Annotated in this window: 54 protein-coding genes (2 of these 54 cut by a window edge); 27 read left to right on the forward strand and 27 right to left on the reverse strand. The window is 71.2% G+C overall.

Annotated features, from left to right (window positions below):
* On the forward strand, positions 1-1,735 hold the 3' portion of the coding sequence (locus OG584_RS11875) for an NHLP bacteriocin export ABC transporter permease/ATPase subunit (protein ID WP_405777758.1). Its footprint begins 1,127 nt before the window's first position; 1,735 of the gene's 2,862 nt are visible here — the last part of the coding sequence; its start codon lies beyond the left edge, outside the window; its stop codon occupies positions 1,733-1,735.
* A gap of 13 nt (positions 1,736-1,748) precedes the next feature.
* Positions 1,749-2,027 carry a hypothetical protein gene (locus OG584_RS11880; protein ID WP_405777760.1) on the forward strand — a complete coding sequence of 93 codons (279 nt, stop codon included), beginning with the start codon at positions 1,749-1,751 and terminating at the stop codon, positions 2,025-2,027.
* A 119-nt stretch (positions 2,028-2,146) separates the two neighbouring features.
* Here the strand turns inward: OG584_RS11880 and OG584_RS11885 are convergent, their stop codons facing one another.
* The 4 genes from OG584_RS11885 to OG584_RS11900 all read right to left on the reverse strand — a co-directional run bounded on the left by OG584_RS11885 (position 2,147) and on the right by OG584_RS11900 (position 6,019).
* Positions 2,147-3,616 (reverse strand): gluconate:H+ symporter, encoded by a 1,470-nt coding sequence (locus tag OG584_RS11885; protein WP_328319341.1) that lies wholly within the window; start codon positions 3,614-3,616, stop codon positions 2,147-2,149.
* A gap of 137 nt (positions 3,617-3,753) precedes the next feature.
* Positions 3,754-4,164 (reverse strand): RidA family protein, encoded by a 411-nt coding sequence (locus tag OG584_RS11890; RefSeq protein WP_266853723.1) that lies wholly within the window; start codon positions 4,162-4,164, stop codon positions 3,754-3,756.
* Positions 4,161-4,955, reverse strand: coding sequence for an IclR family transcriptional regulator (locus OG584_RS11895; RefSeq protein WP_405777762.1), 795 nt, complete (start codon positions 4,953-4,955; stop codon positions 4,161-4,163). Before OG584_RS11895 ends, OG584_RS11890 begins: the two co-directional genes overlap by 4 nt.
* Positions 4,952-6,019 carry a sugar kinase gene (locus OG584_RS11900; protein ID WP_405777764.1) on the reverse strand — a complete coding sequence of 356 codons (1,068 nt, stop codon included), beginning with the start codon at positions 6,017-6,019 and terminating at the stop codon, positions 4,952-4,954. Before OG584_RS11900 ends, OG584_RS11895 begins: the two co-directional genes overlap by 4 nt.
* Positions 6,020-6,153: 134 nt before the next feature.
* Here OG584_RS11900 and OG584_RS11905 point away from each other — a divergent pair, with 134 nt between their 5' ends.
* The 5 genes from OG584_RS11905 (at position 6,154) to OG584_RS11925 (ending at position 11,257) form a co-directional block, all read left to right on the forward strand.
* The gene (locus tag OG584_RS11905) at positions 6,154-7,449 is read left to right on the forward strand and encodes an amino acid deaminase (RefSeq protein ID WP_405777766.1); all 1,296 of its coding nucleotides are present in this window, start codon (positions 6,154-6,156) and stop codon (positions 7,447-7,449) included.
* 95 nt (positions 7,450-7,544) lie between these two features.
* Positions 7,545-9,149, forward strand: coding sequence for an amidohydrolase family protein (locus OG584_RS11910; protein ID WP_405777768.1), 1,605 nt, complete (start codon positions 7,545-7,547; stop codon positions 9,147-9,149).
* Positions 9,150-9,258: 109 nt separating this feature from the next.
* Positions 9,259-10,470 carry a pyridoxal phosphate-dependent aminotransferase gene (locus tag OG584_RS11915; protein ID WP_405777770.1) on the forward strand — a complete coding sequence of 404 codons (1,212 nt, stop codon included), beginning with the start codon at positions 9,259-9,261 and terminating at the stop codon, positions 10,468-10,470.
* Positions 10,471-10,565: 95 nt separating this feature from the next.
* Entirely contained in the window at positions 10,566-10,952 is a 387-nt protein-coding gene (locus OG584_RS11920) for a hypothetical protein (RefSeq protein ID WP_405777772.1), read from the forward strand.
* A 107-nt stretch (positions 10,953-11,059) separates the two neighbouring features.
* A complete protein-coding gene (locus OG584_RS11925; RefSeq protein ID WP_405777774.1) occupies positions 11,060-11,257 on the forward strand; it encodes a hypothetical protein in 198 nt (65 codons plus the stop codon).
* Positions 11,258-11,405: 148 nt separating this feature from the next.
* Here OG584_RS11925 and OG584_RS11930 read toward each other — a convergent pair whose 3' ends face one another.
* Entirely contained in the window at positions 11,406-13,238 is a 1,833-nt protein-coding gene (locus OG584_RS11930) for a phosphoenolpyruvate carboxykinase (GTP) (protein WP_405777776.1), read from the reverse strand.
* Between the two features lie 234 nt (positions 13,239-13,472).
* Between OG584_RS11930 and OG584_RS11935 the strand changes: the two genes are divergently transcribed.
* Positions 13,473-14,141: a hemolysin III family protein gene (locus tag OG584_RS11935; RefSeq protein WP_405777778.1), complete on the forward strand. Its 669-nt coding sequence runs from the start codon at positions 13,473-13,475 to the stop codon at positions 14,139-14,141.
* 69 nt (positions 14,142-14,210) lie between these two features.
* Here the strand turns inward: OG584_RS11935 and OG584_RS11940 are convergent, their stop codons facing one another.
* Positions 14,211-16,232, reverse strand: a complete 2,022-nt coding sequence (locus OG584_RS11940; RefSeq protein WP_405777780.1) for a thioredoxin domain-containing protein — start codon at positions 16,230-16,232, stop codon at positions 14,211-14,213.
* A 218-nt stretch (positions 16,233-16,450) separates the two neighbouring features.
* Here OG584_RS11940 and OG584_RS11945 point away from each other — a divergent pair, with 218 nt between their 5' ends.
* Positions 16,451-17,017 (forward strand): Uma2 family endonuclease, encoded by a 567-nt coding sequence (locus OG584_RS11945; protein WP_405777782.1) that lies wholly within the window; start codon positions 16,451-16,453, stop codon positions 17,015-17,017.
* 229 nt (positions 17,018-17,246) lie between these two features.
* Positions 17,247-20,456 (forward strand): tetratricopeptide repeat protein, encoded by a 3,210-nt coding sequence (locus OG584_RS11950; protein ID WP_405777784.1) that lies wholly within the window; start codon positions 17,247-17,249, stop codon positions 20,454-20,456.
* A gap of 98 nt (positions 20,457-20,554) precedes the next feature.
* Here OG584_RS11950 and OG584_RS11955 read toward each other — a convergent pair whose 3' ends face one another.
* Together OG584_RS11955 and mca are read right to left on the reverse strand one after the other, a co-directional pair.
* Positions 20,555-20,785, reverse strand: coding sequence for a hypothetical protein (locus OG584_RS11955; RefSeq protein WP_405777786.1), 231 nt, complete (start codon positions 20,783-20,785; stop codon positions 20,555-20,557).
* 2 nt (positions 20,786-20,787) lie between these two features.
* On the reverse strand, positions 20,788-21,669 hold the full coding sequence (mca, locus tag OG584_RS11960; RefSeq protein WP_405777788.1) for a mycothiol conjugate amidase Mca: 882 nt from the start codon (positions 21,667-21,669) through the stop codon (positions 20,788-20,790).
* A 97-nt stretch (positions 21,670-21,766) separates the two neighbouring features.
* Here mca and OG584_RS11965 point away from each other — a divergent pair, with 97 nt between their 5' ends.
* Both OG584_RS11965 and greA read left to right on the forward strand, forming a co-directional pair.
* Positions 21,767-22,171, forward strand: a complete 405-nt coding sequence (locus OG584_RS11965) for a DUF4307 domain-containing protein (RefSeq protein ID WP_405777790.1) — start codon at positions 21,767-21,769, stop codon at positions 22,169-22,171.
* Between the two features lie 178 nt (positions 22,172-22,349).
* The gene (greA, locus tag OG584_RS11970; RefSeq protein WP_405777792.1) at positions 22,350-22,847 is read left to right on the forward strand and encodes a transcription elongation factor GreA; all 498 of its coding nucleotides are present in this window, start codon (positions 22,350-22,352) and stop codon (positions 22,845-22,847) included.
* Between the two features lie 228 nt (positions 22,848-23,075).
* Here the strand turns inward: greA and OG584_RS11975 are convergent, their stop codons facing one another.
* From OG584_RS11975 to ilvA, 3 genes are all read right to left on the reverse strand, one after another.
* Positions 23,076-23,930: an ABC transporter permease gene (locus OG584_RS11975; protein WP_405777794.1), complete on the reverse strand. Its 855-nt coding sequence runs from the start codon at positions 23,928-23,930 to the stop codon at positions 23,076-23,078.
* Positions 23,927-24,991: an ATP-binding cassette domain-containing protein gene (locus OG584_RS11980; RefSeq protein WP_405777796.1), complete on the reverse strand. Its 1,065-nt coding sequence runs from the start codon at positions 24,989-24,991 to the stop codon at positions 23,927-23,929. Before OG584_RS11980 ends, OG584_RS11975 begins: the two co-directional genes overlap by 4 nt.
* A 224-nt stretch (positions 24,992-25,215) precedes the next feature.
* Positions 25,216-26,445 (reverse strand): threonine ammonia-lyase, encoded by a 1,230-nt coding sequence (gene ilvA / locus OG584_RS11985; protein WP_405777798.1) that lies wholly within the window; start codon positions 26,443-26,445, stop codon positions 25,216-25,218.
* A 169-nt stretch (positions 26,446-26,614) separates the two neighbouring features.
* On the opposite strand from ilvA, the gene OG584_RS11990 reads away from it, so the two are divergent.
* Genes OG584_RS11990 through OG584_RS12000 form a run of 3 tightly spaced genes read left to right on the forward strand, consistent with a single transcriptional unit; the run spans position 26,615 to position 27,939 of the window.
* The gene (locus tag OG584_RS11990) at positions 26,615-27,118 is read left to right on the forward strand and encodes a MarR family winged helix-turn-helix transcriptional regulator (protein ID WP_405777800.1); all 504 of its coding nucleotides are present in this window, start codon (positions 26,615-26,617) and stop codon (positions 27,116-27,118) included.
* Positions 27,119-27,160: 42 nt separating this feature from the next.
* The gene (locus tag OG584_RS11995; RefSeq protein ID WP_405777802.1) at positions 27,161-27,691 is read left to right on the forward strand and encodes a sigma factor-like helix-turn-helix DNA-binding protein; all 531 of its coding nucleotides are present in this window, start codon (positions 27,161-27,163) and stop codon (positions 27,689-27,691) included.
* The gene (locus OG584_RS12000; RefSeq protein WP_405777804.1) at positions 27,688-27,939 is read left to right on the forward strand and encodes a hypothetical protein; all 252 of its coding nucleotides are present in this window, start codon (positions 27,688-27,690) and stop codon (positions 27,937-27,939) included. Before OG584_RS11995 ends, OG584_RS12000 begins: the two co-directional genes overlap by 4 nt.
* Positions 27,940-28,021: 82 nt before the next feature.
* Here the strand turns inward: OG584_RS12000 and OG584_RS12005 are convergent, their stop codons facing one another.
* On the reverse strand, positions 28,022-29,179 hold the full coding sequence (locus OG584_RS12005; RefSeq protein WP_405777806.1) for a cystathionine gamma-synthase: 1,158 nt from the start codon (positions 29,177-29,179) through the stop codon (positions 28,022-28,024).
* A gap of 51 nt (positions 29,180-29,230) precedes the next feature.
* Between OG584_RS12005 and OG584_RS12010 the strand changes: the two genes are divergently transcribed.
* From OG584_RS12010 to msrA, 3 genes are all read left to right on the forward strand, one after another.
* The gene (locus OG584_RS12010) at positions 29,231-30,337 is read left to right on the forward strand and encodes a hypothetical protein (protein ID WP_405777808.1); all 1,107 of its coding nucleotides are present in this window, start codon (positions 29,231-29,233) and stop codon (positions 30,335-30,337) included.
* 81 nt (positions 30,338-30,418) lie between these two features.
* Positions 30,419-30,541 carry a hypothetical protein gene (locus OG584_RS12015; RefSeq protein WP_405777810.1) on the forward strand — a complete coding sequence of 41 codons (123 nt, stop codon included), beginning with the start codon at positions 30,419-30,421 and terminating at the stop codon, positions 30,539-30,541.
* Positions 30,542-30,596: 55 nt separating this feature from the next.
* Positions 30,597-31,268 (forward strand): peptide-methionine (S)-S-oxide reductase MsrA, encoded by a 672-nt coding sequence (gene msrA / locus OG584_RS12020; RefSeq protein WP_405777812.1) that lies wholly within the window; start codon positions 30,597-30,599, stop codon positions 31,266-31,268.
* Positions 31,269-31,333: 65 nt separating this feature from the next.
* Here the strand turns inward: msrA and dnaN are convergent, their stop codons facing one another.
* The gene (dnaN, locus tag OG584_RS12025) at positions 31,334-32,512 is read right to left on the reverse strand and encodes a DNA polymerase III subunit beta (protein ID WP_405777814.1); all 1,179 of its coding nucleotides are present in this window, start codon (positions 32,510-32,512) and stop codon (positions 31,334-31,336) included.
* Positions 32,513-32,795: 283 nt separating this feature from the next.
* On the opposite strand from dnaN, the gene OG584_RS12030 reads away from it, so the two are divergent.
* Positions 32,796-34,028 carry an Ig-like domain-containing protein gene (locus OG584_RS12030; protein WP_405777816.1) on the forward strand — a complete coding sequence of 411 codons (1,233 nt, stop codon included), beginning with the start codon at positions 32,796-32,798 and terminating at the stop codon, positions 34,026-34,028.
* A 144-nt stretch (positions 34,029-34,172) separates the two neighbouring features.
* Positions 34,173-35,675 carry a hypothetical protein gene (locus OG584_RS12035; protein WP_405784012.1) on the forward strand — a complete coding sequence of 501 codons (1,503 nt, stop codon included), beginning with the start codon at positions 34,173-34,175 and terminating at the stop codon, positions 35,673-35,675.
* A gap of 69 nt (positions 35,676-35,744) precedes the next feature.
* On the opposite strand, the gene OG584_RS12040 is transcribed toward OG584_RS12035, so the two are convergent.
* Positions 35,745-36,101, reverse strand: a complete 357-nt coding sequence (locus OG584_RS12040; protein WP_405777818.1) for a DUF1330 domain-containing protein — start codon at positions 36,099-36,101, stop codon at positions 35,745-35,747.
* A gap of 162 nt (positions 36,102-36,263) precedes the next feature.
* On the reverse strand, positions 36,264-37,310 hold the full coding sequence (locus OG584_RS12045; RefSeq protein WP_405777820.1) for an NAD(P)-dependent alcohol dehydrogenase: 1,047 nt from the start codon (positions 37,308-37,310) through the stop codon (positions 36,264-36,266).
* 158 nt (positions 37,311-37,468) lie between these two features.
* On the opposite strand from OG584_RS12045, the gene OG584_RS12050 reads away from it, so the two are divergent.
* Entirely contained in the window at positions 37,469-38,329 is an 861-nt protein-coding gene (locus tag OG584_RS12050) for a helix-turn-helix domain-containing protein (RefSeq protein ID WP_405777822.1), read from the forward strand.
* 145 nt (positions 38,330-38,474) lie between these two features.
* Here OG584_RS12050 and OG584_RS12055 read toward each other — a convergent pair whose 3' ends face one another.
* From OG584_RS12055 to OG584_RS12065, 3 genes are all read right to left on the reverse strand, one after another.
* Complete coding sequence (locus OG584_RS12055; RefSeq protein ID WP_405777824.1) at positions 38,475-39,035, reverse strand: DinB family protein; 561 nt, start codon at positions 39,033-39,035, stop codon at positions 38,475-38,477.
* A 175-nt stretch (positions 39,036-39,210) separates the two neighbouring features.
* Entirely contained in the window at positions 39,211-40,479 is a 1,269-nt protein-coding gene (locus tag OG584_RS12060) for an Ig-like domain-containing protein (RefSeq protein ID WP_405777826.1), read from the reverse strand.
* A 224-nt stretch (positions 40,480-40,703) separates the two neighbouring features.
* Positions 40,704-41,060: a hypothetical protein gene (locus tag OG584_RS12065; protein WP_405777828.1), complete on the reverse strand. Its 357-nt coding sequence runs from the start codon at positions 41,058-41,060 to the stop codon at positions 40,704-40,706.
* A 112-nt stretch (positions 41,061-41,172) separates the two neighbouring features.
* On the opposite strand from OG584_RS12065, the gene OG584_RS12070 reads away from it, so the two are divergent.
* Positions 41,173-41,427, forward strand: coding sequence for a hypothetical protein (locus OG584_RS12070; RefSeq protein ID WP_405777830.1), 255 nt, complete (start codon positions 41,173-41,175; stop codon positions 41,425-41,427).
* Positions 41,428-41,525: 98 nt separating this feature from the next.
* Here the strand turns inward: OG584_RS12070 and hutH are convergent, their stop codons facing one another.
* The 5 genes from hutH to OG584_RS12095 all read right to left on the reverse strand — a co-directional run bounded on the left by hutH (position 41,526) and on the right by OG584_RS12095 (position 47,582).
* Positions 41,526-43,082 carry a histidine ammonia-lyase gene (hutH, locus tag OG584_RS12075; protein ID WP_405784013.1) on the reverse strand — a complete coding sequence of 519 codons (1,557 nt, stop codon included), beginning with the start codon at positions 43,080-43,082 and terminating at the stop codon, positions 41,526-41,528.
* A gap of 122 nt (positions 43,083-43,204) precedes the next feature.
* On the reverse strand, positions 43,205-44,335 hold the full coding sequence (locus tag OG584_RS12080) for a diguanylate cyclase domain-containing protein (protein ID WP_405777832.1): 1,131 nt from the start codon (positions 44,333-44,335) through the stop codon (positions 43,205-43,207).
* 88 nt (positions 44,336-44,423) lie between these two features.
* A complete protein-coding gene (locus OG584_RS12085; RefSeq protein WP_405777834.1) occupies positions 44,424-45,248 on the reverse strand; it encodes an enoyl-CoA hydratase/isomerase family protein in 825 nt (274 codons plus the stop codon).
* A 110-nt stretch (positions 45,249-45,358) separates the two neighbouring features.
* Positions 45,359-46,522, reverse strand: coding sequence for an adenylate/guanylate cyclase domain-containing protein (locus OG584_RS12090; protein ID WP_405777836.1), 1,164 nt, complete (start codon positions 46,520-46,522; stop codon positions 45,359-45,361).
* Between the two features lie 169 nt (positions 46,523-46,691).
* Entirely contained in the window at positions 46,692-47,582 is an 891-nt protein-coding gene (locus OG584_RS12095; protein WP_405777838.1) for a biotin--[acetyl-CoA-carboxylase] ligase, read from the reverse strand.
* A gap of 118 nt (positions 47,583-47,700) precedes the next feature.
* Between OG584_RS12095 and OG584_RS12100 the strand changes: the two genes are divergently transcribed.
* Together OG584_RS12100 and OG584_RS12105 are read left to right on the forward strand one after the other, a co-directional pair.
* Positions 47,701-49,284, forward strand: coding sequence for an acyl-CoA carboxylase subunit beta (locus OG584_RS12100; RefSeq protein ID WP_405777840.1), 1,584 nt, complete (start codon positions 47,701-47,703; stop codon positions 49,282-49,284).
* Positions 49,285-49,317: 33 nt separating this feature from the next.
* Entirely contained in the window at positions 49,318-49,524 is a 207-nt protein-coding gene (locus tag OG584_RS12105; protein WP_405777842.1) for an acyl-CoA carboxylase epsilon subunit, read from the forward strand.
* On the opposite strand, the gene OG584_RS12110 is transcribed toward OG584_RS12105, so the two are convergent.
* On the reverse strand, positions 49,509-50,810 hold the full coding sequence (locus tag OG584_RS12110) for an SGNH/GDSL hydrolase family protein (RefSeq protein WP_405777843.1): 1,302 nt from the start codon (positions 50,808-50,810) through the stop codon (positions 49,509-49,511). The genes OG584_RS12105 and OG584_RS12110 overlap by 16 nt on opposite strands.
* Before the next feature lie 74 nt (positions 50,811-50,884).
* Between OG584_RS12110 and OG584_RS12115 the strand changes: the two genes are divergently transcribed.
* A complete protein-coding gene (locus OG584_RS12115) occupies positions 50,885-51,532 on the forward strand; it encodes a TetR/AcrR family transcriptional regulator (RefSeq protein WP_405777846.1) in 648 nt (215 codons plus the stop codon).
* A 26-nt stretch (positions 51,533-51,558) separates the two neighbouring features.
* Here OG584_RS12115 and OG584_RS12120 read toward each other — a convergent pair whose 3' ends face one another.
* Entirely contained in the window at positions 51,559-52,965 is a 1,407-nt protein-coding gene (locus OG584_RS12120) for an amidohydrolase family protein (protein WP_405777848.1), read from the reverse strand.
* Between the two features lie 258 nt (positions 52,966-53,223).
* Here OG584_RS12120 and mmpB point away from each other — a divergent pair, with 258 nt between their 5' ends.
* Positions 53,224-53,352, forward strand: a complete 129-nt coding sequence (mmpB, locus tag OG584_RS12125) for a morphogenic membrane protein MmpB (protein WP_356828410.1) — start codon at positions 53,224-53,226, stop codon at positions 53,350-53,352.
* A 52-nt stretch (positions 53,353-53,404) separates the two neighbouring features.
* The gene (locus OG584_RS12130; protein ID WP_405777850.1) at positions 53,405-54,007 is read left to right on the forward strand and encodes a nucleoside triphosphate pyrophosphatase; all 603 of its coding nucleotides are present in this window, start codon (positions 53,405-53,407) and stop codon (positions 54,005-54,007) included.
* A 34-nt stretch (positions 54,008-54,041) separates the two neighbouring features.
* Here the strand turns inward: OG584_RS12130 and OG584_RS12135 are convergent, their stop codons facing one another.
* Positions 54,042-55,268: a carboxylesterase family protein gene (locus OG584_RS12135; RefSeq protein ID WP_405777852.1), complete on the reverse strand. Its 1,227-nt coding sequence runs from the start codon at positions 55,266-55,268 to the stop codon at positions 54,042-54,044.
* 131 nt (positions 55,269-55,399) lie between these two features.
* A protein-coding gene (locus OG584_RS12140) for a hypothetical protein (RefSeq protein WP_405777854.1) crosses the window boundary here: on the reverse strand, positions 55,400-55,416 show its 3' end. It continues 418 nt past the right edge of the window; only the last 17 of its 435 coding nucleotides appear in the window; its start codon lies off the right edge, out of view — the gene reads right to left on this strand; the stop codon is at positions 55,400-55,402.

The raw sequence follows: 55,416 nt of genomic DNA on the forward strand, positions 1-55,416 counted from the left end.
CGTGATGCTGTACCGGCCACTGCCCGACCGGCCGCTGGGCCCGCTGCGGCTGCTGCGGTTCAGTGCGCGCGGCACCCGCGGCGACGTACGGAACCTGCTGGGCGCGGGACTGGTGACGGTCGCGATCGGCGCCCTGGTACCGGTCGCGACCGGGCGGGTGCTCGGCGAGTACGTGCCGAACGCCGAGTCGGACCTGATCGTCCAGGTGTCCCTCGCGGTGATGGTGACGAGCATCGTGTCCGCGGCTTTCATGCTGTTGCAGAACCTGACGGTCCTGCGGATGGAGGGCCGGATCGAGGGCGCGCTGCAACCGGCTGTGTGGGACCGGCTGCTGCGGCTGCCGACGCGCTTCTTCGCCTCGCGCTCCACGGGCGAGCTGGCCAGTGCGGCGATGGGCATCAGCTCGATCCGCAGGCTCCTTTCGGGCGTGGGCCCGCTGGTGGTGCAGGCCGGCACGGTCGGCGCGATGAACCTCGTCCTGCTGCTCTGCTACAGCGTGCCCCTCGCCCTGGCCGCCCTCGGCATGCTGGTGGTGATCGCGGCCGTCTTCCTCACCCTCGGGCTGTGGGAACTGCGGTGGCAACGGCGCCTCGTGGTGCTCGGCAACAAGCTCAACAACCAGGCGTTCCAGACGCTGCGCGGGCTGCCGAAACTGCGCGTCGCGGGGGCGGAGAGCTTCGCATACGCGGCGTGGGCCGGGGAGTTCGCGCGCAGCCGGGAGCTCCAGCGGCGCGCGGGACGGATCAAGAACCTGACCACGGTACTCAACTCCGTCTATCTGCCGCTGTGTTCCCTGGTGATGTTCATGCTGCTCGCGGGTCCGGCGCGGGGCAGCATGTCGGCGGGCGACTTCCTCACGTTCAGCACCGCGGTGACGATGCTGCTCACCTCGGTCACGCAGCTCACGGGTGCGGCGCTCTCGGCGGCAGCGGTGCTCCCGATGTTCGAGCAGATCAAGCCGGTCCTCGACGAGGCGCCCGAGGTACGCGCCGCCAGCACCCAGCCTGGCGCGCTGTCCGGGGAGATCGAGGCGCGCGGGGTGTCCTTCCGGTACACGGACGACGGCCCGCTCGTCCTCGACGACGTGTCGCTGTCCGTCCGGCCGGGCGAGTTCGTGGCGGTCGTCGGTCCGAGCGGCTGCGGCAAGTCGACGCTCCTGCGTCTGCTCATCGGCTTCGACCCGCCCGTCGCGGGCGATGTCCTGTACGACGGCCAGGACCTCACGGCGCTCGACCGGGCGGCGGTGCGCCGGCAGTGCGGGGTCGTGCTGCAGAACGCGCAGCCGCTGACCGGGTCGGTCCTGGACTGCATCTGCGGCGCCGAGGTGTTCACCCAGGAGGAGGCGTGGGAGGCGGCGGCGATGGCGGGTCTCGCCGAGGACATCAAGCGGATGCCGATGGGCCTGCACACGATGATCGCCGGGGGCGGCGCGATCTCGGGCGGGCAGCGCCAGCGCCTCATGATCGCGCAAGCGCTGATCCGGCGTCCTCGCATCCTCTTCCTCGACGAGGCCACGAGCGCGCTCGACAACGAGACCCAGCGCACCGTCATCGACAGCACCCGCGCGCTGAACGCGACCCGGATCGTCATCGCGCACCGCCTGTCGACGGTCATGGACGCGGACCGGGTCGTCGTGATGGCGGACGGCCGCATCGTCCAGCAGGGCCCGCCCGACCGGCTCCTCGCGGACGCGGACGGTCCGCTGCACGAGCTGGTGCGGCGCCAGATGGCGTAGGGGCGGCCGCGGCGTGCATGGCCATCGGCAGAGCCCTGAACCCTGCAGCGACGCGAAGCGCGCCGGGCAGCTGCTCGCGCTCGCCGCCATCCCCGCCGGGAAACGCCCCGGCGCGGTGGACGCCCTCGCCATGGTCATCGCCGCCCGCCATGTCAGCAGTGTGGTCGTGACCTCGGACGTACACGGCCTCGTGGCTTACCGGGATGCCCTGCCCCAGGCGGAACAGAGCGTCCGCGTCCTCCCCGTCTCGGGCCTCGCGGAGTTCATGTCCGGCAAGCGCGTCACCGTGTGATCCGTCTGCGGTCGGCCGCTGCCGCGCCGCATCCGGGGCGCCCGGTGTCACTCCGTACACACCTCGACCGGGGGGCGGGGCACGAGGCCCCGCCCCCCGGTCTTCGGAGACCTCAGCCTCTAGATCACCAGGCTGAGCAGCGCCGCGACCACGAAGCCCGCGACCGACAGGACGGATTCCAGCACCGTCCAGGACTTCAGCGTGTCCCGTTCCGAGATGCCGAAGTACTTGGAGACCATCCAGAAGCCGCCGTCGTTCACATGCGACGCGAAGATCGAACCGGCCGAGATGGCCATGATGATCAGCGCGAGGTGGGGCTGCGACAGGTGCTGGCCGTCGACCAGCGGCAGGACGATGCCCGCCGTGGTCACGATCGCCACGGTCGCGCTGCCCTGGGCCACCCGCAGCACCAGCGATATCAGGTACGCGAGCACGATGACCGGCAGACCCACGTCGTTGAAGGTCTTGGCCAGCGCACCCGCGATGCCGCTGCCGCTGAGGACCGCGCCGAAGATACCGCCGGCGCCCACCACCAGCAGGATGTTGCCGACCGGCTTGAGCGAGGCGGTCGAGACTGCCTCCAGGGACTTGCGCGACCAGCCGCGCCGGATGCCCAGCAGGTAGTACGAGAGGAAGAGCGCGATCGTCAGGGCGACGAAGGGGTGCCCGAAGAACTCCAGGACCGAGCGGAGTGTCGAGGGGTCCAGCGCGATGGAGGAGAAGGTCGCCAGCAGGATGAGGACCAGCGGGGTCCCGATGATCGCGAGGACCGTGCCCAGCGGGACCGGCTTCTCCTGCGGCTTGACGCCCTGCGCCTGCTGTTCGGCGGTGACCGCCGCCTTGGCCTCCTCGGCGGCCTCGACCATGTCCTGCGGCACCGGCACGAACAGGCGCTTGCCGATCCACGCGGCGTACACCCAGGCGGCCAGCACGGCGGGGATGCCGCAGGCCGCGCCGATCACGATGATCCAGCCGAGCGAGACGTGGAAGAGCGCTGCGGCGGCGACCGGGCCCGGGTGCGGCGGCAGGAACGCGTGGGTCATCGAGAGACCCGCGAGCAGCGGCATCGCGTACAGGATGATGGACTTGCCGGACCGCTTGGCGGCCGCGTAGACGATCGGCGCGAGGACGAAGATGCCGACGTCGAAGAAGACCGGGATGCCGAAGATGAGGCCGGTGAGCCCCATCGCGAGCGGGGCGCGCTTCTCGCCGAAGAGGTTCAGCAGCCGGGAGCTCAGCACCTCGGCGCCGCCCGAGACCTCGAGGATCGATCCGAGCATCGTGCCCAGGCCGATGATGATCGCGATGTGCCCGAGGATGCCGCCCATGCCCGACTCGATCATCGAGACGGACGACGACTTCTGGACCGTGCCGAAGAGTTCGGTGACCGAGAGACCGGCACCGAGGCCGACGGCTATGGAGACGCCGAGCAGGGCGACGAACGGTTGCAGCCTGACCTTGATGATCAGGAAGAGCAGGAGGGCGATGCCCAGGACGGCGACGGTCAGCAGACCGGTGGTACCCCCGACGATGGCGAGGAGACCGCCGGTGTGGGGTGGCGCTGCGGGTGTCTCAGCGGCGAAGTACATGGGGGAACTCCGTTGTTACCTCGGGGACTTCAGGGCAGGGGGACATCGGCACCCGGGGGTGCGGCGGGGCAGGGTGGAGCGCGGCACGGCGCCCCGGGAGGGGGAGGGGCGCCGTGCCGTGGTGCGGTACGGCGGTCTCAGCCGAGTACGGCGAGCGCGTCGATCTCGATGAGCAGGCCGGGCGGCAGGCCGACGTAGACCGTCGTACGGGCCGAGGCGGGCTGGGTGAGGCCCTGCTCCTCGAAGTACGCGTTGTAGATCTCGTTCAGCTCGGCGAAGTGCGCGACGTCCGTGAGGTAGACGCGCATCATCATCACGTCGTCCCAGGTCGCCCCGCCCTCCTCCAGGATCGCCTTGACGTTGGCGAAGGTCTGGAGGGTCTGCTCGCGCAGGGTCGGGCCCGCCGGGGTGGGCGCCTGGCCCTCGACGGCCGGCAGGAAGCCGACCTGGCCGGCGACCTGGAGGATGTTGCCCTTGCGGACGCCGTGCGAGAACTTCGCGGGCGGCGTGGTGTGGGTTGCGGGGGTGAGAGCGGTCTTCTCGGTCATGCCCTTGCTTCCTTCGGGGGGTGGTGCGGGGGGACGGACTTCGCCTGCGGCGCGGTGCCCGCGTACTCGCCGCTGATGGCGTCGGCCGTGCGGCGCACCAGCGGGAGCAGGGTGAGGAGTTCCTCTGCGGTCACGACCACATTGGGCGCCGACATCGACATGGCGGCGACAACACGGCCGTCCACGCCCCGGATGGGGGCTCCGACGCAGTTGATGGACTCCTCGTGGCCACCGAGGTCGGTGGCCCAGCCCTGTTCGCGCACCGTGGCCAGCTCCTTGAGGAAGGCGCCGGCGTTCGGTGTCGAACGGGCCGTGTAGGTGGGGTAGTCGAGCCGCTCGGCGACGGTGCGCCGCTCCGGCTCGGACAGGTCGGCGAGCAGCAGTTTGGCGACGGCCGCCACGGTGATAGCGACCGGCCTGCCGATCCGGGAGTACATCCGGACCGGGTAGCGGCTCTCGACCTTGTCGATGTAGAGGACCTCGTTCTCCTCGTACACCGCGAGGTGCACGGTGTGCCCGCACTCCTCGTTGAGCCTGGCCAGATGGGGGTGGGCGATCTCCCGGACGTCGAGGTTCTCGACGGCCTCCTGGGCGAGCGCGAAGAGCCGGGTACCCAGGCGGTAGCGCTGGTCCTGCTGGCGGTAGACGAGCCCGTGCTCGTGGAGGGTACGCAGCAGCCGCAGCGCGGTCGACTTGTGGACGCCGAGGCTCTCCGAGACCTGGCCGAGGTCGGCGGGGCCCCTGGCGAGCAGCGGCAGGATGGACAGAGCGCGGTCCACGGTCTGACTCATGGCGTACGTACCTCCTCGTCGGCGCCGGTCACGTCGGACACGGTCTCGGTCCAGCCGGGGCCGATCCGAAGTGTGCCCCAGTCGGTGTCGTCGAGAGCCGCGAGGCGGTCGGCCAGATCCCGCGACGGCGGGTCGGCCAGATCCCCGTGGACGGTGAGGGCGGCCGCGGCCATCAGGTGGCCGTGCCGGGCGCGGTCGCGGACCGGGAGGCCGCGCAGGGTGCCGGAGAGGAAACCGGCGGCGAAGGCATCACCCGCGCCCACCGGCGCGACGACGTCGACGCGCAGGGCCGGGACGGTGGTGACGGCGCCGGCTGAGCCTTCGGGGCCGGCGAAGACCGTGGCCCCGGCGGAGCCCCGCTTCACGACCAGCACGGCCGGCTCCGGCAGCGCGGCCCGGATGGCGGCCGCGCCGTGGACGCCCCAGGCCGCTTCCGCCTCGTCCTCGCCGACGAAGACCACGTCAGCCCCGCGCGCCAGCTCAAGCAGCACCCGCGGGCCCGCCCCTTCGGCGTCGCTCCACAGTCCGGGGCGGAAGTTCACGTCGAAGGAGACCAGCGGGCGGCCCGGCGCGTGGGCGGTCAGCTCACGCATCAGGGCCAGGCAGCCGGGTGAGAGGGCAGCCGTGATCCCGGAGAGGTGGAGCACCTTCCCGGACCACAGGACCGAGCGGTCCAGCACGCCGGGCGCCATCGCGCTCGCGGCGGAGCCGGCCCGGTAGTAGACGACCTCATGGTGATCGGCGTCACGGTCGTCGGCGGTGCGGAAGTAGACACCGGTGGGCCGGCGCGGGTCGCGCTGGACGGCCGATGTGTCGACCCCGTACGCCGCGACGGCCCCGGTCAGGTGGTCGCCGAAGCCGTCGGCGCCGACCCGGCTGATCCAGCGCGCGGAGTGTCCTGCGGCGGCCAGCGCGCACGCCACGTTGGACTCGGCGCCGCCGATGCCCCGGTGGAAGGAGGGGACGTCGGCGAGGCGGCCGGGCCGGGAGGGCAGGAACGTGACCATGGACTCGCCGAGACAGACGACGTCCACAGGGGGCACTGGGGTGTGCTGGGCGGTCACGATCGGTCTCGCTCCTCGGTGGTGGGCGGCCGGGGGCTTCGTTGACCCGGCGATGGCTCGGATGTTAGACAGCGGTGAGCGATATGCGCAATGAGCGTTGCACATGATGCAACGCGAACTCTCTGGGAGGTTCCATGGCGGGCGCGGCAGGCACAAGGGGTACGGCGGACGCACGGGAAACCGTCGGCGCGGAAGTGGTCGACCACCGCTTCAAGGGCCTGCCGCCCGGCGCCGAGGGCCAGACGGTCGCCGCCCTGGCGGCCGAGCGCCGGAACCTCTTCACCGGCGGTTTCACCACCCCCGTACTCGCGCTCTCGGCCGAGTCCGTCGAGCACAACCTCGCCCTCATGGAGACGTACTCCACACGGCACGGCCTCGCCTTCGCCCCGCACGGCAAGACGTCGATGGCCCCGCAGCTCTTCGACCGGCAGGCCGAGCACGGCGCGTGGGGCATCACCCTCGCCGTGCCGCACCAGGTCCGGGTCGCCCGCGCCTTCGGGGTGCAGCGGATCTTCGTCGCCAACGAGATCGTGGACGCGCCCGCGCTGCAGTGGATCGCCGCCGAACTCGCCGCCGACCCCGCCTTCCGCTTCCTCTGCTACGTCGACTCGGTGCGCGGTGTCGAGCTGATGGACGAGGCGCTGCGCGGCTGCGCCCGCCCCGTCGACGTGGTGGTCGAGCTGGGCGCGGGCGACGGCGCCCGGACCGGCGTGCGGACCCCGTCCGAGTGCGCGGCCGTCGCCGACGCGGTGGCCGCGACCGGGACGCTGCGGCTGGTGGGCGTCGCCGGATACGAGGGCGAGGTGCCCGACGCCGACGGCGAGAGGGTGCGCGCCTGGCTGCGCCGGCTCGTCACACTGGCCGCCGACTTCGACCGGGAGGGCCGCTTCGCCGGGCTCGACGAGATCGTGGTGAGTGCGGGCGGCAGCGCCTGGTTCGACGCGGTGGCCGATGTCTTCGCCGATGTTCCGGCGCTCTCCGCTCCTGTACTGAAGCTGCTGCGCTCCGGCGCCTACATCTCGCACGACGACGGCCACTACAAGCACCTGACGCCCTTCAACCGGGTGCCGTCCGAGGGCGCGCTCCAGCCGGCCTTCCGGCTCTGGGCGCAGGTCGTCTCGCGGCCCACCGCGGAGCAGGCGTTCGTCAACGCGGGCAAGCGGGACGCGGCGTACGACATCGACCTGCCGCAGGCGCAGGCCGTCCGCGACGCGCGCACCGGCGAGGTCCGCGACGCCACCGGCATCACCTGCACCGGCCTCTCCGACCAGCACGGCTGGCTGCGCACCACCGATGAGGCGCGCCTGGATGTCGGCGACTGGGTGGGGCTCGGGCTCTCGCACCCGTGCACCTCGTTCGACAAGTGGCAGCTGATCCCGCTCGTCGAGGCGGACGGCACGGTGACGGACTACATCCGCACCTATTTCTGACGTACGTACTTCTGACGTACTCCTGAGCGGCGGTCCGCCAGCGGCCACCGAGCGGGGACCAGGCAGCAGAGGGAACAGTGCAAGGGAGCACAGTCATGGATCTCGTCATCCGCGACGTCCGGGTCGTGGACGGGACCGGCGGGGCCTCGTACCGCGCCGACGTCGCCGTCGAAGGCGGCCGCATCACGTCCATCGTCCGCGAGGGGGCCGGTCAACGGCCCAGTGCGCCAAGGGTGGTGGAGGCGGGCGGCCTCGCCCTGTCCCCCGGCTTCATCGACATGCACGCCCACTCCGACCTGGCGCTGCTGCGCGACCCCGGTCACGAGGCGAAGGCCGCGCAGGGCGTGACGCTCGAAGTGCTCGGGCAGGACGGCCTGTCGTACGCACCGGTCGACGACCGCACACTGGCCGAGGTCCGCCGCGCCATCACCGGCTGGAACGGCGACGGTTCGGACATCGACTTCGACTGGCGCACCGTCGGCGGCTATCTGGACCGGCTCGACCGGGGCATCGCGGTGAACGCGGCGTACCTGATCCCGCAGGGCACCCTGCGGATGTACGCGATGGGCTGGGACGACCGGCCCGCCACCCCGGCCGAGACCGAGCGGATGAAGCAGCTGGTGGCCGAGGGGATGGAGCAGGGCGCCGTCGGCATGTCGTCCGGGCTCACCTACACCCCGGGCATGTACGCGGACGACGCGGAACTCACCGAGCTGTGCCGGGTGGTGGCCTCCTACGGCGGCTACTACTGCCCGCACCACCGCAGTTACGGCGCGGGCGCGCTCCAGGCGTACCAGGAGATGGTCGGCCTCACCCGGGCGGCGGGCTGCGCGCTCCATCTCGCCCACGCCACCATGAACTTCGGCGTGAACAAGGGGAAGGCACCCGAGCTGCTGGCCCTCCTCGACAGGGCACTGGACGACGGTGCGGACATCTCGCTCGACACCTACCCGTACACGCCGGGCTGTACGACGCTCGTCGCCATGCTCCCCAGCTGGGCGAGCGAGGGCGGACCCGACGCGATCATGGAGCGGCTGCGGGACGAGGAGACGGCCCGGAAGATCCGCCAGGTCATGGAGGTCGAGGGCGCCGACGGGTGCCACGGCGTGCCCATCGAGTGGGACGCCATCGAGATCTCCGGAGTGTCCGACCCCGCTCTCGACGGTTATGTCGGCCGCACGGTCGCGGCGAGTGCGCGCGAGCGCGGCGAGGAGCCATGGGTGACCGCGCGGCGGCTGCTGATCGAGGACGGGCTCGGTTCGACGATCCTCCAGCACGTCGGGCACGAGGACAACGTCCGGCAGATCATGCGCCACCGGGTGCACACCTCCGGCAGCGACGGGATCCTCCAGGGCACCAAGCCGCACCCGCGGGCGTACGGCACCTTCCCGCAGTATCTGGGCCGGTACGTACGGGAACTGGGTGTGCTGTCGCTGGAGGAGTGCGTGGCACACCTCACCTCGCGCCCGGCGGCCCGGCTGCGGCTGCCGGACCGCGGTCTCGTCCGTGAGGGTTACCGCGCCGACCTGGTTCTCTTCGATCCGGAGACGGTCGCGGCCGGCTCCACCTTCGAGGACCCGCGCACCCTGCCCACCGGTATCCCGCACGTCCTGATCGACGGCCGTTTCGTGATCGAGGACGGCAGGCGCACGGATGTGCTCGCGGGCCGCTCCGTCCGGCGCACCCCCCGGCGGGACTGACCCCGCCCCACCGACCGCGGTCCGCCCTGAACCCCCGCAGGGCGGGCCGCTCCCTCCTGTGGGGGAAAACACCAGGCCGTCGGCGTTACGTCACCGTAAGGTTGCGGACATGCAGGTGATCCAGTCAACGAAGCTCGCCAACGTCTGTTACGAGATCCGGGGCCCGGTGCTCGACGAGGCAATGCGGCTGGAAGCAGCAGGTCACCGCATCCTCAAGCTCAACACCGGCAACCCGGCCGCGTTCGGTTTCGAGTGCCCCCCCGAGATCCTCGAGGACATGCTCCGCAACCTCGGTGACGCACACGGGTACGGCGATGCCAAGGGGCTGCTTTCAGCCCGGCGCGCGGTGATGCAGCACTACCAGACCAAGGGCATCGAGCTGGGCGTCGAGGACATCTACCTCGGCAACGGCGTGTCCGAGCTGATCCAGATGTCGATGCAGGCGCTGCTCGACGACGGTGACGAGGTGCTGGTACCCGCCCCGGACTACCCGCTGTGGACCGCTTCGGTCTCGCTGGCGGGCGGCACGGCCGTGCACTACCGCTGCGACGAGCAGTCCGACTGGATGCCGGACCTCGCCGACATCGAGCGGAAGGTCACCGACCGCACCAAGGCGATCGTCGTCATCAACCCGAACAACCCGACGGGTGCGGTGTACGACGACGAGATGCTGCGCGGCATCGCGGACATCGCACGCCGCCACTCCCTGATCGTCTGCTCGGACGAGATCTACGACCGGATCCTGTACGACGGCGCCACGCACACACCGACGGCGGCCATCGCCCCCGATCTGATGGTCCTGACGTTCAACGGCCTGTCCAAGAACTACCGGGTGGCCGGGTTCCGCTCCGGCTGGATGGCGGTGTGCGGCCCGAAGGCACACGCCTCCTCGTACATCGAGGGCCTGACGATCCTGGCGAACATGCGGCTCTGCGCCAATATGCCCTCGCAGCACGCGGTGGCCACGGCGCTCGGCGGCCGGCAGTCGATCGAGGACCTGGTACTGCCGGGGGGACGCATCCTGGAGCAGCGCGACACGGCGTACGACCTGCTGACGCAGATCCCGGGCGTGACCTGCGTCAAGCCCAAGGGGGCGCTGTATCTCTTCCCGCGCCTGGACCCGAAGGTCTACAAGGTGAAGGACGACCGGCAGATGGTCCTCGACCTGCTGCGCGCCGAGAAGATCATGGTGGTGCACGGCACCGGGTTCAACTGGCCGGAGCCGGACCACTTCCGCATCGTGACGCTGCCCACGGCGAAGGAGCTGGAGGACGCGGTGACGCGGATCGGGAGCTTCCTGGACGGATACTCCCAGCGGTGAGCGTCACGACTTGAGTCACGACCTGGCTCAAGTTTAGACAGAATCTAAGTTAGGACGCTAGGATGGAGTCCTGCCCGCGAGGAGGAGGCCATCCCATGTACGAACCGATCCGCACCAAGTCGGTGCACACGGTGGCCGATGAGTCCGCGGAGGGCGGCTACCCCCGGCGCACTCGCGCCGAGGAGCTGGACATCCAGCTCGCGGGTCACCTGGCGGCGCTCCTCGCCGTGACGGACGAGCTCGGCCTGGCGGCCGAGGGCGACCGCATCGCGGAGCAGGTCGCCCGGTTGCGCGGCACCCCGCCGACCCGGCACGCGGGCCTCAGCAACGCCGCCCCGGCCGACCTGCACGAGCGGGCCCACCACCTGGCGGGCCGCGCCCTCCTGGTTGCGGCCTCCCGCGCGGACACCGCGGCGGCGATCCTCTCGGCGGAGCGGATGGACGCCCACCTGGCAGCACGGCACCTCGCCTGCGCCCACTGAACGGCCCCGGTTCGCGGGCCGTGGAGGCGCGCGGACCGGGTGCCATCAACCTCCCGTGGCCCTCGCGTAACGGCGGCCGGGATCAAGGCCGTTGATGTCCCGCGAGCATGAGCAGGCCCACGGCGATGAACGCGAGGTACGCCTGCACGGACATGGCTCTTGGGCTCCACGAGTCGCTCTCCGGGCTGGTGGACTGGGCCGAGCGGCACCGCACGGACACCGGCCGTGCCCACGCCGCCTGCGACGCGCCGCACAGCGGCGATCGGGAAACCGGCGGGAGCCCGGCCCCTGCCGGGCTTTCATAACGGCAAAAGGCCCGGCCCCGGAAGCCAGATCTGGCTTCCGGGGCCGGGCCGTACGCGGCGGGCCGGGATGACCCCACAGGTCAGGGCGGATGTCGGGTGAACCCGCCGCGTGGTTCAGGGTGGCGCGGTCCAGGGACGGAGCCGGGCGTCAGCCCAGGCGCTTCACCAGCGACCGGTACTCGTCCCACAGCTCCTTCGGCGCGTGGTCGCCGAAGGTGTTCAGGTGCTCGGGGACCAGCGCCGCCTCCTCGCGCCAGACCTCCTTGTCGACCGTGAGCAGGAAGTCCATGTCGGCCTCCGAGACGTCCAGGCCCTTGGTGTCCAGGGCGCCCTTGGCGGGCAGCACACCGATGGGGGTCTCGACGCCCTCGCCCGTACCTTCGAGGCGCTCGACGATCCACTTCAGGACGCGGCTGTTCTCGCCGAATCCGGGCCAGACGAACTTGCCCGCGTCGTTCTTGCGGAACCAGTTGACGTAGTAGATCTTCGGCAGCTTCGCCGGGTCCTTGTCGGCACCGACCTTGACCCAGTGACCCATGTAGTCGCCCATGTTGTACCCGCAGAACGGCAGCATGGCGAACGGGTCGCGGCGCAGCTCGCCGACCTTGCCCTCGGCGGCGGCCGTCTTCTCGGACGCGACGTTCGCACCGAGGAAGACGCCGTGGTTCCAGTCGAAGGACTCGGTGACCAGCGGCACCGCCGTCGCCCGGCGGCCGCCGAAGAGGATCGCCGAGATCGGCACGCCCTTGGGGTCCTCCCACTCGGGCGCGATGATCGGGCACTGCCCGGCCGGAGTGGTGAAGCGGGCGTTGGGGTGCGCGGCGGGCGTGCCGGACTCGGGCGTCCAGTCGTTGCCCTTCCAGTCCGTGAGGTGCGCGGGCGTCTCCTCGGTCATGCCCTCCCACCAGACGTCGCCGTCGTCGGTCAGCGCGACGTTGGTGAAGACCGAGTTGCCCCACAGCGTCTTCATGGCGTTGGCGTTGGTCCGCTCACCCGTGCCGGGCGCGACCCCGAAGAAGCCGGCCTCCGGGTTGATCGCGTACAGCTGACCGTCCTCGCCGAAGCGCATCCAGGCGATGTCGTCGCCGATGGTCTCGACGGTCCAGCCGGAGATCGTCGGCTCCAGCATCGCCAGGTTGGTCTTGCCGCAGGCCGAGGGGAACGCGGCCGCGACGTACTTGGACTCACCGCGCGGCGGGGTCAGCTTCAGTACGAGCATGTGCTCGGCCAGCCAGCCCTCGTCCCGCGCCATCACCGACGCGATGCGCAGCGCGTAGCACTTCTTGCCGAGCAGGGCGTTGCCGCCGTACCCGGAGCCGTACGACCAGATCTCCCGGTCCTCGGGGAAGTGCGAGATGTACTTGGTGGAGTTGCACGGCCACGGGACGTCGGCCTCGCCTGCGGCGAGCGGGGCGCCCAGCGTGTGGACGGCCTTCACGAAGAAGCCGTCGGAGCCGAGCTCGTCCAGGACCTCCTGGCCCATGCGCGTCATCGTGCGCATCGAGACGGCGACGTACGCGGAGTCGGTGATCTCCACACCGATCGCGGAGAGCGGCGAGCCGACCGGGCCCATGCAGAACGGCACGACGTACATCGTGCGGCCGCGCATCGAGCCGCGGAAGACACCACCCTCACCGCCGGCGCCCGTGAAGATCTCACGCATCTCCGCAGGGGCCTTCCAGCGGTTCGTCGGACCCGCGTCCTCCTCCTTGGCGGAGCAGATGAACGTGCGGTCCTCGACGCGCGCGACGTCCGACGGGTCGGAGGCGGCGTAGTAGGAGTTCGGGCGCTTGACCGGGTCGAGTTTCGTGAAGGTCCCCTTGGCCACGAGCTCACCGCACAGGCGCTCGTACTCGGCTTCGGATCCGTCACACCAGACCACACTGTCCGGTTGCGTCAGCTCAGCGATCCCGTTCACCCACGAGATCAGTTCCTGGTGCTCGGTCGGAAGGACAGCGGGAGCCGCGATGTCGCGCGCCACGATTGCTCCAATGCACGTATTTGAGGAGATGAGGGTTGTTTTGCCCCTTGGGGGCTACGACCCGGATGCTTCGTAGCCGCTCATCCGGTGCCGCTCGCACTCATCTGATGATCCGCGTCTTCCGCCCATCTGTCCAGAGGGTCTCTCACGTGAGCGTCGCCACTCGGAACGCGGTTCTCCCGGCCGGCGCACCTGGCGCCCGGGAACCTACGGATACGTAGGTAGCATCGACATATGACTTCCGCCGCTCCCGGAGCGACCGCGCTCATCCCGCAGGCGGTGAAACCGCGACTGCGCGGCTGGCTGCACGCCGGAATGTTCCCCGCCGTCATCGTCGCGGGGCTCGCGCTCGTGGCCCTCGCCGACTCCACCCGCGCCCGCGTCGCCTGCGCGATCTACATCCTCACGGCCTGCATGCTCTTCGGGGTGAGCGCGGTGTACCACCGCGGCACCTGGGGCCGCACGGGCGAGGCCGTACTCCGCAGACTCGACCACGCGAACATCTTCCTGATCATCGCGGGCACCTACACACCGCTCACGCTGCTCCTGCTCCCCAGTTCGACCGCGACCCCGCTGCTCTGGGCGGTCTGGGGAGCCGCACTCGCCGGGATCGCCTTCCGCGTCTTCTGGGTCGGTGCGCCGCGCTGGCTGTACACGCCCTGCTACATCGCGATGGGGTGGGCCGCCGTCTTCTTCCTGCCCGACTTCATGCGGGCAGGCGGTGTGGCCGTACTCGTCTGCGTCATCGCCGGCGGGCTCCTCTACAGCGCGGGCGGCGTGATCTACGCACTGAAGCGCCCCAACCCGTCACCGCGCTGGTTCGGTTTCCACGAGGTTTTCCACTCACTGACCCTGGCCGCGTTCATCACGCAGTACGTCGCGATCTCACTGATCGCCTACTGACGGCCCGCAGCGCACAAGGCGGTGGCCGGGACCTGTTCCTCTTCGGAACGGGTCCCGGCCACCGCTGCACTACGCGTCCTCCTGCACCCCGCCCAGCTGCTCGGCCAGCACCGCCGGATCGGGGGTCGGCGCGCTGCACGTGAAATTCCGGCAGACGTACGCGGCGGCGCGCCCGTCGATCAGCGGCCGGTCCCGCAGCAGCGGGAACTCGTCACTGCCGCTCTCCCCCACCGCGACCACCGCACCCGGCGCCGTGGCCAGCAGAGCGGCGCGGTGCAGGGCCGACGTCCCCGGATCACCGGCGGGCCCCACGACAGCCACCTCGCGCGGCCCGTCGAGGGCGGCCTCGGCCACCGCGAGCCCCCAGCCGATGAAGCGCGGCGCACGCGGGCCGAGCGCCTTCACCACACCGAGCGCCCGTTCGGCGGCGGTGCGGTGGGCCTCGGAGCCGGTGTGCGCGGCGTACGAGAGCAGCGCCCCGGCGGCGGCGGTCCAGCCCGAGGGGGTCGCGGTGTCCGTCGGGTCCTGGGGGCGGCGGATCAGCGGCTCGGCGTCGTGCGCGGTGTCGTAGAGCGTGCCGTCATCGCCGGTGAACTGGTCGAGTACGAGATCGAGCAGGAACCCGGCGAACTCCAGCCAGACCCCTTCGCCGGTGACCCCGGCCAGTGCGAGGAACCCTTCGGCGACATCGGCGTAGTCCTCCAGGACACCGGAGTTGGCCCCGACCCGGCCGTCCCTGGACGTACGGGAGAGCCGGGCGCCGTCGTCCATGTGCAGCCGCACCAGGAGATCGGCGGCCTCGGTGGCCCGCTCGACCAGGTCGGGCCGGTCGAAGCAGGCGCCGGCCTCGGCGAGTGCGGCGACGGCCAGGCCGTTCCACGCCGCGACGACCTTGTCGTCCCGGCCGGGCGCGGGCCGCAGACCCCGCGCGGCGAGCAGCCGCTCACGCAGCTCGGCGGGGACGTCGTCGCCCGGCAGCTGAAGGACGGAGGAGCCCTCCTCGAACGTCCCCTCATCGGTGACCCCGTACAGCAGAGCGGCCCGCTCACCGTCCTGCTCGCCCAGCGCCTCGCGCAGCTGGGCCGGGGTCCACACGTAGTAGGCACCCTCGACGTGCCGCCCGTCCGCGTCCTCACTGTCGGCGTCCAGCGCGGAGGCGAACCCACCCTCGGGGGTGCGCAGTTCACCGGCGATGAAGTCGGCGGTCTCCAGGGCCACCCGGCGCGACAGATCCGATCCGGTGGCCCGCCAGAGGTGCGTGTACACCCGGCAGAGGAGAGCGTTGTCGTAGAGCATTTTCTCGAAGTGGGGCACCCGCCACTCCCGGTCGACTGAGTACCGGGCGAACCCGCCGCCGAGCTGGTCGTACATCCCGCCGCGCGCCATCGCCCCGCAGGTGTCGGCCGCCATCTGGAGGGCGCCGTCGGAGCCGGTACGGGCGTGGTGGCGCAGCAGGAACTCGACGGCCATGGACGGCGGGAACTTGGGTGCGCCACCGAATCCGGCGTTCTTGGCGTCGTACTCGCGGGTCAGCGCCAGCAGCGCACGCGCGAGGTCGTCCGCACCGGGCGGGCCGGCCGCATCGTGAGCGAGGGAGCGGCCCGCCAGATCCTCCACCACCTTGGCGGCGACCTCGTCCACCTCACCGCGCCGGTCGGTCCACGCACCGGTGACCCCTTCGAGCACCTGCTGGAAGGAGGGCATGCCGTGCCGGGGCTCGGGCGGGAAGTACGTACCGAAGTAGAAGGGCCGGGCCTCGGAGTCGAGGAACACGGTCATCGGCCAGCCGCCCTGGCCGGTGGCGGCCTGGACGGCCTCCATGTAGACGGCGTCGATGTCCGGACGCTCCTCCCGGTCGACCTTGACCGGGACGAAGTGCTCATTGAGGTAGGCGGCGGTCGGCTCGTCCTCGAAGGACTCGTGGGCCATGACGTGACACCAGTGGCAGGACGAGTACCCCACGCTGAGCAGCACCGGCACCCCACGCCTGCGCGCCTCCTCGAAGGCCTCGGCCGACCAGGGCCACCAGTCGACCGGATTGTCGGCGTGCTGAAGCAGATAGGGCGAGGTCGTGCCAGCCAAACGGTTCACGGCAATCACCCTCTCATGCCGCTCCTGACGGCACAGTCAGGCCGAGCTCCGCCCGGAGAAGGTGTCCCGGCGCCCTGCGTCACCGGTGCTCCGGAACAGAGAAAAAGAACGAGGAGAAGGGAAGCCGTCGCGCTCTTGCGAAGCGGTCCCGGCATCGCAGGACAGTAGGCTGAGACCGACAGCGCTGGACTGTCGAGGCTCCTCGAAGGAGGTACACCGTGACCGCCGAGATGGTGGCGCCCGCGTGGATGCATACGCAGATCAGCGCGGAGCAGTACGACTCCTGGTCCGATGAGCAGTGTGCCGGCATTGAGATCGTGGACGGGATGGTCGTCGTGAGCCCGAGCGCGTCCAAGCGGCACAACCGGCTGGCCCGGATCCTGGCCAATGCCCTGGACACCGCCGCGGGCCCGGACTGGAACGCCGACACGGACTTCGACGTCCGCCTGCAGGACGTTCCGCTCACCAACCGCCGTCCGGACGTCGTCGTCTACCGGGCTGAGACCATCGACCTCACGCCCACCCGCCCCGAACATGTACTCCTGGTCGTCGAGGTCGTGTCGCCGGGTTCGGAAACCACCGACCGGATCGTGAAGGTGGACCAGTACGCCAAGGCCGGGATCCAGTTCTACTGGCGGATCGAGCAGGCCGCAACCGGTGTCCCGCTCGTCTACACCTACGTTCTCGACCCCGCCACCAAGGCCTACCGGGACGGCGAGGTGTTCACCGGCGTGATCAAGGCCGCCGCGCCCTTCCCCGTCACCGTCGGCCTGGGAGCCGTCTGACGCGCTGGAAGATCATTTCGTTTGCGAGGCCCGCCCTCCGGTGATGCACTCCCCTCGGTGATGCCCATGCGGTCAGCAGCCTCCCGCAGAGTCATCCCCCGGCCGGGCCGCCGGATCCTTCGTGGGTCCGTTCCCCGAGGTGGATCCTCCCGGCCAGGCTCCCTCGCGCTCAGCCGCCCCGCGCAGGACACTTGCCTTCCGAACGGAATATCCCGGAGGGGGAATGCAGATGCGGGACGGCCATCGGGCTGAAGCAGAGCGGCTGTTGGTGCGCGCCGTGGAGGAAGAGGTGCGGCGGGCGGGCGGCCGGGCCGACGCGGGGACGCTGCTGGCACGTGGGCGCGGTGCGCTCGATTCGCTGGCCGTGAGCGCCGCGGACGAGTACGCCGCGTACACCCGCGCCCTGGACGCGGCGCAGGCCGAACAGCATCCGCTCTCCGCGCACTTCAACCGCGCTTCGCTGGCAACGCCCGCGCTGGTCACCGTGGTTGCGGCGGTGGCCGCGTGCGGTGCGGACCTGGCGCTCGGCACCGGCGCAGGGACCGCAATCGGTTCGGGCGCGGTCGTCGCCGTCGCCGGGGCCGCCGCCACCGTGGCCAGAGTGACCGCGGCGCACTGGCCCGCCGCCCACCGCAGGGCCGGGGCCCAGGGGCAGCCGGGCGGGACCGAGCAGCTGCGCCTCCAGTGGCTCACGGCGCTGGAGGTACGGGGCATCCGCCCGTACCTGGACCAGCAGCGGATGCTCGCCGTGCCGCAGAAGAAGACGAAGAGTTCGGTGCCGCCGCAGCTGCGGGGCACCGACAAGAGCGCGGCCGCACGCAGGCGGTCCACGCTCGACCAGTCGTTCAGTCACCTGCCGGAGCCGGACGGCCCGTTCGCGGGACGCAGGCAGGAGATGGCGCAGATCGCCCGGTGGGTGCACGCGGCCCGCGCCTCCACCGAGACCCGGCCGACGGTCGTGGTGCTCCACGGCGCCCCCGCCTCGGGGCGCACCACCCTCGCCGTACGCGCGGCGCACCAGCTCAAGGACCAGTTCCGCGGGGCGTGCGTGGTCGATCTGCGCGGTGCGACCCGGGACGAGCCGCCGCTTTCGACGAGGGACGCACTGCTCCACCTCCTGAACCGGCTCGGCGCGCCGCGCGAGCAGCTGCTCTTCCGCGATCGCTCCTCGCCCGAACAGCAGTTGAAGCGGTTGGGCGAGCTGTACCACCAGCATCTGACGGACCTTGCCGTCACCGTCGTACTGGATGACGCGTCGGACCCCGAGCAGGTGCGCGCGCTCGTGCCGGAAGGCTCGGACAGCCTGGTCCTGGTGACGTCGGGGGCCCCGGTCGGACTGCCTTCGGACATCCCGGCGTGGGTGCACCAGCTGCCCGTCGAGGCCCTGGACGCGGCCGGTTCGGAGGAGCTGCTCCGGGAGACGGCGGAGGAGTCGGAGAGTCCCTACGACGCCGAATCCACCGACCTGGTGGCCGAGTTGTGCGGCGGGCTGCCGCTGGCCCTGCGGGTGGCCGGATCCTCGCTCGGTCCCCGGTCGACGCGTGAGCTCGCCGCGCACCTCGGCACCTACGGACAGCTCACCCCGGTACAGCGCGCGCTGACGCTGCGCTACAGCGACCAGCCCGAGCAGGGCCGGCGGCTGCTGCGGCGGCTCGCGCTGGCCGGACGCGCCAGCCTGGGGGCGGCGGCGGCCGCGGCTCTGCTGGGCGCCGACGACCAGGAGGCCAGGCGGCTGCTGACCCTGCTCTCGCGGGCGGGCCTCATCGACCATGTGCGCGGCAGCCGTTACCGGCTGCACGACGCGGTGCGGACGTTCGCGCAGGCGAGGCTGGAGGACGAGGAGGAGCCGCAGGAGCGCACGGCGGCGCAGGAGCGGCTGATCCAGAGTTACGCGGAACTCGCGGACGCGGTGATCCGGCTGGTGGACGGCAAACTCTCCACCCGGGCAGGGCAGTTCGGACCGCACGGCTTCACTTCACTGGACGCGGCGCTGCGCTGGCTCGACGAGGAGTCCAGCTTCATCACTTCGGCGCTGCGCCAGGCCGACGGCGTCGATCAGGACGTGGTGCTGCATCTGCTGGGTGCGCTCTGCGACTACTGCCTGCTGCGCGGGGATCTCTACCGGCTGGGCGAGATCAGTGAGCTGACGCAGGCCGTGGGCAAGGGGCTGCTCGCCAGGTCGGTGCAGTGGCGTACCGGGATCGCGGCCCGTCAGCTCGGTGAGCTGGACAAGGCGCGTACGACCCTCACCTCGGTCGTGGACCTCTACCACGAGGCGCAGCAGGAGGCCGGTGAGGCGCTGGCGCTCTGTTCACTCGGCATCACCCTGCACCACCAGGGCAATCTGACGGAGGCGGCGGCGCGGCTGCGGGAGGCCATCGCCCTGCAGGCGGCGCCGGAGCTCGCTGCGGACCGTGCCTGGTCGCTGCATGCGCTGGCGGCGGTGGAGCGTGATCTGGCGCATCTGCCGGAGGCGCTGACGCTGCTCTCGACGGCGCTCACCCTGCACCAGGAGAGCGACTCGCTGCACGGTGAGGCGTGGACGCACTTCCAGCTGGGCCAGCTGTGTCTGCGGCTGGGCGACGTGGTCCGGGCCGACGAGGAGCTGCGGACGGCCCTCGACGCGTACGGGCGGACCAGGGACGGCCGGGGCGAGGCCTGGGCGATGACCCAGCTGGCACGGGCCAGGCTGGTCGACGGTGAAGCCCCGGCCGCGGTGGACCAGCTGCGCCAGGCGCTCTCCCGCCACCGGGACAACGAGGACGCTCGGGGCGAGGCGTGGACGCTCTACTACCTGGGCCAGGCCCTGGAGGAGTGCGGCGACCGCGATCAGGCGGTACGGGAGCTGGAGCGGGCCCGGACGATGTTCTCGCGGATGCGTGACGTGTACGGGCTCGCCTGTGCCAGGCACCACGCGGGGCGGGTCACGCGTGACCAGCGCGCGGCGCAGACGGGCAACCTCCGCAACAGCGGTTTCGCCCGCCAGCTGCTGGTCGACGCTCGGGCCGACTTCCGCCGGATCGGTGTGGCGCACGGCGAGGCGTGGACCTGCCTGGAGCTGGCCCTGATCGACGCGGGCAACGACCGTGCGGGCCAGGCGCTCCAGCTGTGCGACGAGGCGGCGGCGCTGTTCGCGTCGTACGACGACAGGAGGGGCGGCGACTGGGCCGCGTTCCTGCGCTGCACGCTGCTGCCGTACGCCTCGCCCGGCGGCTCGGAGGTGGGGGCCGCCGTCGCGGCGGAGGAACTCTCCCAGCTGATCCGCGCGGGGCACCCGGGCCGCGACACCGGTCTCTCCGACTGCGCGGAGGCGTACGCCCTGGTACTGGATCGCGGGGTGTCGCTGGACGACGGCTGGCAGGCCTGGCTGCTCGGCATGGTGCCGGGCCGGCACGCCCGCGAGATCATGGGCGTACCGGTCCCGGCGGCCCGGGGGTAGACCCCCGCGGCCGGGCAGCCGTACGCACACCCGGTGGCCGGACGGGCGATTCGGCCCGTCCGGCTCCCGTACCGCCCGGGGGCGCGGCCCCGCGGGCGTCAGCCCTGCTTGCCGCCGTCGGCTCCGGTGGGCCGCGCCGGGTCCGCCTGCGGCTCCGGGGCTTCCTTGAAGGACACCCGGCCCATGTGCCGGCTCATCGACTTCATCAGCAGCCACACGCCCACGGCCAGGGCCGCGAAGACGATGAAGCCGAGAAGCCCGGGAGTCACCTTGTTGTCGTCGACCTCGGCGAGAGGGACGAGGTGCGTCAATGCCTGGCTAGCGCTCATAACTAGGCATTGTCCCGGATGCCCGCAAAGAGGTCGTCCTCGGGGAGGGATGTCGGCACGAGGGACTTCGCGAGCTCGTACTCCTCGGTCGGCCAGACCTCCTGCTGGATCTCCATCGGGACGTGGAACCAGCCCCCGTCGGGGTCGATCTGTGTGGCGTGCGCGATCAGCGCCTTGTCCCGGATCTCGAAGAAGTCCGCGCAGGGAACATGCGTGGTCAGGGTGCGTTCGGCGCGCTCGAACTGCTTCCAGCGCTCCAGCCACTCCGCGTACGGCGACTCCAGGCCCCGTGCCAGCAGCGCCTCGTGCAGGGCTACGGTGCGCGGCTTGTTGAAGCCCTGGTTGTAGTAGAGCTTCTGCGGCTGGAACGCGGGCCCGAACTCGGCCTCGGGGTACTTCTCGGTGTCCGCCGCCCCGTCGAAGGCCACCATGGAGATCTGGTGGGTCATGATGTGGTCCGGGTGCGGGTAGCCGCCGTTCTCGTCGTACGTGGTGATGGCCTGCGGCCGGAATTCCCGGATCAGCCGCACCAGGCGGCCCGCCGCAACCTCTGCGTCCTGCAGCGCGAAGCAGCCCTCGGGCAGCGGAGGAAGCGGGTCGCCCTCGGGCAGGCCCGAGTCGACGAAGCCCAGCCAGGCCTGCTTGACCCCGAGGATCTCGCGGGCCTCGTCCATCTCCTTCTTGCGGACTTCGTGGATGTTCTCCTCGATGTAGGCGTCACCCTGCAGTTTGGGGTTGAGGATGGAGCCGCGCTCGCCTCCGGTGCAGGTCACGACCAGCACGTCCACCCCCTCGGACACGTACTTGGCCATGGTCGCCGCACCCTTGCTCGACTCGTCGTCGGGGTGGGCATGGACGGCCATCAGGCGAAGCTGCTCAGTCAAGACAGGATCCTCAGTGATTCGTCGCAATCGGCGGCTTCTATAGTGACCGACTGAGGGGACGGAAAATTCCGGGATCCCCTGCACTGGAGGAACGATCATGACGGCGGTTGGCGAACAGCTTCCCGAGGGCCGCTACGGCCGGTCGGCGGATGAGCGCGCGGACCGCAAACTGAAGGTGATCGGGGCGGTACTCGGCGTCGTCGTACTGGGGATCGTCGGCTGGTTCGGTTACCAGTCCATCGGCGGGAAATCCATCAGCGGCGAGGTCATCACCTGGGACATCGCGTCGGACCACACGGTGGACGTCCATCTGGAGGTCCGCAAGGACGCCGCCCTCCACGGCACCTGCACCCTGCGGCTGCGGGCCACCGACGGCGACGAGGTCGGCCGCAAGGACGCCAGGTTCGACCAGGAGAAGAAGCGGATCGACCAGGTCGTCACGGTACGGACCACGTCCAGGGCCACCTCCGTCGAACTCGTCGGCTGCCAGACCACCTCCTGACCCCGGTCCGCCCGGCGCCCCGCCGCACACGTTCCGGACCCGCCGGTGCGCGTACGGCCGCTTCGGTCCTCCCCCTTCGGCTCCGGAATTGTTAGGCTCGTGGTTTCGCCCGCCCCTGGAGGCACATCCTTCTGGGTAGGGCGATGCTTTGTATTTCCGGTACCTACGAGGAGCACCAGTGACCCAGACCAGCGAAAACGTCACCTGGCTGACCCAGGAGGCGTACAACCAGCTGAAGGCTGAGCTGGAGTATCTGTCGGGTCCCGCACGCTCGGAGATCGTCACCAAGATCGCGGCGGCCCGCGAGGAGGGTGACCTGCGCGAGAACGGCGGGTACCACGCGGCCAAGGAGGAGCAGGGAAAGCAGGAGCTGCGCGTGCGCCAGCTGACCCAGCTGCTCGAACACGCGAAGGTCGGCGAGGCCCCCGCGGCCACCGGCGAAGCGGCGCCCGGCATGGTCGTCACCATCGCGTTCGACGGTGACGAGGACGACACGATGACGTTCCTGCTCGCCTCCCGCGAGTACGCGAGCTCGGACTTCGAAACCTACTCCCCCCAGTCCCCGCTGGGCACTGGTGTGATCGGCAAGAAGGTCGGCGAGAACGCCGAATACGAACTGCCGAACGGCAAGACGGCGACGGTGAAGATCCTCAAGGCCGAGCCGTTCCAGGGCTGACCCCCCGTGTGCGTCATCTGAGCCCCCGGCCGCCTGCTGCGGCCGGGGGCTCAGATGTGGGAGCGGTGCTCGGCGGGGCGGGCGTCCGGGTCCGACACGCCCGGGTCGCCGAAGAGGCTCGGCAACCCGGGACGGCCGCGCCAAGAGGGGCCGCGAGGGGCGAACGCTGCGGAGAGGTACGTCACAGGCCGCTCGGCGCGCCGGGCGGATGGCGGCAGGAAGCAGCCGTCAGCCGGCTGCCCGCCGGTACTTGCGGACGGCGAGCGTCCGGAAGACCAGGATGATCACGACGGACCAGATCAGCGAAGCCCAGACCGGGTGCTGCATCGGCCAGGCACCGGACGACGAGACTCCCGGGTTGCCGAAGAGTTCACGGCACGCCTGGACCGTGGCGCTGAAGGGGTTCCAGTCGGCGATCGGCTGGAGCCAGGAGGCCATCTGGCTGGAGTCCACGAAGGCGTTCGAGATGAACGTCACCGGGAAGAGCCAGATCAGCCCGCCCGACGTGGCCGCCTCCGGCGTGCGTACGGTCAGACCGATCAGCGCGCCGATCCAGGAGAAGGCGTAACCGAGCAGGAGCAGCAGACCGAACGCGGCGAACATCTTGGGCACGCCGTTGTGGATGCGCCAGCCGACGAGTACGGCGACGACCGCGAGGACGACGACGGTCAGCGCGGTCTGGACGAGGTCGGCGAGCGTCCGCCCGGTCAGGACCGCGCCGCGCGCCATGGGCAGGGAGCGGAACCGGTCGACGAGCCCCTTGTGCATGTCGTCGGCGATACCGGCCCCCGCGCCGGCCGTGGCGAAGGTGACGGTCTGGGCGAAGATGCCCGCCATCAGGAAGTTCCGGTAGACGGTGGGGCTGGTGGTGCCGCCGACGCTCAGCGAACCTCCGAAGACGTAGCTGAACAGCACGACGAACATGATCGGCTGGATCAGCCCGAAGAGGACCACTTCGGGAATCCGGGTCATCCGGATCAGATTCCGTTTCGCGACGACCAGCGAGTCGGTGACCGACTGGGTGATCCCGCCGCGCGGCCGCGGGGCGAGTGGACCGGTTGGGGCATCAGTCGCGGCGCTCATTCGCCCGCCTCCTCAACGCTCTTGGCTGCGCTGTCCCCGGGGGCAGCGCTTGCGGGGGCCCCGCCTCCGGGGTTCTTGCCTCCGGGTCCGGAGGCCGGCTCGGAGCCGTCGTCGGTCTCCGCCTCCGCCACATGGCCGGTCAGCGAGAGGAACACGTCGTCGAGCGTGGGGCGACGCAGACCGATGTCGTCGATCTCGACGCCCCGTCCGTCCAGGTCCCTGATGACCTCGGCGAGCAGTTTGGCGCCGCCCGTCACGGGGACGGTCAGCTTGCGGGTGTGTTCCGCGATGGCCACGTCCCCCTTGCCGAGAGCCGCGAGCACGTCCCGGGCGGGGCCGATCTGGTCGGCCTGGTGGACGACGACCTCGACACGCTCCCCGCCGGTGCGGGCCTTGAGCTGGTCCGACGTACCGCGGGCGATGACCTTGCCGCGGTCGATGACGCAGATGTCGTGGGCCAGATGGTCGGCCTCCTCCAGGTACTGGGTGGTGAGCAGCAGCGTCGTGCCGCCTGCCACCAGCTCCTGGATGACTCCCCAGAGCTGCTGCCGGTTCCTGGGGTCGAGTCCGGTGGTCGGCTCGTCCATGAACATCACCGGCGGCGACACGACGAGGGCGGCGGCGAGGTCGAGCCGCCTGCGCATCCCGCCGGAGTACGTCTTGGCGGTCCGGTCGGCCGCGTCGGCGAGGTGGAAGCGGTCGAGCAGCTCGATCGCCCGCCGCTTCGCGTCGCGTGCGGACATCTGGTAGAGCTGTCCGACCATCTGGAGGTTCTCCCGGCCGGTGAGGTACTCGTCGACCGCGGCGAACTGCCCGGACAGGCCGATCGACCTGCGTACTTCCGTGGGGTGCTTGAGCACGTCGATCCCCGCGACGACCGCTCGCCCGCTGTCGGGCTGCAGCAGCGTCGTCAGAACACGGACGGCCGTGGTCTTGCCCGCGCCGTTCGGTCCGAGCAGACCGAGGACCGTTCCTTCCGGCACATCGAGATCCACGCCGTCCAGTGCTCTGACGTCGCCGAAGGTCTTCACCAGACCTTCGGCGTAAATGGCACCTGGCATGTGGCTTCCCCCATTTTTACATTTGGGTGCTTTTCAGCACACATCGTAAATTTGACGCCGCCAAACCGCCCTCCGGCGGGTGACGCGCACCACACACTATCGCGATGTATCGCGTATCGCAGGGGTTTCTCACAGCCGTTACAGCCGTGCCCCGCCGAGTCCACTCGTCCGCGTCCGAGTCCACCCGTCCGCATCCGAGTCCGCTCGCCTGCCGAGGAGTCCGTTCAGCCGATGACGGTGTATCCCGCGTCGCGCAGCGCGGCGCCGACCTCCGCGCAGTGCTCGGGTCCCTTCGTCTCCAGGTGCAGTTCCACCTCGGCCTCGGTCAGCCCCAGCCGCGGGTCGGTCCGCACATGGCTCACATCGAGCACATTGGCATCGGCCGCCGAGAGCACGCCGAGAAGCGTCGCGAGCGCACCGGGACGGTCGGTCAGCCTCAGCCGCAGCGACAGGAAACGGCCCGCCGCGGCCATCCCGTGCGTGAGGATGCGCTGTATCAGCAGCGGGTCCACATTGCCGCCCGACAGCACCGCGACCACCGGCCCGTCGAAGGACCCTGGGTCGCTCAGCAGCGCTGCAACCGGGCTGGCGCCGGCCGGCTCCACGACCATCTTGGCCCGCTCCAGACAGAGCAGCAGCGCGCTGGAGAGCTCGTCCTCGGAGACCGTACGGACCTCGTCGACCAGATCGCGGATGATCCCGAAGGGGACGTCCCCCGGCCGGCCCACCTTGATGCCGTCGGCCATCGTCGCCTGCGCCTCGATCACGGTGGGACGGCCCGCCGCGAGCGAGGGCGGGTACGCGGCAGCGGCCGCCGCCTGTACGCCGATCACCTTCACATCGGGCCGCAGCGCCTTGACCGCGACCGCGATCCCCGCGGCCAGGCCCCCACCGCCGATCCCGACGACGATCGTCCGCACCTCGGGGCACTGCTCCAGGATCTCCAGCCCCACCGTTCCCTGCCCGGCGATGATGTCGGCGTGGTCGAACGGGTGGATGAAAACCGCGCCCGTCTCGTGCGCGTACTCCTGCGCGGCGGCCAGCGTCTCGTCGACGACCTGCCCGTGCAGCCGGACCTCGGCGCCGTACTCACGGGTCGCCGCGACCTTCGGGAGGGGCGCCCCCAGCGGCATGAAGACCGTGGAACGCACGCCCAGGAGGGACGAGGCGAGCGCGACGCCCTGAGCGTGATTGCCCGCGCTGGCCGCGACGACCCCCGCCGCCCGCTCCTCGGGGGTCAGGCCGGCGATCCTGACGTAGGCGCCGCGCAGCTTGAAAGAGCCGGTGCGCTGGAGGTTCTCGCACTTGAAGCGGACCGGCGCCCCGACGAGACCCGAGAGGTGTCTGCTGCCCTCGATCGGTGTCGTCCGTGACACTCCGGAGAGCATCTTCTGCGCTCCGAGGACGTCATCAAGGATCAGCGGCGGCAGGGGGTGTGACGTACCGAAGCTCATGCCGCCAAGTCTCGCAGCTCGGCGCCGCCACGGCCGCCGGAGCCCGGCGGCCGTGCGAAGACCCGGACGTCATGTTGACAACGGTTGAAGCGGCGCAGGTACGGGCCCGCTCGCGGCCGCGTACTCTGTCCCCCACTGTCCGCCCATCGCACGAAGAGAGCCCCCGGCCATGCCCCTTCCTCAGGACATGACTTCCGATCTTGATCCCGGCTTCCTCGACGCCCTCCAGCACCAGGTGGCCCTCTTCGCGCGCCGTGCCGAGCAGACCCGGCTCGGCGGCGTCGGACAGGTGCGCAACTCGATGGACCGGGCCGCGTACCTGCTGCTCAACCGGCTCGACCGGGAAGGCCCGATGGGAGTGAAGGCGCTCGCAGCCGGCATGGGCATCGACTCGTCGACAGTGACCCGGCAGGTCGCCCCGCTCGTCGACACCGGACTGGTCAAGCGCACGTCGCACCCCGAGGACGGCCGTGCGGTCGTCCTGCAGCTCTCCCCGCGCGGGCAGGCCCGCCTCGAAGAGGTCCGGTCCTCGCGGCGGGAGCTGATGGCGCAGGTGACGGACGGCTGGACGCAGGAGGACCGCGAATCCTTCTGCTCCCTGCTGACCCGCTTCAACTCGGCGCTCTCCACCCGTGCGGCAGGCGCCCAGGAGCCCGGTACGCCGGCCTCTTGACCCCAGCGGCCACCTGCTCTCAGATGAGAGCAGGGAGGCACTGTGCGGGAGCGGACAGCAGCACGGGAAAGCCGCCGCGACGAGGAGTTCGCGTCCTTCGTCGAGGGCGCGGCCGGACGGCTCCTCCATGTGGCCGTGCTGCTGACGGCCGAGCCCGCACGGAGCGCCCCCCGGGCGCGGAGGCTGCTGCTGGCCGCGCTCTCGCACACGTTCGCGGACTGGGACCGGCTGCGGGGCGACGACCCGTACGAGCACACCCGTCAGGAACTCTCGGCCCGCTTCGCCCGCACCGCCTGGCGCCACCACCGGCCGCAGCCGCTGAGCCGGTGGTGGCGGCCGCGGGGAGCGGGCTCCCCGGCCGCGGGGGGCGGCGGTGTACTGGAGCGGCTGCCACCGCAGGAGCGGCTCGTCCTGGTGCTGCGGCTGTACGAGGGGATCGCCGATGAGCAGGTCGCGGCAGCGGTCGGCCTGCCGGTGGACCGGATCCGAGCCCTCTGCGCCCACGCGACGGCGACCCTGCGCAGCACTCCGCCTCAGACCTCGCACCGGCTGCCCGAGGTGGCGACACCATGAACCTGCCGGACCGCAAGGAGGAGATGGTCCGCCGCATGCTCGCGGGCCCGCATCCCCAGGTCCCCGCCGACCTGTTGCTCCGCGCGACCGAACGCGGCGCCCGGATGCGGCGCCGTCGCAGGACGGGCCGCAGAGCGGCCTGGCTGCTGCTGACGGCGGCGCTCCTGGGATTCGTGGTGTGGGCGACCCTGGCCCAGCCGTGGGCGGTCCCCCCGGCCCGTACGACCCCACCGGTGGAGGGCTACTGAGCGGTGAGGACCGCCGGCGCGCACTGAAGAACCGCGGCCGGGGAGACCCGGGGCCGCCGGCCCAGGGCCCCGGTCCCGGGATTCAGCCCAGGGCCTGCTGCAGATCCGCGAGCAGATCGTCGGCCGACTCGATCCCCACCGACAGCCTGACCAGATCCGCCGGGACCTCCAGCGCCGAACCGGCCACGGAAGCGTGCGTCATCCGCCCCGGGTGCTCGATCAGCGATTCCACACCACCGAGTGACTCGCCGAGCGTGAACAGCTTCGCCCGGTCGCAGACGGCGACCGCCGCCTCCTCGCCGCCCTGGACCTGGAAGGAGACCATTCCGCCGAAGGACCGCATCTGCTTGGCCGCGACCTCGTGGCCGGGGTGGTCGGGCAGCCCCGGGTAGAGGACGCCGGTGACCTTCGGGTGCCGGGTGAGCATCTCCGTGATGCGCGAGGCGTTCTCGCTGTGCCGGTCCATCCGTACGGCGAGGGTCTTGATCCCACGCAGCACCAGCCAGGCGTCGAACGGCCCGCAGACCGCGCCCATCGCGTTCTGGTGGTACGCCAGTTCCTCGGCGATGTCGTCGGAGTTGGCGATCAGGGCGCCCCCGACGACGTCCGAGTGTCCGCCCATGTACTTGGTCATCGAGTGCACGACGACGTCCGCACCGAGCGCGAGCGGCTGCTGGAGGTAGGGGCTGGCGAAGGTGTTGTCGACGACGAGCCTGGCGCCCGCGGTGCGCGCCACGTCGGCGACCGCCGCGATGTCCGTGATCCCGAGCAGCGGGTTGGAGGGCGTCTCCACCCAGATCACCTTGGTGCGGGGGGTCATGGCGGCACGCACCGAAGCCGGGTCCGTGGTGTCGGCGACCGACCACTCGACGCCCCACCGCGACACGACCTTCGCGAACAGCCGGAAGGTGCCGCCGTACGCGTCGTCCGGGATGACCACGTGGTCACCGGGTGCCAGCAGCGTACGGAGCAGGCAGTCCTCGGCGGCGAGCCCGGAGGCGAAGGCGAGCCCTCGGCGTCCGCCCTCCAGGGCCGCCAGGTTCTCCTCGAGAGCGGTACGGGTCGGGTTGCCGCTGCGGCTGTACTCGTAGCCGCCGCGCAGGCCGCCCACGCCGTCCTGCTTGTAGGTGGAGACCTGGTAGATCGGGGGTACGACCGCGCCCGTCAGGGGGTCCGCGGTGTTGCCGGCGTGAATGGCGAGGGTTTCGAAATTCTGGTGCACGCTCTGCTCGTCGCTCATGAGCACCGAGCGTAGTGGTCAGATGTCGGTCGTGTCTGGTTCGCTTGACTCATGGAGATTCTCTGGTTCCTGCTCGCGGTGTGCATGCTCGCGGCAGTGCTCGGCCCGTACCTGCTGCGCGGGCGCGGCGGTATCCGCCAGGTGCTGCCCGGTTCCCCGGACGCCGCGGACCCCGACGACTACGGGTTCCTGCGCCAGGAGGAGCTGGATGTGCGGCTGCCCGGCCCGGACCAGGATCTGCTCGACGTGCTGGACGTGGTCCAGCACACCCAGAACTGGCGGCCCGCGGCCCAGCTGCTCGCGGGCACGTCCGCGTCGGGCGAGCTGCGCTGGCAGCGGGTGCAGGCCTTCGCCGGCGCGGCATCGCTGGAGCTGGCGCAGCGGCCGGGAGCGGGCGGCGCCTGGCTGCGCAACTGGCGCTCGGAGGCCCCCAAGGACGCGGGCGCCGCCCAGGTGCACGCCGAGTTCCTGGTGCAGCAGGCCCGGCGTTCGTCGACGGCGGGATCGGACGACTTCCGGATCATCCTGGAGGAGGCACGGACGGTCAGCGGCGAGGCGGCGCTGCTCGCCCCCGGCGACCCCGTCCCGTACATCGTGGAGCTGGCCGTCGGGCGTGGACTCGCCTACCCCGAGCTGCAGTTCGAGCAGCTGTGGGCCAAGGTGATCGACCGCGCCCCCGAGCACATGGGGGCGCACCTGGCCGCGCTGCACTACTGGTGCGAGAAGTGGCACGGCTCCCGCGACCGGGCCGACGAGTTCGCGCACGCGGCGGCGGCCCGCGCGCGCCGCGGGTCGCTGCTCGCCGCGCTGCCGCTCTTCGCGGTGTACGAGCATCTGCCCGAGGTCAATCTGGTGCGCGGCTTCTACCGCAGCGCGGTCGTCACCAGGGCGGTGGAGGGCGCGATGCACGCCGTTCACACGGCCCGCACCGACGACCCGGTGCTCGCGCACGTACGGCACCTGCTGGTGCTCTTCCTGGTCCGGTCGGAACGCTGGTCGGAAGCGATGAACCAGCTGGTCCACATCGACGGGCACGTGGGGGCGCTGCCCTGGACCCTCGACCAGGATCCGGCCGCCGAGTACGCGGTGTACCGGGCGCTGGCGGTGGCGGGGTACGAGGCGAACGGCGGCAGTCCGGCCACCCTTCCCGCTGAGTAGGCTGGCGGCACACCGCACCGTGCCCCCGCGCGGGAACCACCGCGCCGCCGCGCGGGAACCGAAGAGGAACGAGCGACCCCCATGACACGCCTCATACCGCTGGTCCTGATCGGCTTCGGCGTCTACTTCTGGATCCGGTCCCGGCGGAAGACGGCCGCGTGGCTGGACCGCAGGACGTCCCGCGACGACCGGCAGGAATCCTGACCGGCGCCTGTGCGTTGCACGGGGTGCACCCATACTCCCCGAGGAGCCGCAGCCGATGTTCCTGAACCGCACCCCCCAGCTCCCCACCCCGGACCAGGCGCTGAAGGGCCGCGCCACCCCGGAGTTCGAACTGCCCGCCCGCCACACGGTCCTGGGCAACCCGCTCGCAGGCCCGTACCCCGGCAATCTGGAGACCGCCGACTTCGCCCTGGGCTGTTTCTGGGGCGCCGAGCGCATCTTCTGGCAGACGGACGGCGTCTGGACGACGCTCGTCGGCTACCAGGGCGGCTCCACGGTGAATCCGGCGTACGAGGAGGTCTGCTCGGGCCTCACTGGCCACACGGAGGCGGTCCGGGTGGTCTTCGACCCGGAGGTCGTCCCGTACACGGCCCTCCTGAAGATCTTCTGGGAGTCGCACAACCCGACCCAGGGGTTCCGCCAGGGCAACGACGTGGGCACGCAGTACCGCTCGGCGATCTACACCCATTCCCCGGCCCAGGCGGCCGCTGCCGCCGCGTCCCGTGACGCGTACCAGCAGGTCCTGACCGGCTCGGGCTACGGCACGATCAGCACGGAGATCCAGCCCGCGCAGGGGCGTGACTTCTACGCTGCGGAGCCCTACCACCAGCAGTACCTCGACAAGAACCCGGCGGGGTACTGCGGGATCGGCGGGACCGGTGTCTCCTGCCCGGTCGGTGTCGCTCAAGCCCCGACAACGAACAGCTGAACCGGCCCTCCTCAGCTGTCCACCGCGCACCTCGCGGATGCGCCTTCCGTCGCGCGGCCCCGGTCTCACATCAGCGGCTTCAGCGACATCAGCAGGTGCCGGTGGGCCGGGTCCGGATCGGCGTCCGGCGCCGACAGGCCGGTGAGCAGGGCCCGTTGACCGGGGCCGAGCAGGTCGAACCGGACGCAGTCACTGTCCAGGGCGCTCAGGGCGTCCGTCAGATAGGCCGGGTTGAAGGCGACCGCGATGCCGCCGGTACCGGCCAGCACGGCCGGCAGCCGCTGCGAGGCCACGTCGTCCTCGTACCCGGCGTGCAGGTGGACGGCGTCCGGTGAGAAGTCCAGGCGTACCGGACTGACGCCCTCGGCGACCACCGCGACGCGGCGCACCGCCTCCAGCAGCGGTGCCCGGTCCGTGACCGCCACGGCCGGGCTGTCCATCGTGAACAGCTTGTCGTGGCGCGGCAGCCGGCCCTCCAGCAGGCGCACCGTCGTCCGCGTGCCCGGTGTCCCCGGCGGGCCCTGGGCACCCGCTGTGCGCCGGGCGCCGGGCGTTTTCTGCGGGCCGGTGTTCTCGAAACCGATCGAGCCCTCCCCCAGGGCCACCCGGACCGTCCCCGTACGGCTCAGCGAGCGGGCGATCTCCGTCAGGCGGCGGGCCGGGACGACGACGTCGGCCGAGACGTCCTCGGATTCCGGGTCCCAGGCGAGTGCGCGCACCGCGAAGCGGTAGCGGTCGGTGGCGGCCAGTGTCATCGTCCCGCCGTCCAGACTCAGCCTGATCCCGGTGAGGACCGGCAGGGCGTCGTCGCGGCCCGCGGCCACCGCGACGTGGGCGACGGCCGCCGCGAAGGCCGCCGTGTCCACCGACCCGCGCAGCTCCGGGAGGGCCGGAAGCGCCGGATAGTCGTCGAGCGGCAGTACCGAGAGCCCGAAACTGGTTCCGGCGCCGGTCACCGTGAAGCGGGAGGCCTCGACCGCGCACTCGACGGGTCCCTCGGGCAGCACCCGGCAGATGTCGAGGAGCCGGCGCCCCATGACGAGGACCTTGCCGGGCCGCACGGTGTCCACCGGCACTTCGATGCACGCGGACGCCTCGTAGTCGAGACCGGAGATGCGCAGTGTGCCGCCTTCCGCGGCCAGGAGGAGTCCGCCGAGCACGGGTACCGGCGATCTGGTGGGGAGTACACGTGCCGCCCAGGCCACTGTCTCGGCGAATGTGCTGCGGTCCGTCCGGAACTCCATGCCGGCGCCTTCCCTGTCGGTCCGGTCGAGCTGGTCCCGGGGACCGTACCGGCCGGCACTGACAGTCCCGCCGAGTCCGCCGCAGGAGCGCCCGAGACCCGCCCAGGAGCGTGCGGGAGCCTCCCCGGACGGGCCCGCCGTCCCGGGCGCCCGGCGTCCGGGACCCCCCCGGTAAGCGCAACCGGAGGTGTCACTCCGCACTCCCTGCCGCAGAATGCATACAGAACGCAGCAAGGCCGGGTAAACCGCCCGGCCCTTCCTCGTCGCAGTGGAGGCGGGACCTTTGATACCGATCAGCCGTCCTCGGATCCGATGGGCCGTCCTCCTGGCCCTGCTCACCGCCGGAGCGCTGGCTCTCGCCGCCTGCTCCACAGGGTCCGGTGGCGGCAGCGGCGGTACGAAGTCCGCCCAGCCCACCAGTACGAGCACGCCCCGGGCCCGCCTCACCACCACGCCCGGCGACGGAGCCAAGAACGTCGGCATCAACACCGGGGACATCCGGGCCGCCGTCGAGAACGGCACCCTGACCTCGGTCACTCTGACGGACCAGAACAACGGACACGCCGTTCCCGGCGCCATGGCCGCGTCCAAGGCCTCCTGGCGGCCGGGGAAGGGCCTCCAGCGCGGGACTCCGTACGTGCTCACCGCGAAGGCCAAGGACCCGGGCGGCAAGACCCTGGCGAAGATCTCCCACTTCACCACCGTGGCCGCCGCGAACTCGGTGATCGCGTTCTTCACCCCCGAGCCCAGCACCACGGTCGGGGTCGGCATGGAGGTCTCCTTCAACCTCGACAAGCCGGTGAAGAACGAGAAGGCCGTCGAAAAGGCCGTCACCATCACGTCGAGCGGCGGCGAGAAGGCGGTGGGCCACTGGTTCAGTCCGCAGCGGCTGGACTTCCGGCCGAGGGAGTACTGGACACCGGAATCAGTCGTGAAGGTACGGATGAAGCTGGCCGGCGTCGAGGTGTCCCCTGGCGTGTTCGGTGTGCAGGACAAGACGTTCTCGTTCAAGGTCGGGCGGTCCCAGATCTCCACGGTGGACGCGGCGAAGCAGTCGATGACCGTGGTGCGCAACGGCAGCCCGCTCAAGACCATTCCGGTCTCCAGCGGCTCGCCGGCGCACGGGACGTACAACGGCACGATGGTGATCTCGGAGAAGTACCAGCAGACCAAGATGGACAGCACGACGGTGGGTCTGGGCAGCGAGTACAACATCCCGGACGTGCCCCACGCGCAGCGGCTGACCCGTTCCGGGACGTTCATCCACGGCAACTACTGGGCCGCACCGAGCACGTTCGGCTCGCAGGCCACCAGCCACGGCTGCATCGGCATGCAGGACGCACAGGGCGGCACGGACACCGCCACCCCGGCCGGGTGGTTCTACACCAACTCGCTGATCGGCGACGTGGTCATCGTGAAGAACTCCGCGGGCGGCGGCAAGGTCGCCCCGGACAACGGCATCAACGGCTGGAATCTCAACTGGTCCGCGTGGACGGCGGGCAGCGCGCTGAAGTGACCTGGGCGCGGCGGCGCCCGGCAGGAGCGCCGCCGCCATGTCCGCCTCACCCTCTAGAGTTTCCCCGTGGGGATCACTGAGAGCGTCCGGCCGCGGGCCGGGGGGACCGTTCGTTCCGGCAGGCCCGCCGCCCGGTGGTGGTCCGTGCCGCTGGTGGCGACCGTCTGTGTCCTTCCGCTGTACGCGGTGTGGGTGGCGGTGCTGGCCACCGGGGGCGGAGATCTGGCCGCCCAGTTCGCCTGGGCCGGTTTCGCGTCACGGCATCCGGCGTCGGCGTACAACCTCTTCTGGTACGGCGGGACGCACACCGCCAACTACAGCCTGCTGACGCCGTATCTGATGGCCTGCTTCGGTGCGCGCACCGTCTCCGTGCTGGCCGGCATCGGCGGGACCTGGGTTCTCTCCCTCGTCGTCGTGCGCAGCGGCGTGCGGTGGCCGGCGGCGCCCGCGGTGCTCGGCGCGCTCGCGCTCTGGTGCAACGTGGCGTCCGGGCGGACCACCTTCGCTGTGGGTGTGGCCGTGGGGCTGCTCGCCGTGCTGTGGGTGGAGCGGCGGGTCGCCGCGCCGGTGTGCGCCGCGCTCGCGACCATGGCGAGTCCGGTCGCGGGGCTGTTCCTGGTGGTCCTCGCGGGCGCCCATCTGCTGGACCGGCAGTGGCGCAAGGGGCTGGGGCTCGCGCTGCCACCGTTCCTGGTGGTCGCGGCGACGACGCTGGCCTTCCCGTTCCAGGGCGAGCAGCCGATGGCCACCGGGAAGCTCTGGATGCCGCTGGCCGCGTGCGCCGCGCTCGGTGTCGCCGCGCGGCATCCGATCGTCCGGTACAGCGCGCTGGTGTACGGCGTCGGCGTCGTCCTGACGTATCTCGTCCCGTCCCCCATCGGCACGAACGTCGAACGGCTCGTCGGCCTGGTGGGCCCTGTTGTGCTGCTGGCGGCCGTCATCGCCGAGCGGGCGGCCGGGCGGCGCGTCGTGCTGGCCGCCGCGCTCTGCCTCAACTGCTACTGGCTGGCCGACAAGACCGTCGACGATCTGCGCGTCTCGACCACCGTGCCCGCCTGGGCCTCCGACACGAAGGGGGTCGTCACCGCGCTGCGGGGGCTGCGTGCGGACCGCACCCGGGTCGAAGTGGTGCCCGCCCGCAACCACCGCGAGGCCACCCTGCTCGCCCCGCACGTGAACATGGCCCGCGGCTGGAACCGGCAGCTCGACGTGGAGCGCGGGCGGCTCTTCTACGACGGGTCGCTGAACGCTGCCCGCTACCGGGCCTGGCTGGACCGCTTCGCTGTCGGGTACGTCGTTCTGCACGACGGCCGCCCCGACGGTCCGGCGGAGGGTGAGGCGGCTCTCGTACGGTCGCGGCCGCCCTGGCTCCGGCCGGTCTGGCACGACGCCCACTGGCGGGTCTACCGGGTACACGCCGCGACTCCGCTGGTGGGGGCACCCGCGAGCGTCGTACGGGGCGGCGACGCACAGCTGGTGGTCCATGTGCCCCGGCCCGGGACGGTCACGGTGCGGATCGCGTACTCGCCCTGGCTGCGGGCGAGCGGCAACGCGTCGCTGCACCGTCGCGGGGAGTGGACCGGGCTGACCGTGAAGCGCGCAGGTGACTACCGGCTCGGCTCCGGTTACCGCGCGCTCGTCGACTGAGCCGGCCGGCCCGCCGGGGCGGCCGGGCCTACGGGCCCGCCAGGCGCGCCCGCTCCTCCCGAGTCCGCTCTATTGCGCCGCTGAGGCGGCCGCGGCCCGGTAGGCGGCGGCGGTCCCGGCCGCGTCGTACCCGGGCGCCACGCCCTCCACCAGCAGCACGTCTCCCGCTATGTGGTCGGTGCGCAGGGGGAGCAGCTCCTGGTAGGCCGGGGAGTCGTACCAGGCGCGGGCCTGCTCCATCCCCGGGAACCCGATGATCACCAGGGCTCCCGGCCACTCCCCCTCGCGGACCTCCGCGTCGGCTCCGTGCACGAGAAAGCGACCGCCGAACGGGTCGAGGGTCGACTGGATCTTCTCGATGTAGACGAAGACGTCTTCGACGAGCCGGTCGGCGGGGCGCAGATGGGCGACAGCGTACGCGGTCATGGTGGCCTCCTCGGCAGGACCTGGGGCGGATCGCGGTGGGCGATGCGCTCTGTGTCAGATCCTGCCGGGGAGACGGAGGCGTGGCGATTACCTCTGAGGTAGTGGGCGGGGCCGCCCGACGACCGGTTCGAGGGTGCTCTTCGCCTCTCGGGCCTCAGCAGCTCAGATCGTCGCGGTGTCGATCACGAAGCGGTAGCGCACGTCGCTGCTGACCACGCGCTCGTACGCCTCGTTGATCTGCTCGGCCCCGATGACCTCGATCTCCGCGCCGAGACCGTGCTGGGCGCAGAAGTCGAGCATCTCCTGGGTCTCGCGGATGCCGCCGATGCCCGAGCCCGCGAGGGTCTTGCGGCCGGCGATGACCGAGAACAGGTTGAGCGAGACCGGCTCCTCCGGGGCGCCGACGTTGATCATGGCGCCGTCCGTCTTGAGCAGGCTCAGGTACGAGTCGAGCGGGAGCGGCGCGGAGACCGTGGAGACGATCAGGTCCAGGGTGCCCCGGAGCTCCTCGAAGGTCTTCGGGTCGCTGGTGGCGTAGTAGTGGTCGGCGCCCAGCTTCAGCCCGTCCTCCTGCTTGCGCAGCGACTGGCTCAGCACGGTCACATCGGCGCCCATGGCGTGCGCGATCTTGACACCCATGTGTCCGAGGCCGCCGAGGCCGACGATGGCGACCTTCTTGCCGGGGCCCGCGTTCCAGTGGGCGAGCGGCGAGTAGGTGGTGATACCGGCGCAGAGCAGCGGCGCGGCCTCGTCGAGCGCGATGCCCTCGGGGATGCGCAGGGTGTAGTTCTCGTCCACGACGATGTGGGTGGAGTAGCCGCCGTACGTGGGCTCGCCCTGCTTGTCGAGGGCGTTGTACGTACCGATGTTGCCGTTGGCGCAGTACTGCTCGAGGCCGGCCCTGCAGTTCTCGCACTCCCGGCAGGAGTCGACCATGCAGCCGACGCCGACGCGGTCGCCGACGGCGAACTTGGTGACGCCGGTGCCGACCTCTGCGACGATTCCCGCGATCTCGTGACCGGGCACCATCGGGAAGATGCCCTCGCTCCAGCCGTCGCGGGCCTGGTGGATGTCGGAGTGGCAGATACCGGCGAACTTGATGTCGATCAGTACGTCGTGCTCACCGACCGGCCGGCGAGGCACGGTGGTGCGCTCCAGCGGGGCCTTCGGGGCAGGGGCGGCGTACGCGGCGACGGTGGTGACAGTCATCCGGAAACGTTCTCCTCAGAAATGGGGGTGGTCCCTCCAGCCTGCCTGATGGTTCGGATTTCACACATGATCCGCGGTCTCCCTGCTGTGCCTACGCCCACTGTGCGTACCACTGGCAGGGTCAGGATGGTTCTCGTACGACCACGGATACTGGATGCATGGACCAGCGTTCCGAACTCAGCGAATTCCTCCGCTCCCGCCGGGCCCGCCTGCAGCCCCAGGACGTGGGCCTGCCGGATCTGGGCAGACACCGCAGGGTGCCGGGGCTGCGGCGCGAGGAGCTGGCCCAGCTCGCCGGGGTGTCCGTGGCGTACTACACCCGGCTCGAACAGGGCCACGGCAGCAATGTCTCCAGCGACGTACTCGACTCGGTCGCGCGTGCGCTGCGGCTCTCGGACGCGGAGTGCGCGCATCTGACGCACCTGGCGGGGCCGAAGCCGAAGAAGAAGCGGGCGGCGGCGGCCAGGCCCCAGCGGATGCGGGCCGAGCTGCAGCATCTGATGGACGCGATGGACGGGGTGCCGTCGTACGTCCTGGGGCGGCGGATGGACATCCTCGGCTCGAACCGGCTGGCGAGGGCGCTGTTCGGTGACTTCGCCGCGCTGCCTCCCGAGGAGCGCAATATGGCGAGGATCGTGTTCCTCGATCCCAACTCGCGTGACCTGTACTCCGACTGGGAGTGCGTGGCCGCCGAGATGGTGAGCGCTCTCCGGTTGTTCGCCGGCTGCTTCCCCGACGACCCGCAGCTGTCCGCGCTGGTGGGTGAGCTGTCGGTCAAGAGCGACGAGTTCCGGGTGCTGTGGGCGGCGCACACCGTGCGGGACAAGGGCCACTGCGTCAAGCGGCTGCGCCATCCGCTGGTGGGCTCACTGACGCTGGCGTACGAGACGCTGAACCTGCCGGGCGACCAGGACCAGAGCCTGGTCACCTACCACGCCGAGCCGGGCTCGGACTCGGTGGAGACGCTGCGGCTCCTGGCGTCCTGGGGTGTGGACGAGGCGCCGCACCTCACCCTCTGAGGTCCGGCGGCGGCCGGCGCATGCGGGGCCGCGCGGACGGGTGAGGCCACTGAGGCCACCGCACGCCCCGGCGAAGAGCCACCCCGCGGAGGGTGCGAGGCCCGTCGCGCGGCGGCGCCGCGGGACCGGCCTCGCCCGTCGCGGGTCAGCCCATGCTCTTGGACCCGTCCAGCGACTCGCGGAGGATGTCGGCGTGGCCGGCGTGCTGAGCGGTCTCGGCGATGACGTGCATCAGCACCCGGCGGGCCGACCACCGCGCACCGGGCTCGAACCACGGAGCCTTCGGCAGCGGGTGGGAAACGCCCAGGTCGGGCAGGGCGGTGACCAGTCCGTCGGTCCGGTCCGCCGTCTCGGCGTAGGCGGCCAGCACCCCTGCGAGCGTCTCGCCGGGCAGCAGCCGGAATTCGTCGGCCCGCCGGGACCAGTCCTCCTCGGTCATGGCCGCGAAGTCCTTCATCGCCGAGGGACCGTTCCGGATGAAGTCCGCCCAGTTCCGCTCGACCGCGGCGACGTGCTTGATGATGCCGCCCAGGCACAGCTCACCGGCGGTGGTCCGCAGTGCGGCCTGCTCGTCGGTGAGGTCCCGGGTGGTGAAGCGCAGGGAGCGCCGCTGCGCGGCCAGCATCTCCAGGAGGTCGGCGCGCTCTCCGGTGACGGCCGGGTGCCCGGTCAGGTCGCGGGCCGCCGCGGGCTCATTGGCGATCATGGTGTCTGCCTCCTGTTGTTCCTGTTTCACCGGTCGGGGAACACGCTAGAGGCCATGTAGGACGCCGGTTGGCCTGTATCCCGTACGCATCGGACACGGATCACGAACGGCGGCCCGTCCACAAGGGACGGGCCGCCGTCGGTGCGGGGATCGGGTGGGCTCGCGCCCGGTCCGGTCAGGCCTGCGAACCGGCCTTCCAGGCCGACCAGTTCATGTTCCAGCCGTTGAGGCCGTTGTCGGGCTGGACCGTCTTGTCGTGCGAGTTCTTCACTACGACCACGTCACCGGTGATCGAGTGGTTGTAGAACCACGCGGCCGAGGTGTTCGGGTCGTTGGCGCCCTTGGTGTCGGAGAGTCCGACACAGCCGTGGCTGGTGTTCGCCGAGCCGAAGACCGACTTGGCACCCCAGTAGTTGCCGTGGATGAAGGTGCCGGAGCTGGACAGCCGCATGGCGTGCGGGACGTCCTTGATGTCGTACTCGCCCTTGCCGTCCGCGTTGGTGAAGCCGACCGTCGAGCCGTCCATCCGGGTCTGCTTGTACTTCTCCGAGATCACCATCTGGCCGTTGTACGTGGTGTGCTCGGGGGAGCCGGCGGAGATCGGGATGGTCCTGATCGTCCTGCCGTCCTGCATGACCTTCATCGTGTGCGCGGCGGCGTCCACGACGGAGACCTGGTTGCGGCCTACCTTGAAGCTGACGGTCTTGTCCTGGACGCCGGTGACGCCGCTGGCGCCCTCGACACCGTCCAGGGCCAGCTTCATGGTGACGGTGGACCCGCCCTTCCAGTACTGCTCGGGCCGGAGGTCGAGGCGCGTGGAGCTGAACCAGTGGCCGACGACCTCCTGGCCGCTGCTCGACGTCACCTTGACGGCGTCCTCGACGGCCTTCTTGTTGGTGATCGGCTTGTCGAAGTTGATCGAGACCGGCATACCGACCCCGACCGTCGACCCGTCCTCGGGCGTGAAGTTGCCGATGAAGCTGTGCGCGGGCGAGACCGTCGTGAACGACGAGTTCTCGTGGGCCTGACGGCCCTTGGCGTCCTTGGCCGTGACAGCGATCTTGTACGTGGTCGAACGTTCGAGCGGGGCGTCCGGCTTCCAGCTGGCGCCGTCGGCCGAGATGGTGCCCTTGACCGCCTTGCCCGTCGTGCTGGTCATCGCGACCTGGGTCAGCTTGCCCGAGCTGACGGCGACCTTGGCGTCCTTGTTGATGCCCGCGTTGTCGGCGCCGCTCTTGGGGGTGATCGCTATTCGGGCGTCCGACGTGTCCTTCGCCGCCGCCTCGTCGACCGCGCTCTGCGAGGACTTCTTCGCGCTGTCCGAGCCGCCGGCATTGCTGTCGCCACCACTGCAGGCCGACAGCACCAGTACGCCGCCCAGCAGAGCGGACGCAGCCATCAGGCTCTTGCGCCGCCTACTTTCCGTCATCACACGCTTCTCCATCGTTGCCGAATACCCCGAAAATCCCCGAGCAGGTCACCTTCGCGCGCCGTGACGTGTGCCCGCACTGCTCTTTAAGAACATCTGTACCGAACTGTCGGTTCCACATTCGGTGAAGATGTGTGGAACAACACGTGCCGCTCCGGAAGCCCCGGCTCCCGGAGTGCTCCGTGCGCACTCCGGGTCGCCGTTCCGTCACTCCGCGAACTCCTTGTCACGCACCGGAGTTACGGTGTCACTTCCGCTTCGCCGCCCGGCTCATCCTCCTCGTCCAGGTCCCATTCGAGCGAATCGGGGTCGTAGTCGATCTGTTCGCTCGACCACCCGGCCTGAACGAGTTCGACCCCCGGCACCTCGCCGAGCAGGTCGAGCGGGTCCACCAGGTGGGCGACCGCTTCTGCAGCGTCTTCCCTGACGGCTGCCTCGGCATGCGTACGGTCCTCGCCGAGCATGCCGGGCTGCACCCCCTCCGCGTCGTCCGCGATCCGTTCGAGCGCGGCCTCGCAGAGCGCCGGGGCGTCATGCACCTCCAGCACCAATTCCACCTTGAGTCGCACATAGCGGGATGTTTCTTCGTTGGTCATGCGACGGAGCGTAAGGCTCCTGACGTCCGCGGCTTTCCTGCGACCCGCTGCTTTCACTAGCATCAGCGCGCAGGGGGTCCAATTCGGGTTTGCAGTAAGGGAGATCGATCCTGTGTCAGCTCGCCGACCACTGTTGACCGCCGCCTCGGCGGGGGCTCTGCTCTGCGCTCTGTGGTTCGTCCCGTCGGCGAACGCCAGCAGTGGCCCGCACTCCGGTGATCCCGCACACGCGCAGCGGCACGCCGCCGCGCTTCCGGCGGCCGGCGGACATCCGGACACCACCAGGTACGTGGTGGGCGGTTCGGTGTTCCTGGGGCTCGGCGCGGTCTCCGTCGCGTTCACCGGACGCCGGTCCCACACCGGCTGAGCCGGACTCCGTACGGGGCTGACGGCCGGGCGGGCAGACACCGCCCGGACCGGGCCGCCAGGATGTTTCCCGGCGGCCGGGCCCAGGGCGCGCGTCCGTCAGTCCAGCGGCCCTGTCACTGTCTCCGCGGCCCTGACCAGCCCACCGTCCCGGACGAAGGCGTCGGCCGCCGCCAGATCGGGGGCGAGGAACCGGTCGGGTCCCGGGCCCTCGACACCGGCCAGGCGCACGGCCTCGATCACCGCGCTGCTGGCGGGGGCGGGCGCGAGCCCGGCGCGCAGCTCGATGGCGCGGGTTGCCGCGTACAGCTCGATCGCGACGATCCGGGTGAGGTTGTCGACCGCGGTCCGCAGTTTGCGCGCGCTCGACCAGCCCATCGAGACGTGGTCCTCCTGCATGGCGGACGACGGGATCGAGTCGGTGGAGGCGGGGACCGCGAGCCGCTTCATCTCGCTCACCAGCGCGGCCTGGGTGTACTGGGCGATCATCAGGCCCGAGTCGACACCGGCGTCGTCGGCGAGGAAGGGCGGCAGCCCGTGCGAACGGTTCTTGTCGAGCAGCCGGTCGGTACGGCGCTCCGCGATGGAGCCCAGGTCGGCCGCGGCGATGGCCAGGAAGTCCAGGACGTACGCGACGGGCGCGCCGTGGAAATTCCCGTTGGACTCCACCCGGCCTCCCCCGGCGCCGCCGTCACCGGGGAGCACCACCGGGTTGTCGACGGCCGCTGCCAGCTCGCGCCCGGCGACCGTACGGGCGTGCGCGAGCGTGTCCCGGCCCGCGCCCGCGACCTGCGGGGCGCAGCGCACCGAGTAGGCGTCCTGGACGCGGGGCGCGTCGTCCTGGTGGTGCCCGGTGAGACCGGAACCGGCGAGGACCTTCAGCATGTTGGCGGCGGCGGCGCCCTGGCCCGGGTGCGGGCGGATCGCGTGCAGTTCGGCGGCGAGGACCTTGTCCGTGCCGAGCAGCGCTTCCAGCGACAGGGCCGCGGTGATGTCGGCCGATGTGTAGAGCTTCTGCAGGTCGGCGAGGGCCATGATCAGCATGCCGAGCATGCCGTCGGTGCCGTTGAGGAGGGCGAGGCCCTCCTTCTCGCGGAGTTCGACCGGGGCGATTCCGGCGTCGGCGAGCAGTTCGGCGGCGGGGCGCACGGTGCCGTCGGGGCCCTCCGCGTCGCCTTCGCCGATCAGGGTGAGTGCGCAGTGGGAGAGCGGGGCCAGGTCTCCGGAGCAGCCGAGTGAGCCGTACTCGTGCACCACCGGGGTGATTCCGGCGTTCAGGATGTCCGCCATGGTCTGCGCGACCTCGGGCCGCACACCGGTGTGACCGGAGCACACGGTCTTGAGCCGCAGGAACATCAGCGCCCGCACGACCTCGCGCTCCACCCGGGGGCCCATGCCCGCGGCGTGCGAGCGCACGATGTTGCGCTGCAGCTGGGCGCGGAGCTCGGGGCTGATGTGCCGGGAGGCGAGCGCGCCGAAGCCGGTGGAGACGCCGTACACCGGCTCGGGCTTGGCAGCCAGCGCGTCCACGATCTCGCGGGCGGCGGCGAGGGCGGTGAGGGCCTCGGCGGAGAGCTCGATACGGGCGTCACCGCGGGCCACCGCGAGGACGTCCTCCGCGGTGGTGCCGGACGTTCCCACCACGACTGTATGCATATCCATATTCAGAAGCCTACGTACTGAATCTCAAACTGTCACTACCGATGGCGGGGTGGGACCCTTACGCGGGTGGAACCCGCCCCACCCAGGGACGGGCCCCCGCACACCACCCCCCGCGCCTACCCGCGCTTCCCCCGCACCCGACGCCGGTCACCGGACGCCGGAGGCGTGTCGGCCAGCCGCATCACGGCACTGTCCCGGCCCGCCACCACCGGCTTCGACGACCGGGCCGCCTTCGCGCGGTACTGCGCGGCGTCCGCCAGCCGGAACAGCCGGCGGGCGGACTTCAGCGGCCCGATCGGATCCCCCGTGGACGCGACCCCGCAGGCCACCCCGTCGCCCAGCTCCAGCTCGGCAGCCCGTACACAGAGTTCGTCCGCGACCGCTATCACCTCGTCCGCCGACGGCCCCACGGAGAGCAGACAGAACTCGTCACCGCCGAGCCGCGCCGCCAGCGCGCCGGGCAGCATCGCCCCGCAGACCGAGAGGACCGAGCCGAACCGTTCCAGGAGCCGGTCGCCGACCGCGTGGCCATGGGTGTCGTTGACCTGCTTCAGACCGTTGAGGTCGCAGACCATCAGACTGACGGCCGTCCCGTCGGCCAGGAACCGCTCCACCGCCGCATCGAGCCCGATGTCCACCGCGCGCCGGTTGGCGAGCCCGGTCAGCGGGTCGGTGAAGGCCAGCTTCCTGACCTCCTCCAGCCGCTCGGTCTGCGCGAGCCCGGCGGCCACCACCGCGGCCAGCACCGTGGCGAAGTCCGCGTCACCCCGGTCGAAGACGGGCATCCCCACCGGCCTGGCCACGTACAGCTCGCCCCATGCCCGGCCGCGCAGCACTATCGGGGCCACCACACAGCTGCCGCGCCCCCGCCTGCGCAGCGCGGCCACCCGCTGATGGCAGTAGCCCGCCGAGCCCTCGGCGGGGCCGTCCGCCGTCTCGACCCAGGCGTTGGGCTCACCGCCACTGGCCCACCGCTCGTGCAGGAATTCGGTGATCTCCGGGAAGTGGTTGACCGGATAGGTCTCGGCGTCGGGAAACTCGGCCTCGTCCTCGACCCGCTCCCCCACATTGGCGAGCACCTTGAGCCGGCCCAGCTCCCGCTCCCAGACCGAGAGCGCGGCGAAACTGCCGCCCAGCGCCTCACACGCGCCGAGCGTCGCCGCCCGCCAGGACGCACGCGGGGTGTGCGCCGACGCCATGGCCTGCGCCAGCGTCACCACGGCCCGCAGCCGCACATCGTCACCCATTGCTTCAGCTTAGGGAGGATGTGCGGCTTTTGAGCAGTTATAGGTTACGGACGGTGACATGAGGGCGTACGGGCCCGCCCTGCCGCCGTCACTCCCCCGGCCACTGCGGCTTCCGCTTCTCGTTGAACGCCGCCACACCCTCCGCCCGGTCCCCGGAGAAGGCCACCGAACGCCAGGCAGCGTCCTCGACCTCCAGGCCGGCCCGCAGGTCGAGCCCCTGTCCCAGCCGCAGCGCCCGCTTGGCCGCCCGCAGCCCGACCGGCGAGTTCGCCGCGATCCGGCCCGCCAGCTCCAGCGCCCCGGTCCTGGCGTCGTCGGCCAGGATGTCCACGAGACCCAGCTCCCGCGCCTCGGCCGACTCCACCCGCCGCGCGCTGAACACCAGCTCGGCCGCGCGCGCCGCGCCGACCCGGCGCGGCAGCAGCTGCGTTCCGCCACCGCCGGGGATCACGCCGACGGACACCTCGGGCAGCCCGACCACGGCCGTCCGGTCGGCGACGATCAGGTCGCAGGCCAGCGCCAGCTCGAACCCGCCGCCCAGCGCGAAGCCGTGCACGGCCGCCACGGTGGGCATGGGCAGCTCCAGTACGCCGGTGTACGCGGCGCGTGCCGTGGGGCGCTGTCGCACCAGTTCGGCGTCCGTGAGGGAGTTGCGCTCCTTGAGGTCGGCGCCCACACAGAAGGCCCGGTCGTGGGTGGAGGTCACCACCACGGTCCGTGCCGCCGGGTCCGCCGCAAGCGCGTCGCAGGCCGCCGCGATCGACCGCGCCATCTCCGTCGACACGGCGTTCATCGCCTTGGGCCGGTCCAGGACCAGCTCGGCGACGTGGCCGTGCCGGCGAACCGCGACGTACTCCCCGAACCGCCGCTCGTCCGCGGCGCCCGTTCCAGCATCTGAGATATCTGAGGTCATCCGCGCACGATAGCCAGCCGAGTGGCCGGGCGTCAGCCCCCGGCCCGTGACCCGCGCTCAGCCGCGCACGCCGCCCCTGGATCACGCCGGAGCGCGCCACCCCGCCCGCGTCATGTCGTACGGCGGGTGAGCAGCCACGGTTCGACCACGCCGAGCCCACGCACCGGCCGCTGCCACATCGGCTGGAGGGCGAATCGGTAGGCGGGCGGGGCATCGCCGCTCTTCTCGGCGCGCTCGGCCTCGGCCGCCGCCTCCGACTCGGAGACCGGGGCGTCGCCGTGGCGTCCCAGCTCCTCGGCGAGCGCGCCGTCCACCAGGACCGTGTCCTTGGGCGCTATCGAGGTGAGCCGGGACGCCAGGTTCACCGTCGTGCCGAACACGTCGCCCATCCGGGTCGTGACGGTGCCGAAGGCGATACCGACCCGCAGTTCCGGCATGGTCTCGTCGTTGCTCATGGTCTCGATGAGCCGCAGGGCGATCTCGGCCGCCGTACCCGCGTCGTCCGCCGCGTACAGCACCTCGTCGCCGAGTGTCTTGATGAGCCGGCCGCCGTGCGCGGCGACCAGGTCCGCGCAGGTCGTCTCGAAGGCCTCGACCAGCTCGCCCAGTTCCTCCTCCTCCAGGCGCCGGGTCAGCCGGGTGAAGCCGACGAGGTCGGCGAAGCCCACGGCGAGCCTGCGGTCGACCATCTCCTCGTCGTCCGCCGCCTGGACGACGCGCCCGGTGGCCGCCGCCAGCTGGCGCCGCCACACATAGCGCAGGAACTCCTCCAGCTCCGGGAGCAGCAGCTCCACCAGCGGATACGTGACTTCGGTGCGGGTCATGCCCGGCTCGGGCGGCTCGGTGAGGCCGGCCAGGAAGGAGTCGATCTGCCACTCGGCGAGCCGGGCGGTGGTCTGGCCGGTGGACCGGGCGACCTGCACGGCCATCGGCTCGCTCAGCAGGCCCGCCTCGACGAGCCCGGCGAGGCGGCGCAGGGCCAGCACGTCCGCCTCGGTGAGCGCCTTGGCCTGGCCGATGTCCGGGAAGCCCATCGCCCGCCAGAAGCGGGAGGCCAGTTCCATCGAGACACCGGCCGTACGCGCGGCCTGGAAAGGGGTGTAGCGGCGGTCGGCGCCGAGGATCAGCTGTTCGAGACGGATCGCGAGCGGATCGTTGGTCGGCTCCGCGGTGTGATCGACCTCATGGTGGGGGGTGCGGTACGGAGAAGAAGGGGGCTCCTCGTCCGCGCCCGACGAGATGTTGTCGACGGTCACCTGCCGCCTCCTGCCCATTCCCTGCGCACTGCCCTGCCGATCTGGCCGACGTCCCGTGCTGATCTGCTGCGGATCGCCTCAACCATACGGCAGGTGTGCCGTACCTCACGTGCCCGCGACACCGCAGCCGCGTTCGGCGACCGCCCGCCCGCGGCCCCCGGCCGGTCCCGGACCCGACGCACAGGTCTCAGACCGGGCGCAGATGCACGATGTCGCCCGCACCGACGGGCTGGACCCCGGCCTCCGTGGCGAGCACCAGGCGGCCGTCCCCGTCGACCGCGACGGCCTCTCCGGTCATCGATGTGCCGCCGGGCAGCTCGGCCCGCACCGTGCGGCCCAGCGTCGAGCATCCCGCCGCGTACGCCTCCTGGAGCCGGGAGGCGGCCGGGTCGCCGCCCGCGGCGCGCCAGTCGCCGTACCACTGCTCCAGCGAACGCAGCACCGACCGGAGCAGCGGGTCACGGTCGGTGGAGACCGCGCCGGCGAGTGCGAGGGAGCCCGCGGTGGGGACCGGCAGCTCCTCCTCGCGGAGCGAGACATTGAGGCCGACGCCGATCACGACCGCGCCGTCAGCGGTGCGTTCGGCGAGGATGCCGCCCGCCTTGCGCTCCTCGCCGGACGGGGCCTCCCCCGGACGGAGCCTGCCGGAGTCCTGGGGGACCTTGACGAGCAGGTCGTTCGGCCACTTCAGCGCGGTGTCGACGCCCGCCGACCGGGACAGGCCGCCGGCCACCGCGACCCCGGTGAGCAGCGGAAGCCACCCCCAGCGTTCGGCCGGGACCCCGTCGCCCGGCCGCAGAAGCACGGAGAAGAAGAGCCCGGAGCGCGCGGGCGCGGACCAGCTGCGGTCCAGCCGCCCGCGTCCCGCGCTCTGTTCCTCGGCGACCAGCACCGCGCCCTCGTCGAGTCCGGCGGCCCGCCCCACGAGGTCGGAGTTGGTGGACCCGGTGGTGGTGACCACGTCGAGTGAGGTCCACAGGGAGCCCGGCCGCACCAGCGCGCGGCGCAGGGACGTTACGTTCAGCGGCGGGCGCTCCAGATCCGACCAGCGGTTGTCAGGTACATCGGATGACGTCATGCAACCCACAGTAGGTGTGGCAAACGACGCACTGCCGAGGCGCACCAGCGCCGATACGCTACGTGCCAGTAGCAGAACGCCTTGCCAGACGCCTGAGCACCCAGGGAGCCGCATCCCGATGTCCGAGCCGGAAGAGATCAACGTCCACACCACCGCGGGGAAGCTCGCGGATCTCCAGCACCGCATCGAAGAGGCGACACACGCCGGTTCGGCGCGCGCGGTGGAGAAGCAGCATGCCAAGGGCAAGCTGACAGCCCGTGAGCGGGTGGAACTGCTCCTCGACGAGGGGTCGTTCACCGAGCTGGACGAGTTCGCCAGGCACCGCTCCACCAACTTCGGCATCGAGAAGAACCGCCCGTACGGCGACGGCGTGGTGACCGGGTACGGCACGGTCGACGGCCGCCCGGTCTGCGTCTACTCGCAGGACTTCACCATCTTCGGCGGCTCGCTCGGCGAGGTGTACGGCGAGAAGATCGTCAAGGTCATGGACTTCGCCATGAAGACCGGCTGCCCGGTCATCGGGATCAACGACGGCGGTGGCGCCCGTATCCAGGAGGGCGTGGCCGCGCTCGGCCTGTTCGCCGAGATCTTCCGCCGCAACGTCCACGCGTCGGGGGTCATCCCGCAGATCAGCCTGATCGTCGGCCCGTGCGCGGGTGGCGCCGTGTACTCGCCCGCGATCACCGACTTCACGGTGATGGTCGACCAGACCTCGCACATGTTCATCACCGGGCCCGACGTCATCAAGACGGTCACCGGTGAGGACGTCGGCTTCGAGGAGCTGGGCGGCGCCCGTACGCACAACACCACGTCCGGTGTGGCGCACCACATGGCGGGCGACGAGAAGGACGCGATCGAGTACGTCAAGTCACTGCTCTCGTACCTCCCTTCGAACAACCTCTCCGAGGCGCCCGCCTTCCCGGAGGAGGCGGACCTGGAGACCTCGGACACCGACCGGGAGCTGGACACGCTCATCCCGGACTCCGCGAACCAGCCGTACGACATGCACACGGCCATCGAGCATGTGCTGGACGACGGTGAGTTCCTGGAGACGCAGGGGCTGTTCGCGCCGAACATCGTGACCGGTTTCGGCCGGGTCGAGGGCCATCCGGTCGGTATCGTCGCCAACCAGCCGATGCAGTTCGCGGGCTGTCTGGACATCGACGCGTCGGAGAAGGCGGCCCGGTTCGTCCGTACCTGCGACGCGTTCAACGTCCCGGTCATCACCTTCGTGGACGTACCGGGCTTCCTGCCGGGTGTCGACCAGGAGTACGGCGGCATCATCCGGCGCGGCGCCAAGCTGATCTACGCCTACGCGGAGGCCACGGTCCCGCTGATCACGGTGATCACCCGCAAGGCGTTCGGCGGCGCGTACGACGTGATGGGCTCCAAGCATCTGGGCGCCGACCTCAATGTCGCCTGGCCCACCGCGCAGATCGCGGTGATGGGCGCCCAGGGCGCGGTGAACATCCTGCACCGCCGCACCATCGCGGCCGCGGACGACGCCGAAGCCACCCGCGCCCAGCTGATCTCGGAGTACGAGGACGCCCTGCTCAACCCGTACGTCGCAGCCGAGCGCGGCTATGTCGACGCGGTGATCATGCCGTCCGAGACCCGTCGGCACATCGTGCGCGGCCTGCGTCAGCTGCGTTCGAAGCGGGAGTCGCTGCCGCCCAAGAAGCACGGCAACATTCCGCTCTAGAACCGCTTCACCGATCCAAGGAAGGGCTCGACGATGATCAAGGTCGTACGGGGAAACCCGACCCCGGAGGAGCTTGCCGCCGCGGTGGCGGTGGTCCAGGCACGCGCCGCGGCGGCAGCCGCCGCGCCGTCGGGCGCGCCGCTGCCGCCCGAGGAGTGGTCCGATCCGGCCCGCATCGCCCGTCACCGGATACAGCAGCCGGGGCCGCGGGCGTGGGCGCGTACCTACTGGCCCGGATAGCCACGGCCGGCGCTGACGGTCTCCCTGCCTGTCGCGGGTGAGGCCGTCAGCACCCCGGCCACGGTGTCGGCCATCAGCCGGTAGCCCGCGTCATTGGGGTGCAGATGGTCGCCGGAGTCGTACACCGGGTTCATCCGGTCCGCATCGGCCGGGTCGGCGAGCGCCCGGCCGAAGTCGGCGTAACCGTCGAACTCGCCGGAGGTCCTGATCCACCGGTTGACCTCCCCGCTGACCTTCGCAGCGTGGCTGCCCCAGTGGTCGGAACCCTTCAGCGGCAGCAGGGTCGCGCCGATGACCCGCAGCCCGCGCGCATGACCGGCGTGTATCAGCTCCCGGTACCCGGCGATGAGTTCGGACGACCCGATCACCGGTGACGGCTTGTACGTGGGCTGGTCCGACACCTCGCTGAAGCCGATGTCGTTGACCCCTTCGAGCACCACGACCGTGGAGACTCCGGGCTGGTCCAGCGCGTCGCGGCCGAACCGGGCGGTGGCCCGCTCGCCGTACCAGGCCGAGTCGTTGAGTACGAGGTTGCCGCCGATGCCGGCGTTGAGCACCGGGCGGCCCACACGTTCGGCGAGGGCGTCCGGGTAGCGGCGGTCGGTGCCGGGCGTCGAGCCGAAGCCGTCGGTGATGGAGTCCCCGAAGAGGACCACGCCTGCGCGCGCTCCGCCGCCGCTCACGTCGACGCCGGAGAGGTAGTACCAGGACTGGGTGGTGTCGGTGAACGGACGGCCCGATGAGTCCCGCCGGCGGTCGCCCGAGGCCCGGTAGCTGTTGGTGAAGCCCTGTGAGTGGTAAGTGGCGGGCCCGGTCGTCCCTGCCAGATAGAGGGTGACGGTCACCGACTCCAGCCGCCCGACGCGGATCGGGGCGGCGTCGCTGCGCAGCTCGCCGTGGGCCGGGACGCTCACCGACTCCCGTCCGGAGAAGGTGAGGGCGCGGGTGCTGCCACGCTGGACGGCCGCCCCCTTTCCGGCGCGGGCGATGGTGGCGCCGGTGAGGACGAGGGGAGAGGTGCCGTACAGGTTGGAGAGGCGGATACGGGCCCGGTCGCCGCCCTCCGTGACCCGGACGACCTGCCGGACGGTCTGGTGCGAGAAGCCCTCCTGCGACCAGTTGGGCGTGAATCCGGTGCTGGGCGCCTGCGGGGAAGCGGCCCAGGCGGCCGTCCAGCCGCCGCGCGGCGTCACGTTGTCGGCCCGCGCCCCCGGCGCGGTGAGGAGGGCGAGGCCCAGCAGCGCGGCGAGCGGCACGACGGCGGACCTGCGGTGGAACAGCTTCATGGCGCACTCCTGAATAGCTAACGGGTCTGTAGTTCCGTTAGGGTGGGATGACCGTAGCAGCATTCCCAGCCTTAATGGAACAGGAGTCCCGTTTGAATACGGACCAGCCCGGCACACCCGGCACCCTGCGACCCGGCGGCCGCACCGCGAAGGTCCGCGTCGCCGTACTGGAGGCGACCCGGGAAACCCTGGCCGGACAGGGCTTCCACGCCCTGAACATGGACCGCGTCGCGGCAGCGGCCGGGGTCGGCAAGACGACGGTCTACCGCCGCTGGGGCTCGTCGGCCGGCCTGGTCGCCGACCTGCTGCGGGACATGGCCGAGCAGTCCGTACCCGGAGCGGACACCGGCACCGTGGAGGGCGACCTGGGGGCGAACGCCGCCCTCGTCCTGGACACCCTCACCGACCCCCGCGCGGGCGCCGTCTTCCGGGCGGTGATCGCGGCCGCGGCCTGCGACGCGGAGTGCGCCGCCGCGCTGAACAGCTTCTACGCGACCCGGATCGGCGCCTGGGCCCCGTGCGCGGAACGGGCGGCGGCCCGCGGCGAGATCCCGGCGGACACCGACGCGGCCGAGCTGATCAGGGCCGTGTCGGCGCCGCTCTACTACCGGTTCGCGGTCAGCCACGAACCGCTCACGGCCCTCGACGCGGAACGGGCGGCGGTGGCCGCCCTGGCAGCGGCGCGGGCGGGCGCGTACCGCCGCGCGCCGTCGCAGCCGTAGCCCGCGGCCGCATGGGGGATCGCCTGTCAGGCGGCGCGTACGTGCGCCGCCGCCTCCTCTGCCGCGCGGACCACCCGCTCGGTGTCCACACCCACCAGCTCACCGCCCGATTTGCGCGCGACGCCGTCGATGAAGACGTGCGTGACGTTCGGGGGCTGACCGTTCAGCACGATCTGGCTGATCCAGTCGAAGCGCGGGGCGAAGTTGAGGGTGCCGGGGTCCAGGACGAGGACATCGGCACGCTTGCCGGGCGTCAGCGAACCGACGCTGTCCGCCATCCCGATGCACTCCGCGCCGCCCAGCGTGGCCATCCGCAGCACCGCCGGGATGGTCGGATGGATACCGGCGTCCTGATGGAGCGCCCGCTGGAGCCCGACAGCCGCCTTCATCACGTTGAACATGTCGGAGGTGTCGTTGGTGCCGCCGTCGTGACCGAGCCCGGCCTGTACACCGTGCCGGTGCAGCGCGGGCAGCGGCATGATGCCGGAGGCCAGCCGCATGTTGCTGAGCGGGCAGTGCGCCACCCGCACATCGTGGTCGCCGGCCAGCGCGATCTCGTCGTCGGTGAGGTGGATCGCGTGGTTCATCAGGAGTTCCGGACCGAAGGCGCCGACCTCGCGCAGGGCGCGGATCTGCTCGTCCTTGCGGTCGATGCTGTTCTCCAGCACATGGGAGTTGATCATCAGACCGAGATCCCGCGACACCTCGTGCAGCAGCCTCAGGTCCTTGATTCCGGACATGCCCGCATGGACCGCCACCTGCGCGGAGGCCAGCGGCAGCGGGTCCAGGAAGTCCTTCTTGACCTCCGGAATGAGATGCCGGTCCGCGCCGCTCTGGGTCATCGCGTACACGAACCGCAGCCCGGAGTCGTGCAGCGCCCGGACATAGCGCTCACTGGTGCCGTACGGGATGGGGTGCACCCAGTCCACGACGGTGGTGACGCCGGTCTGCAGTGCGTCGAGGGCCGCGAGGTGGACGAAGGCGTACATGTCCCTGGCGTCGATCTTCGGCAGCACGGTCCGGTTGCAGGCCGCCAGCCAGCCGGTGACGTCCTGGCCGGAGCAGCCGCCGCGGATGCTCGACTGCCAGAGGTGGTTGTGCACGTCGACGAAGCCGGGCAGCACGAGCTTGCCGGTGGCGTCCACCACGTGCGCGCCGTGCGGCACGTCCAGCCCCTTGCCGACAGCGGCGATCCGGCCGTCCCGCATCAGGACGTCGGCGCCGCCCTCCACCGTGCCCAGCACGCCCTCGCCGACGCCGGGGTCCATGGTGAGGACGAGATCGGCGCCGCGCAGCACGGTGGTCCCCCGCTCACCCGGTTTCCCGCCTGTCCCGCCCGCCCCGGCGGGCCGTTCGCGGCGGGCGGCCGGTAACCCGACGGCTGCCGCCAGCGGAACACTGCCCAGACCTGCGACAACACTGCGACGGCTCATTTTCGGAAAGTTCATTCCGTTTTTATACCGTGGCTCCGGCGCGGTGCGGCAAGGCGGCTTCCAGCCAAGTGACACTGAGTCAGAAATACTGTGCAATAACGGAGTTGACCGGTCCAGCAGGTTCGTTGACCGACTTTCCGGGCTTGTCGTGACCTCCGCGCCGGCCTGGCCTACGGCAGCCCCTCGCGCCCTGCTTCCGGGCAGCTTGAGTACCCGTACTCAGGCGCCAGGACCGTCCCCGGCCGCACTATCGAGTGCATGCTGTGGTCCGATCCCGAGAACAAACCGCCCAAGGAGCTGCGGGACGCGCAGGCGATGCTGCGCCGCGCCGGTCTCGTCCTCGCCGCGGCGATGGTTCTCGTGATGGCGGTACTGAGCCTGCGCTGAGCCGCCCCCCTCCGGGCGGGAGACTGCCGGGGCGCGGTCCTACGATGGCCCCATGACTGCTCAGCGCCGACTCGTACTCGGTTCCGCATCGCCCGCCCGCCTCGGTCTGCTCCGCACCGCGGGCCTGGACCCCGAGGTGATCGTCAGCGGTGTGGACGAGGACGCGATCAGTGCGCCCACCCCCGCCGAACTGGCTCTCGTACTGGCCGAGGCCAAGGCTGCGGCCGTCGCCGCCCGTGACACGGCGGCCGGCGCCCTCGTCATCGGGTGCGACTCCGTACTGGAGCTGGACGGCGAGGCCCTCGGCAAGCCCGCGGACGCCGAAGAGGCCACCGCGCGCTGGAAGTCCATGCGCGGACGCGCGGGCGTCCTGCAGACCGGTCACTGCGTCATCGACACCACGACGGGCCGCCGCGCGTCGGCCACCGCATCCACCACGGTCCGCTTCGGGGAGCCGACGGACGCCGAGGTCGCCGCGTACGTGGCGAGCGGCGAACCGCTGCACGTAGCGGGGGCGTTCACCCTCGACGGCCGCTCAGCACCGTTCATCGACTCCATCGAGGGCGACCACGGCAACGTCATCGGCCTCTCGCTGCCGCTGCTGCGCAGGCTGCTGGCCGAGCTGAACGTGTCCGTCACCGACCTGTGGGTCTGAGCCGCCGCCCCGCCAAGCCCACCGAGCCCCGGTCTCACAGCGCGGCGCAGGTACCCGGCCAGGAGACCGGGCCGGGTACGCCGGTGCGCACGAAGCCGAGCCAGGTGGCCCGCAGTGCGGCGCCGAGCGCCTCGACCTCGTGCCACGGGGTGTCGCCCAGCATCGGGGAACCCTGCCAGGCTTCCCGGCTGCCGAGCAGCAGCGGCAGTTCGAGACAGTGGGTCGCGCCGAACGGGGAGCCCGCCGGCCGCCAGTCCAGACGGTAGGCGTGCACGCGTGCGCCCGCCCGCACGAGCCGGTCCCCCAGCTCCGTGAGCGGGACGGCGTACATCCGGTCGGTGAGCTCGGCCGGGTCCCCCTCCTCGCCGGGGAAGGCGGTCATGTCGTCGGCGTTCCAGCCGTACAGGACGTCGAGGCCGCGAACATGTCCCCCGAAGTCGGCGCCGTCCTGGCCGCATACGCCGTCGACCGGGCTGAACGGGGGCTCCAGAGTGCTGCCCGACCTGAGCAGCTGGGCCACCGCGGTCTCCCGCTGCGCGTCCAGCAGCGCGGCGTGTCCGGCGCTCGCGGGGGTCTCGCCGTGTGCCGCGAGGTGCTCGGCGAAGATCCGGCCGAGCGCCTCGGCCTCCTCGCGCGGCCGCTCGGTGATGGCGGGCGGGGCGCTCTGCAGGACGGCCCGGCGGAAGAGCCCCGCGGCTCCCGCCGTCTCCATGAGCAGCCGGACCGAAATCGCGCCCGCCGACTGGCCGAAGACGGTGACGCCGCCGGGATCACCTCCGTACGCCGCGATGTGGTCCCGCACCCAGCGGAGCGCCTCCAGCTGGTCGTACAGGCCGAGGTTCCCCTCGCTGACACCGTCGAGGCACAGGTAACCGAGCGCGCCGACACGGTAGTTGACGGAGACGACCACCACGTCGCCCTGTGCGGCCAGCGCGCCGCCGTCGTACCAGTCCATGAGCCCGGCGCCACTGCTGAACCCGCCGCCGTGGAACCAGACCATCACGGGACGCGCGCCATCGTCCATGCCCGGCGTGGTGACCGTCAGATGCAGGCAGTCCTCGCCCTGCGGGCGGCTGTCGCGGGGCGGGCCCATCACGGCGTCGAGCCTGGAGGGCGGCTGCGGGCAGATCTCGCCGGAAGGCGGGCGGGTGTCCCGCAGCGTCACGGCACGCGGCCGGCCGAAGCGTTCGGCTGTCGCGTAGCGGATGAGGCCCGAGCGGATCAGCTCCGCCGGGGCAGGCCCGGTGCCGGAGCCCGTCATCCCGTACCTCCTGTGTCACCTTCACCGGACGGCCGGCGCAGGGCTCGCCGGCCCCGTGACGACCGCGCGTGCGACGCACCGCCGGCCGACGGTACCGCGTATCCGCGCGGCGTCCCGGACCTGGTACCGCGTCAGACCGGGGCCGGGG

It is taken from the genome of Streptomyces sp. NBC_00859 (genome assembly GCF_045161865.1).
GTDB lineage: Bacteria > Actinomycetota > Actinomycetes > Streptomycetales > Streptomycetaceae > Streptomyces.

Excerpts from the sequence above, each read along its gene's own strand:
- OG584_RS11885 (WP_328319341.1), bottom strand. The coding sequence starts at position 3,616 with ATGTACTTCGCCGCTGAGACACCCGCAGCGCCACCCCACACCGGCGGT.
- OG584_RS11890 (WP_266853723.1), bottom strand. The coding sequence starts at position 4,164 with ATGACCGAGAAGACCGCTCTCACCCCCGCAACCCACACCACGCCGCCC.
- OG584_RS11895 (WP_405777762.1), bottom strand. The coding sequence starts at position 4,955 with ATGAGTCAGACCGTGGACCGCGCTCTGTCCATCCTGCCGCTGCTCGCC.
- OG584_RS11905 (WP_405777766.1), top strand. The coding sequence starts at position 6,154 with ATGGCGGGCGCGGCAGGCACAAGGGGTACGGCGGACGCACGGGAAACC.
- OG584_RS11910 (WP_405777768.1), top strand. The coding sequence starts at position 7,545 with ATGGATCTCGTCATCCGCGACGTCCGGGTCGTGGACGGGACCGGCGGG.
- OG584_RS11915 (WP_405777770.1), top strand. The coding sequence starts at position 9,259 with ATGCAGGTGATCCAGTCAACGAAGCTCGCCAACGTCTGTTACGAGATC.
- OG584_RS11920 (WP_405777772.1), top strand. The coding sequence starts at position 10,566 with ATGTACGAACCGATCCGCACCAAGTCGGTGCACACGGTGGCCGATGAG.
- OG584_RS11925 (WP_405777774.1), top strand. The coding sequence starts at position 11,060 with ATGAGCAGGCCCACGGCGATGAACGCGAGGTACGCCTGCACGGACATG.
- OG584_RS11935 (WP_405777778.1), top strand. The coding sequence starts at position 13,473 with ATGACTTCCGCCGCTCCCGGAGCGACCGCGCTCATCCCGCAGGCGGTG.
- OG584_RS11950 (WP_405777784.1), top strand. The coding sequence starts at position 17,247 with ATGCGGGACGGCCATCGGGCTGAAGCAGAGCGGCTGTTGGTGCGCGCC.
- OG584_RS11955 (WP_405777786.1), bottom strand. The coding sequence starts at position 20,785 with ATGAGCGCTAGCCAGGCATTGACGCACCTCGTCCCTCTCGCCGAGGTC.
- OG584_RS11965 (WP_405777790.1), top strand. The coding sequence starts at position 21,767 with ATGACGGCGGTTGGCGAACAGCTTCCCGAGGGCCGCTACGGCCGGTCG.
- OG584_RS11975 (WP_405777794.1), bottom strand. The coding sequence starts at position 23,930 with ATGAGCGCCGCGACTGATGCCCCAACCGGTCCACTCGCCCCGCGGCCG.
- OG584_RS11980 (WP_405777796.1), bottom strand. The coding sequence starts at position 24,991 with ATGCCAGGTGCCATTTACGCCGAAGGTCTGGTGAAGACCTTCGGCGAC.
- ilvA (WP_405777798.1), bottom strand. The coding sequence starts at position 26,445 with ATGAGCTTCGGTACGTCACACCCCCTGCCGCCGCTGATCCTTGATGAC.
- OG584_RS11990 (WP_405777800.1), top strand. The coding sequence starts at position 26,615 with ATGCCCCTTCCTCAGGACATGACTTCCGATCTTGATCCCGGCTTCCTC.
- OG584_RS12000 (WP_405777804.1), top strand. The coding sequence starts at position 27,688 with ATGAACCTGCCGGACCGCAAGGAGGAGATGGTCCGCCGCATGCTCGCG.
- OG584_RS12005 (WP_405777806.1), bottom strand. The coding sequence starts at position 29,179 with ATGAGCGACGAGCAGAGCGTGCACCAGAATTTCGAAACCCTCGCCATT.
- OG584_RS12010 (WP_405777808.1), top strand. The coding sequence starts at position 29,231 with ATGGAGATTCTCTGGTTCCTGCTCGCGGTGTGCATGCTCGCGGCAGTG.
- OG584_RS12015 (WP_405777810.1), top strand. The coding sequence starts at position 30,419 with ATGACACGCCTCATACCGCTGGTCCTGATCGGCTTCGGCGTCTACTTC.
- msrA (WP_405777812.1), top strand. The coding sequence starts at position 30,597 with ATGTTCCTGAACCGCACCCCCCAGCTCCCCACCCCGGACCAGGCGCTG.
- dnaN (WP_405777814.1), bottom strand. The coding sequence starts at position 32,512 with ATGGAGTTCCGGACGGACCGCAGCACATTCGCCGAGACAGTGGCCTGG.
- OG584_RS12040 (WP_405777818.1), bottom strand. The coding sequence starts at position 36,101 with ATGACCGCGTACGCTGTCGCCCATCTGCGCCCCGCCGACCGGCTCGTC.
- OG584_RS12045 (WP_405777820.1), bottom strand. The coding sequence starts at position 37,310 with ATGACTGTCACCACCGTCGCCGCGTACGCCGCCCCTGCCCCGAAGGCC.
- OG584_RS12050 (WP_405777822.1), top strand. The coding sequence starts at position 37,469 with ATGGACCAGCGTTCCGAACTCAGCGAATTCCTCCGCTCCCGCCGGGCC.
- OG584_RS12055 (WP_405777824.1), bottom strand. The coding sequence starts at position 39,035 with ATGATCGCCAATGAGCCCGCGGCGGCCCGCGACCTGACCGGGCACCCG.
- OG584_RS12060 (WP_405777826.1), bottom strand. The coding sequence starts at position 40,479 with ATGGAGAAGCGTGTGATGACGGAAAGTAGGCGGCGCAAGAGCCTGATG.
- OG584_RS12065 (WP_405777828.1), bottom strand. The coding sequence starts at position 41,060 with ATGACCAACGAAGAAACATCCCGCTATGTGCGACTCAAGGTGGAATTG.
- hutH (WP_405784013.1), bottom strand. The coding sequence starts at position 43,082 with ATGCATACAGTCGTGGTGGGAACGTCCGGCACCACCGCGGAGGACGTC.
- OG584_RS12080 (WP_405777832.1), bottom strand. The coding sequence starts at position 44,335 with ATGGGTGACGATGTGCGGCTGCGGGCCGTGGTGACGCTGGCGCAGGCC.
- OG584_RS12085 (WP_405777834.1), bottom strand. The coding sequence starts at position 45,248 with ATGACCTCAGATATCTCAGATGCTGGAACGGGCGCCGCGGACGAGCGG.
- OG584_RS12090 (WP_405777836.1), bottom strand. The coding sequence starts at position 46,522 with ATGGGCAGGAGGCGGCAGGTGACCGTCGACAACATCTCGTCGGGCGCG.
- OG584_RS12095 (WP_405777838.1), bottom strand. The coding sequence starts at position 47,582 with ATGACGTCATCCGATGTACCTGACAACCGCTGGTCGGATCTGGAGCGC.
- OG584_RS12100 (WP_405777840.1), top strand. The coding sequence starts at position 47,701 with ATGTCCGAGCCGGAAGAGATCAACGTCCACACCACCGCGGGGAAGCTC.
- OG584_RS12105 (WP_405777842.1), top strand. The coding sequence starts at position 49,318 with ATGATCAAGGTCGTACGGGGAAACCCGACCCCGGAGGAGCTTGCCGCC.
- OG584_RS12110 (WP_405777843.1), bottom strand. The coding sequence starts at position 50,810 with ATGAAGCTGTTCCACCGCAGGTCCGCCGTCGTGCCGCTCGCCGCGCTG.
- OG584_RS12115 (WP_405777846.1), top strand. The coding sequence starts at position 50,885 with ATGGAACAGGAGTCCCGTTTGAATACGGACCAGCCCGGCACACCCGGC.
- OG584_RS12120 (WP_405777848.1), bottom strand. The coding sequence starts at position 52,965 with ATGAGCCGTCGCAGTGTTGTCGCAGGTCTGGGCAGTGTTCCGCTGGCG.
- mmpB (WP_356828410.1), top strand. The coding sequence starts at position 53,224 with ATGCTGTGGTCCGATCCCGAGAACAAACCGCCCAAGGAGCTGCGGGAC.
- OG584_RS12130 (WP_405777850.1), top strand. The coding sequence starts at position 53,405 with ATGACTGCTCAGCGCCGACTCGTACTCGGTTCCGCATCGCCCGCCCGC.
- OG584_RS12135 (WP_405777852.1), bottom strand. The coding sequence starts at position 55,268 with ATGACGGGCTCCGGCACCGGGCCTGCCCCGGCGGAGCTGATCCGCTCG.